The sequence below is a fragment of the Ensifer adhaerens genome (genome assembly GCF_020035535.1).
In the GTDB taxonomy this organism is placed as follows: Bacteria; Pseudomonadota; Alphaproteobacteria; order Rhizobiales; family Rhizobiaceae; genus Ensifer.
On sequence record NZ_CP083349.1, the window covers coordinates 3,417,501 to 3,475,171 of the forward strand.

The 57,671-nt window shown below is 62.7% G+C and carries 49 protein-coding genes and 1 tRNA gene (2 of these 50 cut by a window edge); 32 read left to right on the forward strand and 18 right to left on the reverse strand.

Annotation, left to right across the window (positions count from 1 at the left end; all coding sequences use genetic code 11):
• The 7 genes from LAC81_RS16725 to LAC81_RS16755 form a co-directional block, all read left to right on the forward strand.
• On the forward strand, positions 1-543 hold the 3' portion of the coding sequence (locus LAC81_RS16725) for an ABC transporter substrate-binding protein (RefSeq protein WP_223725705.1). Its footprint begins 663 nt before the window's first position; 543 of the gene's 1,206 nt are visible here — the last part of the coding sequence; its start codon lies beyond the left edge, outside the window; the stop codon is at positions 541-543.
• Between the two features lie 4 nt (positions 544-547).
• Positions 548-1,330 (forward strand): ABC transporter ATP-binding protein, encoded by a 783-nt coding sequence (locus tag LAC81_RS16730; protein WP_223725706.1) that lies wholly within the window; start codon positions 548-550, stop codon positions 1,328-1,330.
• A 1-nt stretch (position 1,331) separates the two neighbouring features.
• A complete protein-coding gene (locus tag LAC81_RS16735; RefSeq protein ID WP_223725707.1) occupies positions 1,332-2,033 on the forward strand; it encodes an ABC transporter ATP-binding protein in 702 nt (233 codons plus the stop codon).
• Positions 2,034-2,036: 3 nt separating this feature from the next.
• A complete protein-coding gene (locus LAC81_RS16740) occupies positions 2,037-2,924 on the forward strand; it encodes a branched-chain amino acid ABC transporter permease (RefSeq protein ID WP_223725708.1) in 888 nt (295 codons plus the stop codon).
• Positions 2,917-3,912, forward strand: a complete 996-nt coding sequence (locus tag LAC81_RS16745) for a branched-chain amino acid ABC transporter permease (RefSeq protein ID WP_223725709.1) — start codon at positions 2,917-2,919, stop codon at positions 3,910-3,912. The genes LAC81_RS16740 and LAC81_RS16745 overlap by 8 nt, the downstream gene beginning before the upstream one ends.
• A gap of 93 nt (positions 3,913-4,005) precedes the next feature.
• Entirely contained in the window at positions 4,006-5,601 is a 1,596-nt protein-coding gene (locus LAC81_RS16750; protein WP_223725710.1) for a GMC family oxidoreductase, read from the forward strand.
• Positions 5,602-5,853: 252 nt separating this feature from the next.
• Entirely contained in the window at positions 5,854-6,873 is a 1,020-nt protein-coding gene (locus LAC81_RS16755) for a Tim44 domain-containing protein (RefSeq protein WP_419195830.1), read from the forward strand.
• Positions 6,874-6,947: 74 nt separating this feature from the next.
• On the opposite strand, the gene LAC81_RS16760 is transcribed toward LAC81_RS16755, so the two are convergent.
• Positions 6,948-7,874 (reverse strand): LysR substrate-binding domain-containing protein, encoded by a 927-nt coding sequence (locus LAC81_RS16760; RefSeq protein ID WP_223727845.1) that lies wholly within the window; start codon positions 7,872-7,874, stop codon positions 6,948-6,950.
• Positions 7,875-7,958: 84 nt separating this feature from the next.
• Here LAC81_RS16760 and LAC81_RS16765 point away from each other — a divergent pair, with 84 nt between their 5' ends.
• The 9 genes from LAC81_RS16765 to LAC81_RS16805 all read left to right on the forward strand — a co-directional run bounded on the left by LAC81_RS16765 (position 7,959) and on the right by LAC81_RS16805 (position 17,137).
• Positions 7,959-8,447, forward strand: a complete 489-nt coding sequence (locus LAC81_RS16765; protein ID WP_223725712.1) for a DMT family transporter — start codon at positions 7,959-7,961, stop codon at positions 8,445-8,447.
• Positions 8,448-8,691: 244 nt separating this feature from the next.
• Positions 8,692-9,897, forward strand: coding sequence for an MFS transporter (locus LAC81_RS16770; protein WP_223725713.1), 1,206 nt, complete (start codon positions 8,692-8,694; stop codon positions 9,895-9,897).
• A 103-nt stretch (positions 9,898-10,000) separates the two neighbouring features.
• Positions 10,001-11,479 (forward strand): aldehyde dehydrogenase family protein, encoded by a 1,479-nt coding sequence (locus tag LAC81_RS16775; protein WP_223725714.1) that lies wholly within the window; start codon positions 10,001-10,003, stop codon positions 11,477-11,479.
• 118 nt (positions 11,480-11,597) lie between these two features.
• Positions 11,598-12,518 carry a polyphosphate kinase 2 gene (gene ppk2, locus LAC81_RS16780; protein ID WP_223725715.1) on the forward strand — a complete coding sequence of 307 codons (921 nt, stop codon included), beginning with the start codon at positions 11,598-11,600 and terminating at the stop codon, positions 12,516-12,518.
• Positions 12,519-12,636: 118 nt separating this feature from the next.
• A complete protein-coding gene (locus LAC81_RS16785) occupies positions 12,637-13,479 on the forward strand; it encodes a MurR/RpiR family transcriptional regulator (protein ID WP_223725716.1) in 843 nt (280 codons plus the stop codon).
• Between the two features lie 285 nt (positions 13,480-13,764).
• On the forward strand, positions 13,765-15,228 hold the full coding sequence (locus LAC81_RS16790) for an MFS transporter (protein WP_223725717.1): 1,464 nt from the start codon (positions 13,765-13,767) through the stop codon (positions 15,226-15,228).
• Positions 15,225-15,884: an aspartate/glutamate racemase family protein gene (locus LAC81_RS16795; protein ID WP_223725718.1), complete on the forward strand. Its 660-nt coding sequence runs from the start codon at positions 15,225-15,227 to the stop codon at positions 15,882-15,884. Before LAC81_RS16790 ends, LAC81_RS16795 begins: the two co-directional genes overlap by 4 nt.
• Before the next feature lie 135 nt (positions 15,885-16,019).
• Entirely contained in the window at positions 16,020-16,610 is a 591-nt protein-coding gene (locus tag LAC81_RS16800) for an ankyrin repeat domain-containing protein (protein WP_223725719.1), read from the forward strand.
• Between the two features lie 23 nt (positions 16,611-16,633).
• Positions 16,634-17,137, forward strand: a complete 504-nt coding sequence (locus LAC81_RS16805; RefSeq protein WP_223725720.1) for a YHS domain-containing (seleno)protein — start codon at positions 16,634-16,636, stop codon at positions 17,135-17,137.
• 34 nt (positions 17,138-17,171) lie between these two features.
• Here the strand turns inward: LAC81_RS16805 and LAC81_RS16810 are convergent, their stop codons facing one another.
• Positions 17,172-19,391, reverse strand: a complete 2,220-nt coding sequence (locus tag LAC81_RS16810) for an adenylate/guanylate cyclase domain-containing protein (RefSeq protein ID WP_223725721.1) — start codon at positions 19,389-19,391, stop codon at positions 17,172-17,174.
• 166 nt (positions 19,392-19,557) lie between these two features.
• Here LAC81_RS16810 and LAC81_RS16815 point away from each other — a divergent pair, with 166 nt between their 5' ends.
• Genes LAC81_RS16815 through LAC81_RS16825 form a run of 3 tightly spaced genes read left to right on the forward strand, consistent with a single transcriptional unit; the run spans position 19,558 to position 22,893 of the window.
• On the forward strand, positions 19,558-20,976 hold the full coding sequence (locus tag LAC81_RS16815; RefSeq protein ID WP_419195781.1) for a DUF1254 domain-containing protein: 1,419 nt from the start codon (positions 19,558-19,560) through the stop codon (positions 20,974-20,976).
• An 18-nt stretch (positions 20,977-20,994) separates the two neighbouring features.
• On the forward strand, positions 20,995-22,017 hold the full coding sequence (locus tag LAC81_RS16820) for a DUF1254 domain-containing protein (RefSeq protein WP_223725722.1): 1,023 nt from the start codon (positions 20,995-20,997) through the stop codon (positions 22,015-22,017).
• Positions 22,018-22,056: 39 nt separating this feature from the next.
• Entirely contained in the window at positions 22,057-22,893 is an 837-nt protein-coding gene (locus LAC81_RS16825) for an alpha/beta fold hydrolase (RefSeq protein ID WP_223725723.1), read from the forward strand.
• A gap of 34 nt (positions 22,894-22,927) precedes the next feature.
• On the opposite strand, the gene metH is transcribed toward LAC81_RS16825, so the two are convergent.
• From metH to LAC81_RS16845, 4 genes are all read right to left on the reverse strand, one after another.
• Positions 22,928-26,698, reverse strand: a complete 3,771-nt coding sequence (gene metH, locus LAC81_RS16830; protein ID WP_223725724.1) for a methionine synthase — start codon at positions 26,696-26,698, stop codon at positions 22,928-22,930.
• Between the two features lie 166 nt (positions 26,699-26,864).
• Positions 26,865-28,025, reverse strand: a complete 1,161-nt coding sequence (locus tag LAC81_RS16835) for an AGE family epimerase/isomerase (protein WP_223725725.1) — start codon at positions 28,023-28,025, stop codon at positions 26,865-26,867.
• A 3-nt stretch (positions 28,026-28,028) separates the two neighbouring features.
• Positions 28,029-28,523 (reverse strand): heme-degrading domain-containing protein, encoded by a 495-nt coding sequence (locus LAC81_RS16840; protein ID WP_223725726.1) that lies wholly within the window; start codon positions 28,521-28,523, stop codon positions 28,029-28,031.
• A 3-nt stretch (positions 28,524-28,526) separates the two neighbouring features.
• The gene (locus LAC81_RS16845; protein WP_223725727.1) at positions 28,527-29,423 is read right to left on the reverse strand and encodes an ROK family protein; all 897 of its coding nucleotides are present in this window, start codon (positions 29,421-29,423) and stop codon (positions 28,527-28,529) included.
• Positions 29,424-29,673: 250 nt separating this feature from the next.
• Here LAC81_RS16845 and LAC81_RS16850 point away from each other — a divergent pair.
• A tRNA-Arg gene (locus LAC81_RS16850) sits at positions 29,674-29,750 on the forward strand.
• A gap of 131 nt (positions 29,751-29,881) precedes the next feature.
• Complete coding sequence (locus tag LAC81_RS16855) at positions 29,882-30,379, forward strand: GNAT family N-acetyltransferase (protein ID WP_223725728.1); 498 nt, start codon at positions 29,882-29,884, stop codon at positions 30,377-30,379.
• Between the two features lie 7 nt (positions 30,380-30,386).
• On the opposite strand, the gene LAC81_RS16860 is transcribed toward LAC81_RS16855, so the two are convergent.
• On the reverse strand, positions 30,387-31,289 hold the full coding sequence (locus tag LAC81_RS16860; protein WP_223725729.1) for a LysR family transcriptional regulator: 903 nt from the start codon (positions 31,287-31,289) through the stop codon (positions 30,387-30,389).
• Between the two features lie 113 nt (positions 31,290-31,402).
• Between LAC81_RS16860 and LAC81_RS16865 the strand changes: the two genes are divergently transcribed.
• Positions 31,403-32,125, forward strand: coding sequence for an SDR family NAD(P)-dependent oxidoreductase (locus LAC81_RS16865; RefSeq protein ID WP_223725730.1), 723 nt, complete (start codon positions 31,403-31,405; stop codon positions 32,123-32,125).
• Positions 32,126-32,317: 192 nt separating this feature from the next.
• Here the strand turns inward: LAC81_RS16865 and LAC81_RS16870 are convergent, their stop codons facing one another.
• The 4 genes from LAC81_RS16870 to LAC81_RS16885 all read right to left on the reverse strand — a co-directional run bounded on the left by LAC81_RS16870 (position 32,318) and on the right by LAC81_RS16885 (position 34,883).
• On the reverse strand, positions 32,318-33,361 hold the full coding sequence (locus LAC81_RS16870) for a phosphatase PAP2 family protein (protein ID WP_223725731.1): 1,044 nt from the start codon (positions 33,359-33,361) through the stop codon (positions 32,318-32,320).
• Positions 33,354-33,719 (reverse strand): VOC family protein, encoded by a 366-nt coding sequence (locus LAC81_RS16875; protein WP_223725732.1) that lies wholly within the window; start codon positions 33,717-33,719, stop codon positions 33,354-33,356. Before LAC81_RS16875 ends, LAC81_RS16870 begins: the two co-directional genes overlap by 8 nt.
• Positions 33,720-33,845: 126 nt before the next feature.
• Complete coding sequence (locus LAC81_RS16880; protein WP_089044368.1) at positions 33,846-34,007, reverse strand: Thivi_2564 family membrane protein; 162 nt, start codon at positions 34,005-34,007, stop codon at positions 33,846-33,848.
• 153 nt (positions 34,008-34,160) lie between these two features.
• Positions 34,161-34,883: an META domain-containing protein gene (locus tag LAC81_RS16885; RefSeq protein WP_223725733.1), complete on the reverse strand. Its 723-nt coding sequence runs from the start codon at positions 34,881-34,883 to the stop codon at positions 34,161-34,163.
• 210 nt (positions 34,884-35,093) lie between these two features.
• Here LAC81_RS16885 and dxr point away from each other — a divergent pair, with 210 nt between their 5' ends.
• Positions 35,094-36,269, forward strand: a complete 1,176-nt coding sequence (gene dxr / locus LAC81_RS16890) for a 1-deoxy-D-xylulose-5-phosphate reductoisomerase (protein ID WP_223725734.1) — start codon at positions 35,094-35,096, stop codon at positions 36,267-36,269.
• A 44-nt stretch (positions 36,270-36,313) separates the two neighbouring features.
• Here the strand turns inward: dxr and hemA are convergent, their stop codons facing one another.
• The 4 genes from hemA to LAC81_RS16910 form a co-directional block, all read right to left on the reverse strand.
• Entirely contained in the window at positions 36,314-37,528 is a 1,215-nt protein-coding gene (gene hemA, locus LAC81_RS16895; protein WP_223725735.1) for a 5-aminolevulinate synthase, read from the reverse strand.
• 331 nt (positions 37,529-37,859) lie between these two features.
• A complete protein-coding gene (locus tag LAC81_RS16900; RefSeq protein ID WP_223725736.1) occupies positions 37,860-38,657 on the reverse strand; it encodes an FAD binding domain-containing protein in 798 nt (265 codons plus the stop codon).
• 11 nt (positions 38,658-38,668) lie between these two features.
• Positions 38,669-41,014: a xanthine dehydrogenase family protein molybdopterin-binding subunit gene (locus LAC81_RS16905; RefSeq protein ID WP_223725737.1), complete on the reverse strand. Its 2,346-nt coding sequence runs from the start codon at positions 41,012-41,014 to the stop codon at positions 38,669-38,671.
• A gap of 80 nt (positions 41,015-41,094) precedes the next feature.
• A complete protein-coding gene (locus tag LAC81_RS16910) occupies positions 41,095-41,583 on the reverse strand; it encodes a (2Fe-2S)-binding protein (RefSeq protein WP_034802397.1) in 489 nt (162 codons plus the stop codon).
• 428 nt (positions 41,584-42,011) lie between these two features.
• Between LAC81_RS16910 and LAC81_RS16915 the strand changes: the two genes are divergently transcribed.
• The 4 genes from LAC81_RS16915 (at position 42,012) to LAC81_RS16930 (ending at position 50,195) form a co-directional block, all read left to right on the forward strand.
• A complete protein-coding gene (locus LAC81_RS16915) occupies positions 42,012-42,269 on the forward strand; it encodes a glycine zipper domain-containing protein (RefSeq protein WP_113541022.1) in 258 nt (85 codons plus the stop codon).
• A 215-nt stretch (positions 42,270-42,484) separates the two neighbouring features.
• The gene (locus LAC81_RS16920; protein ID WP_223725738.1) at positions 42,485-43,714 is read left to right on the forward strand and encodes an MFS transporter; all 1,230 of its coding nucleotides are present in this window, start codon (positions 42,485-42,487) and stop codon (positions 43,712-43,714) included.
• 270 nt (positions 43,715-43,984) lie between these two features.
• On the forward strand, positions 43,985-45,898 hold the full coding sequence (locus LAC81_RS16925; protein ID WP_223725739.1) for an autotransporter assembly complex protein TamA: 1,914 nt from the start codon (positions 43,985-43,987) through the stop codon (positions 45,896-45,898).
• Between the two features lie 118 nt (positions 45,899-46,016).
• Positions 46,017-50,195 carry a translocation/assembly module TamB domain-containing protein gene (locus LAC81_RS16930; RefSeq protein WP_223725740.1) on the forward strand — a complete coding sequence of 1,393 codons (4,179 nt, stop codon included), beginning with the start codon at positions 46,017-46,019 and terminating at the stop codon, positions 50,193-50,195.
• Positions 50,196-50,321: 126 nt separating this feature from the next.
• Here the strand turns inward: LAC81_RS16930 and LAC81_RS16935 are convergent, their stop codons facing one another.
• Positions 50,322-50,795: a MerR family transcriptional regulator gene (locus LAC81_RS16935; protein WP_223725741.1), complete on the reverse strand. Its 474-nt coding sequence runs from the start codon at positions 50,793-50,795 to the stop codon at positions 50,322-50,324.
• Positions 50,796-51,013: 218 nt separating this feature from the next.
• On the opposite strand from LAC81_RS16935, the gene LAC81_RS16940 reads away from it, so the two are divergent.
• On the forward strand, positions 51,014-51,805 hold the full coding sequence (locus tag LAC81_RS16940; RefSeq protein ID WP_223725742.1) for an APH(3') family aminoglycoside O-phosphotransferase: 792 nt from the start codon (positions 51,014-51,016) through the stop codon (positions 51,803-51,805).
• Positions 51,806-51,854: 49 nt separating this feature from the next.
• Here the strand turns inward: LAC81_RS16940 and LAC81_RS16945 are convergent, their stop codons facing one another.
• Complete coding sequence (locus tag LAC81_RS16945) at positions 51,855-52,337, reverse strand: VOC family protein (protein ID WP_104665588.1); 483 nt, start codon at positions 52,335-52,337, stop codon at positions 51,855-51,857.
• A 110-nt stretch (positions 52,338-52,447) separates the two neighbouring features.
• Positions 52,448-52,882: an Lrp/AsnC family transcriptional regulator gene (locus LAC81_RS16950; protein WP_223725743.1), complete on the reverse strand. Its 435-nt coding sequence runs from the start codon at positions 52,880-52,882 to the stop codon at positions 52,448-52,450.
• 154 nt (positions 52,883-53,036) lie between these two features.
• On the opposite strand from LAC81_RS16950, the gene rocF reads away from it, so the two are divergent.
• The 4 genes from rocF to LAC81_RS16970 form a co-directional block, all read left to right on the forward strand.
• The gene (gene rocF, locus LAC81_RS16955; protein WP_223725744.1) at positions 53,037-53,960 is read left to right on the forward strand and encodes an arginase; all 924 of its coding nucleotides are present in this window, start codon (positions 53,037-53,039) and stop codon (positions 53,958-53,960) included.
• A gap of 22 nt (positions 53,961-53,982) precedes the next feature.
• A complete protein-coding gene (gene rocD / locus LAC81_RS16960) occupies positions 53,983-55,188 on the forward strand; it encodes an ornithine--oxo-acid transaminase (RefSeq protein ID WP_223725745.1) in 1,206 nt (401 codons plus the stop codon).
• 337 nt (positions 55,189-55,525) lie between these two features.
• Positions 55,526-56,005: a chemotaxis protein CheW gene (locus tag LAC81_RS16965; protein WP_057255050.1), complete on the forward strand. Its 480-nt coding sequence runs from the start codon at positions 55,526-55,528 to the stop codon at positions 56,003-56,005.
• 431 nt (positions 56,006-56,436) lie between these two features.
• Positions 56,437-57,671, forward strand: partial view of a methyl-accepting chemotaxis protein gene (locus LAC81_RS16970; RefSeq protein WP_223725746.1) — the 5' portion only. It continues 550 nt past the right edge of the window; the window shows 1,235 of its 1,785 coding nt (coding positions 1-1,235); its start codon is at positions 56,437-56,439; the stop codon falls past the right edge of the window.

Consider the following 57,671-nt stretch of genomic DNA (forward strand, 5'->3'; position numbering starts at 1 on the left):
ATCGGCCTTGCCAATGCCGGCCTCGACACCTCCAACGCCATCAAGCAGGCGGCCGAATTTGGCATCGTCCAGGGCGGCCAGCGCCTCGCAGCCCTGCTCTTCACGCTCGCCGAGGTTCATGGCCTTGGCCTCGAAGCGGCTCAGGGGCTGACACTCACCGAGGGCTTCTATTGGAACCGCAACGAAGAGAGCGCCAAATTCGGCAAGCGCTTTATGGAGCGCACCGGCAAGATGCCGAACATGGTCCACGCCGGCACCTATTCGGCCGTGCTTTCCTATCTGAAGGCGATCGAGAAGGCTGGAACCGATGATGCCGACGCCGTCGCCAAGGAGCTGCATGCGCTTCCGGTCAACGACGTTTTTGCCGAGAACGGCACGGTTGCCGCCAACGGCCGCATGATCCACGACATGTACCTGCTGGAAGTGAAGAAGCCGGACGAAAGCAAGGAACCCTGGGATTACTTCAAGGTGCTCGCCACAATTCCCGGTGCTGAAGCCTTCATCGATCCGGCCAAGAGCGGCTGCGACCTCGTGAAGTCCTGACGCGATGAGCGCGCCGGTCACCGAACCGAATGGCGCGCCGCGGGTGGTTCTGTCCGCCCGCGGCCTGCGCCGTGACTTTGGCGGCTTCACCGCCGTCAACAACGTCAATCTCGACGTCCATCATGCGCGCGTGCATGCGTTGATCGGACCGAACGGCGCCGGCAAGACCACGGTCTTCAACCTGTTGACCAAGTTCCTGCAGCCGACCGACGGCACGATCACGCTGCTCGGCGAGGACATCACCCGCACGGCGCCGGACAAGGTGGCGCGCATGGGCCTGGTGCGCTCGTTCCAGATCTCGGCGGTGTTTCCGCATATGAGCGTGCTCGACAATGTGCGCGTGGCGCTGCAGCGGCCGAACGGGCTCGCGACACAGTTCTGGAAGCCGATGTCGGCGCTCGACAGGCTGACGGCCGAGGCCGATCAGCTGATCCGTTCGGTCGGTCTCGACAGGGAGCGCAATGCCGTTGCCGCCGATCTTTCCTATGGACGCAAGCGCGTGCTGGAAATCGCGACCACCCTGGCGCTCGATCCCAAGGTGTTGCTGCTCGATGAGCCGATGGCCGGCATGGGCCTCGAGGATGTCGGCATGGTCGCCGAGATCATCCGCGAAGTGGCGCGCGAACGCGCCGTGCTGATGGTCGAGCACAATCTCTCCGTCGTCTCGACCCTCTGTCATCAGGTCACCGTGCTCCAGCGCGGCGAGATCCTGGCCGAGGGCGACTATGCGAAGGTGTCGGCGGATCCGCGCGTGCGCACCGCCTATATGGGCACCGAGGAGGCCTGACATGAAACCGCTTCTCAAAGTCTCCGGCCTCAACGCCTGGTATGGCGAAAGCCACATCCTGCACGGCGTCGACCTGACGGTCGGCGAAGGCGAGATGGTCACGCTGCTTGGTCGCAACGGCGTCGGCAAGACGACGACGCTGCGCTCTATCATGGGCATCGTGCGCAAGCGCAAGGGCGAAATCCGCTTTGCCGGCGCGGACCTGATGAAAGTGCCGCTGCACCGGGTCGCCCATCACGGCCTCGGCTTCATCCCGGAAGAGCGCGGCATCTTCTCGACGCTTTCGGTCCACGAAAACCTGCTGCTACCGCCGGCGGTCGCTAGCGGCGGCATGACGGTCGACGAGATCTTCGAGCTTTTCCCGAACCTTTACGAACGCCGCAGCAGCCCCGGAACGAAGCTTTCCGGCGGCGAACAGCAGATGCTGGCGATCGCCCGGATCCTGCGTACCGGCGTGCGCATGATGCTGCTCGACGAACCGACGGAAGGTCTCGCGCCGGTCATCGTCCAGCGCATTGGCGACGTGCTGAAAACCCTGAAGCAACGCGGCATGACCGTGCTTCTGGTCGAGCAGAATTTTCGCTTCGCCAGCAAGGTTGCCGACCGCTTCTATCTGATGGACCATGGCCAGATGGTCGGCGAGTTCCCGGTTTCGGAACTGTCCGCCCGCATGGACACGCTGCATGATGTGCTGGGGGTCTGAACCATGAGCACGATCTTCGGAATTCCCCTTCAGGCCTTTCTCGGGCAGCTGCTGATCGGGCTGATCAACGGCTCGTTCTACGCGCTTCTGAGCCTCGGTCTCGCGATCATCTTCGGCCTGCTGCGGGTCATCAACTTCGCCCATGGCGCGCAATATATGCTCGGCGCCTTCTTCGCCTGGATGCTGTTGTCGCATTTCGGCATCGGCTATTGGCCGGCGCTGATCATAGCACCCGTCGCCGTCGGTCTCGTTGGCGCCGTCATCGAGCGCACGATGCTGCGACGCCTCTATACGCTCGACCCGCTCTATGGCCTGCTCTTCACCTTCGGCCTGGCGCTGACGATCGAAGGCACCTTCCGCTATCTCTATGGTGCGTCCGGCCAGCCCTATGCGACGCCGGCAGCGCTCACCGGCGGCACCAATCTCGGCTTCATGTTCTTGCCCGTCTATCGCGGCTGGGTGATCGTCTTCTCGCTGATCGTCTGCATCGGCACCTGGCTGGTAATCGAGAAGACCAAGCTCGGCTCCTATCTGCGCGCTGCCACCGAAAACCCGGTTCTGGTGCAATCCTTCGGCATCAACGTGCCCTTCCTCCTGACGCTGACCTATGCACTGGGTGCCGCCCTTGCAGCCCTTGCCGGCGTGCTTGCCGCACCGATCTACCAAGTCTCGCCGCTGATGGGTTCGAACATCATCATCGTCGTCTTCGCCGTGGTCGTCGTCGGCGGCATGGGCTCGATCATGGGCGCGATCGTCACCGGCTATCTGCTCGGCGTCGCCGAGGGATTGACCAAGGTCTTCTATCCGGAGGCCTCCAACATCGTGATCTTCGTGATCATGGCCATCGTTCTCATGATACGGCCGGCAGGCCTCTTCGGCCGGGATGCTTGATATGACGCTGACACTCGACATCGAAAAACCGAAGGAAAAGGGTCCGGCCGTCGCGCAGACGGTGTTCCTTGGAATTGGACTGGTGCTCCTGATCCTGGCGCCCCTGTTCTTCTACCCCATTTTCCTGATGAAGCTCCTCTGCTTCGCGCTCTTTGCCTGCGCCTTCAACCTGCTGCTCGGCTATACCGGTCTGCTCTCTTTCGGCCACGCCGCCTTCTTCGGCGGGGCTGCCTATTTCACCGCGCATGCGGTCAAGGAATGGGGCCTGCCGCCGGAACTCGGCATCTTGGTCGGTGTCGTCGGCGCGGCGGTGCTCGGCCTGGTCGTCGGCTATCTCGCGATCCGCCGGCAGGGCATCTACTTCGCCATGATCACGCTGGCGCTGGCGCAGATGTTCTATTTCTTCTGCCTGCAGGCCGAGTTCACCAAGGGCGAGGACGGCATCCAGTCCGTGCCGCGCGGCCATCTCTTCGGCTTCATCGATCTCAGCCAGTCGACGAACATGTATTATTTCGTGCTCGGCGTCTTCGTCATCGGCGTCGCCATCATCTGGCGCATCATCCATTCGCCCTTCGGCATGATCCTGAAATCGATCCGCGAGAACGAAACGCGCGCCGTATCGCTCGGCTACTCCGTGCGCAACTACAAGCTCGCCGCCTTTGTCATGTCGGCAGCGCTCACCGGCCTTGCCGGCGGGGTCAAGGCGCTGGTCTTCCAGTTCGCGACGCTGACGGATGTCGGCTGGCAGATGTCGGGCGAAGTGATCCTGATGACACTGCTCGGCGGCATCGGCACTTTGATCGGCCCGCTCTTCGGCGCCGGGCTGGTGGTGACGCTGCAGAATTACCTCGCGACATCGGAATTCCCGGTGACGATCATCACCGGCCTCGTCTTCATGGTCTGCGTGCTGGTCTTCCGCCGCGGCATCGTCGGCGAGTTCTATCATTCGCGGCTCGGCCGCAAGCTCGGTTTTGAACACAGACAATAGCGGCCCCTCCCCGCCCGCAGCCCGCGGGCGGAACGGAGCCAAAGCCCGGTCCGGATTTAGCAGGGACCGAGCCCCGAACATTGAGAGAGAACCATGGACACGTTCGACTATATCGTCGTCGGAGCGGGGAGCGCCGGCTGCGTGCTTGCCAACCGGCTTTCCGAAAATCCGAGCCATCGCGTCTTGTTGCTGGAGGCAGGCGGCCGCGACAACTACCACTGGATCCACATCCCGGTCGGTTACCTCTATTGCATCAACAATCCGCGCACGGACTGGTGCTTCACGACCGCCGCGGAAGAGGGCCTCAACGGCCGCTCGCTCGGCTATCCTCGCGGCAAGGTGCTCGGCGGCTGCTCATCGATCAACGGCATGATCTACATGCGCGGCCAGGCGAGTGACTACGACCACTGGCGTCAACTCGGCTGCACCGGCTGGGGCTGGGACGACGTTCTGCCGCTCTTCAAGAAATCGGAGGACCACTATCGCGGCGCCAACGAGATGCACGGAGCCGGCGGCGAATGGCGGGTGGAGAAGGCCCGCGTGCGCTGGGCCGTTCTCGATGCCTTCCAGAAGGCTGCCACCGAGGCCGGCATTCCCGAGACACCAGATTTCAACCGCGGCAGCAACGAGGGCTCCGGCTATTTCGACGTCAACCAGCGCTCCGGCATCCGCTGGAATACGGCCAAGGCGTTCCTGCGCCCGGCGCAGAAGCGCGGCAACCTCACTGTTCTCACCAAGGCGCATGTGCGCAAGCTGATCATCGAGGGCGATCGCGTCGCCGGCGTCGAGTTTCAGCATGACGGCACGGTCAAGCGCGCCCGCGCCAGCCGCGAAACGGTGCTCTCCGCCGGCGCGATCGGTTCGCCCCATATCCTCGAACTCTCGGGCATCGGTCGCGGCGACGTGCTTCAGGCAAACGGCATCGAGCTTCGCCACGAACGCGCCGGCGTCGGCGAAAACCTGCAGGACCACCTTCAGCTCCGCATGGCTTACAAGGTCACGGGCGTACCCACGCTCAACGAAAAGGCCAACTCGCTTTTCGGCAAGGCATCGATCGGGCTGGAATATCTGTTGAAGCGCTCCGGGCCGATGGCGATGGCGCCGAGCCAGCTCGGCATCTTCACCAAGTCAGGCCCGGAGAAGGAAACCCCTGATCTCCAATATCACGTCCAGCCGGTCTCGCTCGACAAGTTCGGCGAGCCGGTCCATTCCTTCCCGGCGATCACCGCCAGCGTCTGCAATCTCCGTCCGGAAAGTCGTGGCTCGGTGCATCTGAAGGGTCCGGACTTCGCTGCCGCACCGGACATTCGGCCGCGTTACCTGACAGCGGAAGCCGATCGCAATGTCGCCGTCAGCGCCATCCGACTGACGCGGCGGATCGTCAAACAGCCCTCCTTCGCCCGCTTCAGCCCGGTCGAGTTCAAGCCGGGCCCATCCTATGAGACCGAGGACGATCTGAAGCGCGCCGCCGGGGATATCGGCACGACGATCTTCCACCCGGTCGGGACCTGCCGCATGGGCACGGACCCGGAGAGCGTCGTCGATCCGGAACTGCGCCTGCGCGGGCTCAAAGGGCTGCGCATCGCCGACGCCTCGATCATGCCGACAATCACCTCCGGCAACACCAACTCGCCGACGATCATGATCGCGGAGAAGGCGGCTGCCATGATTCTGGCGGCCAATCGCTAGCGAAAGTGCGGGGAGGCTTTACGTCTGAGAACACGAGATCCGGTGCGATCGAAGGTGCTGATTCCACGCGGTATTCGGCCCGAAGATCGGCAGCGGATAACGGTAAACTGGCCGAAATGCGACGCGAAACGCTTAAATCTCAGTGCTTGAGCCCCTATATCATACCGTGACGGCTCATTTTGAGCCCAAGCAAGATAAGGGGTTTTGATGGCAATGCAGCGATTTGGGCGTTTTGGACGAGCTCTGGCAATGATGGCGATCGGCTTGACAGTCGCGCTGACAGTTGTGGACGTCGCCGAAGCGCGGCGTTCGGGTGGCGGCTTCGGCAGCCGCGGCACCCGCACCTTCTCGCAGCCGCCCGTAACCCGTACCGCGCCGACCAACGCGGCACCGATCGACCGTTCGATGACGCCGCGCCAGGATGCCGGTCCTGCTGCTACCAATCCGGCAGCCGGCCAGACACGCCCGACCAACGCCACCCAGCCGAACGCCCGTCCCGGCTTCTTCAGCGGCTTTGGCGGTTCGCTGCTCGGCGGCCTCATGGTCGGCGGTCTGATCGGCATGCTGATGGGTGGCGGCTTCGGCGGCGCTGCCGGCTTCCTCGGCCTGATCGTGCAGATGCTGCTGATCGGTGGCCTGATCATGCTCGCTATGCGCTTCTTCGGGCGCAACCGTCAGCAGACGGCCTATGCCGGCCCGTCCGAGCGGTCGTCGGCCCAGTCGGCGTCGTGCGGTATGCCCTCGTTCAAGATCCCGAGCATCGGCGGTGGCCAGTCGAATGGCCAGGCCGGCGGCCAGGCGAATGCACGCCCGACGGCAACACCGGCACCAGTACCAGCTACCGATGGTCCGGCCGATGAAATCGGCATCCAGGGATCCGACCTTGAGCAGTTCGAAAAGATGCTGAAGGACGTGCAGGCCGCTTACGCCGAGGAAGATTATGGCACGCTGCGTCGCCTGACGACGCCGGAAGCCATGTCCTACCTCGCCGAAGAGCTGAGTGACAACGCAACGAGCGGCGTCAAGAACGATGTGCGCGACGTGCATCTCGTCCAGGGCGATGTGGCGGAAGCCTGGTCCGAAAACGGCACCGACTACGCGACCGTTGCGATGCGCTATGAAAGCATCGACGTGATGCGTGACCGCACCACGGGCAAGGTGATCAGCGGCGATCCGGACAAGCTGACCGAAGCGGTCGAGCTCTGGACCTTCGTTCGCAAGCCCGGTGCTGAATGGCAGGTTTCGGCAATCCAGGGCGTCAGCCACGACTGACGCGAAACAAAGCCTATAAGAAAGGCCCGGTCGGCGTCGCCGCACCGGGCCTTTTCATTTTCGGGATCACACGATCACATGGACGCGGGCACAGCATCCGGCGGCGAGAGGATTTCGTTGATCAGCTCCCGGAGCCAGCGGTGAGCCGGGTCGCCATCACGCCGCCGATGCCAGATCTGCCGGAAGAAAAAAGGCGGGATGGCGAAGGGCGGGGCGAAAATGGCCAACGGCCCAGTCTCCCCCTCGCGCGGCAGGATACGCCGCGCAACGGTGAGTACCAGATCGGTTCCAAGCACGAGACCGGGCGCCGCACTCCAATGGGGCAGCGCCAGCGCAATGCGGCGCTTATGTCCGGCAGCCGAAAGCGCCAGGTCGATCTCGTTGCCGGTATCACCACGCAGCGAGACGAGAATATGCGGCCGCTCCAGATATGCAGCAAGATCCATCGCCTTTTCGTCACCAAGGCTCGCGCCATCGGCCAGACAGGCGAAGTATTCCTCAAACAGCAGCGACGTCCTCAAATCCTCGGCCAGCGTTGGAAACACGCCGAGCGCCAGATCGATCTCGCCGTCTATCGTCTGCGACATCATCACTTCGCGGCTCGCCTGGCTGACGATGAGATCGACGTTCGGTGCCTGCCGGCGCAGCACCGCCATCAATTGCGGTAGCAGAACGAGGGCGGCGTAGTCGGACATCGCCAACCGAAAGACGTGACGCTCACGCCCCGGATCGAACGGCTGGGATCCCACGAGTTGGCGCATATGCGCGAGGGCCTCGGCAAGCCGCGGCGCGATCTCCAATGCGCGTACAGTCGGATCGAGCTGTCCGCCATGACGCACCAGCAGCGGATCGTCGAAGAGGGCGCGCAAACGCGCCAGCGCATGGCTGACCGCTGGTTGGCTTTTGTTCAGCCGGAGAGCTGCACGCGAGACGTGGCGTTCCGCCAACAGGGCGTCGAGTACGACGAGCAGGTTCAGGTCGATGCCAGCCAAATTATTCATCATATGAATATAGCACGTAAGAAAATGGAATTTCCATTCTTCGTATCAATGAGAGAGAAAGGGTCAATGAAGAAGGAAAAAACAATGCCCAATCTCTCCTCCCTCCTGTTGCTTGCCGTGGCGATCTTCGCCGGCGCCGTCGTTCCCCTCCAGGCCGGCGCCAATGCCAACCTTGGCCGCCTCCTCGGTCATCCGCTCTGGGCGACGGTAGTCTCGCTCGGTGTCAGCCTCGCGCTCATCCTGCCGATGCTGATTGCCTTCCGGGCGCCGTTGCCCAGCCTTGCTGTGGCATTCAAGGGTCCGTGGTGGATCTGGATCGGCGGCCTCGCCGGCGTGATCTACATCACCGCGGCTCTCCTCCTTGCGCCGAAGCTCGGCGCGGCAAGCTTCATTGTTGCCGTCATCGCCGGCCAAATGGCGATTTCCATGCTGATCGATCACTACGGCCTGATGGGCTTCCCGGTGAAACCGGTCAATGCGGCACGGCTGACCGGTCTGCTCTTCATTGTCGGCGGCATGGTGATCACGCAGATCGCCAATGTCACGCCGGCCTTGGCCAACGCAACGCGATAGCCGTAGCCCGGTGCATCGGCAGCCAAACTGGCTGCCGCTTGTCACACGAGAAACGCGCATGGTATTGGCTAACCATGTCGAACGAACCCCATTTGATGGCCTGATCTGCCCCGCAAGGCGGGGCTTGCATCTGTGAGCCCAGAACCGTCCGCCTCTTGCGCGGGCTAATCCTGTTCGCGTCGATCTCATCAAACCTGCCCATTGCAGCCGAACCGAGATCGATTGCGTGTCATCGGGCTCTCCCATGAATAGTTTCAATCTTTGGGGTAATGCCGCCTTCCGGCGCATCAGCCTCGTCCTCACCGTCGATTCCTTCTGCTCCTGGATGCTCGTCGCCGCGTTGCCGCTCATTGTTGCAGCCCGCTTCGGCGCCGGTGTGGAACTGGTCGGCAGTCTTGCCCTGCGACTCCTGCCGAGCCTCCTGCTTGCGCCGATCGTCGCGTCGCTCCTACGGCGTAGTGGCCCGCGGCTTCCGGTGCTGTGCTCCCTCTTCGTGACCGCCGTCGCCACTCCCAGCCTTGCATTCGCAACGGACGCGATGACATTGCAGATGATCGTATTGGTCATCGGCGCTGCGGATGCGGTGATCACGCCGGGTCTGTTGACGCTGCGCGCCGCCGTCGTTCCAGCCGGCCGCAACATGGAGGCCAACACCGCCTTCCAGGCGATCGACCGCTTTGCCAAGATTTTCGGGCCGCCGGCAGCGGGTCTCGCAGCCGCCTCCACCTCGATCGTGGCAACACTTGTTGCGCTGGCGCTCGCCCAGATCGGGGCAGTCCTTCTGCTGATGCTTCAACCGGGCGACAAGCCGGTGCGACAGAACGCAGCCCCCTCGGACGCATCGGGCTTCGGACGAGAAACCATTGCGATTTTCCGCGAGAACCCCTTGCTCTGGGCTTTGCTGCTCCCGGCCTTCGGCTACATGGTCTCGCTCGGTGCGCTGCAGCCGTTCCTGTTCTGGCTCAATCGTGACCAGTTTCATCTGGGCCCGGAGATGTGGACCTTGCTACTGGCGGCACAGGGTGCCGGCGCCCTGATTGGCGCCGTCGTCTCTCACCGGTTGGCAGGGGCTTTGACCACTACGCGGGCGCTGCTTCGCGCCTATCTCCTCTCCAGCCTGTTCGAAGGCCTTTCGACCTTTGCGCTGATTTTTGCCCCCAACTACCTGGCAGCCAGCACACTGCTGATCGTCGGCGGCATACCGGAGATGGTCGCCTTCGCCACGTACTTTACCCTCGTGCAACGCTGCCTGCCTCTGGAGCGCCAGACGGTACTTTACGCCATCAGCTTGCCACTCATGGATGCCTGCTTGATCGCCGGCATCGTCTCTGGTGCCTTGTATACCAGCAATCTCCTGTCCCTCGGGCAGTTCTGGCTGTTTGCCAGCGCCTGCGCCGTGCTGCCGGTTCTGCCCTTCCTCGCGTGGCGCAGGCGAACGACCGACCGCTGAATCGACGTCCCCCGCGGCAAAAAGATCAACGCCAGCCGTAACTTGCGGCTGGCGCGTTTCGCATCGACTGGCCATACTCGCTCCGGGCTAAAAGGGGTGTGGTATGCAGGATCGGCTGTTCATTGGTGGCAAATGGGAAAAACCGCGGCGCGGCGGCACGCTTGAGGTGGTCGACCCGGCGACGGAGGAAGTCATCCACCGCGCGCCGGCCGCAACCTATGAAGACGTGGACCGGGCTGCAAAGGCCGCCCGCATCGCCTTCGACAGCGGCTCCTGGCCGAAACTGTCAGGCGCTGAGCGTGCCGTCTATCTCCAGGCGATCGCCGCCAAGATCGAGGAGAACCGCCACTCGCTGGCGCGGCTCGAAGTCGCCGACAATGGCAAGCCGCTGCCAGAGGCGCTCTGGGACATCGACGATGCGGCCGGCTGCTTTCGTTTCTATGCCGGCCTCGCCGAGGAACTGGACGCCAATCCGGAAGAGACGATCCCCGTCGGCGACAGCCGCTTCACCGCGCGTGCCGTGCGCGAGCCGCTCGGCGTCGTTGGCGCCATCACGCCGTGGAACTACCCGCTGCTGATGGTATCGTGGAAAGTGGCGCCGGCGCTTGCTGCCGGCTGCACCATCGTGCTCAAGCCTTCCGAGCTGACGCCGCTGACGGCGCTGGAACTCGGCGTCATCGCCGAGGAGATCGGCCTGCCACCCGGCGTGCTCAATATCGTCACCGGCACCGGCGCGGATGCCGGCCAGCCGCTAACCGAACATCCTCTGGTCGACAAGCTCGCCTTTACCGGCTCTGTCGTCACCGGCCGCAAGGTGATGATGGCCGGCGCCCAGGACATCAAGAATGTCAGCCTCGAACTCGGCGGCAAGTCGCCTTTCGTCGTCTTCGCCGACAGCGACATCGACAAGGCGGTCGAATGGATCATGTTCGGCATCTTCTGGAACCAGGGCCAGGTCTGCTCGGCGACTTCGCGCGTGCTTGTCGAAGAGGGAATCTACGAAGCCGTCGTCAGGCGTCTTTGCGAAGAGGCAGCAAAAATCACCATCGGCAACGGCCTCGACGACGGCACGCTGCTCGGGCCGATCGTCTCGAAGGGGCAGTACGACAAGATCATGGGCGCGATCGACCGCGCCCGCCAGGACGGCGCCACGGTGGCTGCCGGCGGCGGCCGCCCGGCCGGCCTCAACAGCGGCTACTTCATCGAACCGACGGTGCTGACCGATATGCGCGAAGACAGTTACGTCTGGCGCGAGGAGATCTTTGGTCCGGTCGTCTGCGTCAAGCCGTTTGGCGAAGAGGCCGACGCGATCCGCATGGCCAACGACAGCCGCTTCGGCCTGGCGGCCGCCGTCATGTCGGCCGATCGTGAGCGCTGCGAGCGCGTCGCCCGTGCCTTTCGCGCCGGCATCGTCTGGATCAACTGCTCGCAGCCGACCTTCACCGAGGCGCCCTGGGGTGGCTACAAGCAATCGGGCATCGGCCGCGAACTCGGCCGCTGGGGTCTTTCGAACTATCTGGAAACCAAGCAAATCACCAGCTTCGACGCCGACGAACCCTGGGGCTGGTACCTCAAGGATTAGGGCCGATCGGGGCACAGACGAACCCGCGTCAAATTCCTTTCATGCGTTTGTGAAATAAGCCGACTAACGATGGCATCATGCAAGGTTGTCGTGGAACACGGGCAATCCGGAGGCTCAGATGAACAGGTCGAACGACGAGATCGAAACGCAGGACTGGCTGGAAGCGGAACTGGCCGATACGCTGGACGAGGACTATGAGCTCGAACTCTCCGAACCGGCGCTGTCGGAAGAGATCCGCAAGATCTATCGCAAGAACCACCCGCCATCGATCCCGCGCATCGATTACTTTCGCTCGCTGCTCCGGCTGCAGTCGGAGCTGATCAAACTTCAGGACTGGGTGGTCTACCACAAGGAAAAGGTGGTGGTGATCTTCGAGGGACGCGACTCCGCCGGCAAGGGCGGCGTCATCAAGCGCATCACCCAGAGGCTCAATCCGCGCGTCGTGCGCGTCGTCGCACTGCCGGCACCGTCCGACCGCGAAAAGACCCAATGGTATTTCCAACGCTACGTGCCGCATTTGCCGGCCGGCGGCGAAATCGTGCTGTTCGACCGCTCCTGGTACAACCGCTCCGGCGTCGAGCGCGTCATGGGCTTTGCCACCGAAGACCAGGTCGAGCAGTTCTTCGACGACGTTCCGGAATTCGAGCGCATGCTCGTCCGCTCCGGCATCCGGCTGGTCAAGTACTGGTTCTCGATCACCGACGAAGAGCAGCAGATGCGCTTCCTCGTGCGCATTCACGACCCGTTGAAGCAGTGGAAGCTTTCGCCGATGGACCTGCAGTCGCGGGTACGCTGGGAAGGCTACACCAAGGCCAAGGAAGAGACCTTCGCTCGCACCAACATCCCGGAAGCGCCCTGGCATATCGTCGAAGGCAACGACAAGAAGCGCGCCCGGCTCAACTGCATCGATCATCTCCTGACGCAGATCCCCTACGAGGACGTGCCGCACGAGGAAATCTCCCTGCCGGAACGCGTCTTCAACCCGGACTACGAGCGCAAGGTGCTGCCACCGGAACTCTACGTGCCGTCGAAATACTGACGCGCGCGGCCCGCTCGCCCGGTAGCAGTTGAAAGCGAGGCGGCCCCCGCCTGCCTCGCTTGCAATATCCCCCCGAAAATCAGAGATTGCCGTGAAACGACAGTTTCATGGAATCGACATGAGCCCCAAAGAACGGTCCTTCCTCACGCGTGTGCGCCAGGTGTTGCCGGAACTTCATCCGGCCGAACGGCGGCTGGGGGACTTCCTCTGCGATTTTCCCGGCGAGGTCGCGAGCTACTCGGCCCAGGAGCTGGCGGCGCTGGCGCATGTGTCGAAGGCGACCGTCTCCCGTTTCATCCAGCGGCTCGGCTACGACAACTACGAGGAAGCGCGCCGGCATGCCCGCGCCGACAAGCAGACCGGCTCGCGGCTGTTCCTCGCAACCGCCACCGACAGCGGCGGCGAGCAGTCGCTCACCTCGCACGTGGCGCAAGGCGTCGCCAACATCGAGGCGACCTTCCTCGCCATATCCGAAACCCAGGTGACAGCAGCGGCAACCGCCATTCTCGGCGCCCGCAAGGTCTGGGTCATCGGCTTCCGCGCTAGCCATCCCTTCGCCACCTATCTGCAATGGCAGATGACCCAGGTGATCGAGAACATCGCGGCCATCCCGGGCGGCGGCCAGACGCTCGGCGAACATCTCGTCAGCATCAACGGCAGCGACGTCGTCATCCTCTTCGGCCTGCGCCGGCGCGTCTCCCTGATGGAACCCATTCTCGCGCAACTCGAAAAGTCGGGCGCGCGCCTGCTCTACGTCACCGACGAGGGCGTGCCCTTCCTCAACCAGGCGGAATGGCATTTCCGCTGTCAGACGCTGGCACCGGGCCCCCTATTCAACCACGTCTCGGTGATGGCGCTCTGTCATCTGCTCACCACCCGATGCATCGAAATCGCCGGAACGTCCGGCCGAAATCGCCTCCGCGGCATCGAAGCCATCAACGATGCGCTCGAGGAATTGTGAGCGCAGATTGGGCATTTGCCTGAAACGCCAGAATATTTTTCAAGCAGGCGAAACCTGAGTTTCATTCGCGTCGCTGGCGATCTCTTTCCGCGAAGCTTTTGATACCAAATGAGAAACCTTGGTTTCTCACGAAATGGCACGAAATCTGCATTCCATGAACCATGCGGCCGAACGGCTTCGTCCTTTCGCAGCGCATCATAGAATCTTCTATGAAACCACGGTTTCGTGATGTAGATTTCATGAAACTAAGTTTTCACGTTGTTAAGTCATAAAGGGGAACGAACCATGGCAGCGGAAAATATGGTGCCGTCCGGCAGGTCATCGCCGGTCATCAGACAGTTGGAATCCGCCTTCACCAAAATCGGCGTCACCGGCGCCCACAAGCAAATCCTCGCCCTCGTGCTCATCGGCTGCCTGTTCGACAGCTTCGAGCAGAACACCATCGGCGTTGCCGGCCCGATCCTGAAGGAACATTGGGGCCTGACCGGAACCGACATCGGCTTCCTCAACACCATCACCTTCGGCAGCGCCGCGCTCGGCCGGCTTCTCTCCGGCATCCTAGGCGACCGCTACGGCCGCCGCGTGATGCTGACCATCAACCTCCTGCTCTTCACCATCGGCTCGGCGGCCTGCGCCATGGCGCCGAACTTCGCCACCCTCTGCTTCGCCCGCGCCATCGTCGGCTTCGGCGTCGGCGGCGAAATCTCGACGGCCGTGACCATGCTGTCGGAGTTCTGCTCGCCGAAATTCCGCGGCACGGCGGCAGGCCTCGTCAATGTGGGTGCCGGCGGCTTCGGCAACTTCCTGGCGCCGGCCTTCGGCCTGATGATCTTCACCCTCTTCCCGGGTGAAAACAGCTGGCGCTGGCTCTTCGCCGCACTTGCCCTGCCGGCCCTGCTGGTCGTCTTCTACCGCCGCTTCGTGCCTGAAACGCCCCGCTTCCTTGCCTCTCAAGGCAAGATCGACGAGGCCAACAAGGTGCTTTCGATCCTTGCCTCCGGCTCGCTGCGGCCGCGCAACCTCAAGGTCCAGGAATACCTGACCAAAGACCACCTGAAGGACGAGGAACCGGTCAAGAGCGACTGGAAGGAACTCTTCCGCGCACCCTATCTCGGCCGCACCATCCCGGTCGCCATCGCCATCCTGATGAGCTACGGCGCCCAGCTTTCGGTGCTGACCCTGATGCCGATCATCTTCGTCTCCATGGGCTATACGCTCCAGGGAAGCCTGCTCTACAGCATGATCATCCAGAGCGGCAGCGTGCTTGGCGCCATCGCCGCCTCGATGTTCGGCTATTACTTCCCGCGCAAGAAGGTGCTGACGCTCGGTGCCGTCTTCGCTTGCCTTGCCGCGGTTTCGATCGCGTATCTCGGCACGAACATCTACCTCGTCCTGACGTTCGGAGCGATCTTCCAGTTCTTCGTACTGCTGCTCAACACGTCGATCTGGATCTATGCGCCTGAACTCTTCCCCACCCGCATCCGCGCCTTCGGCGTGGCGCTGATCCTGGCAACCGGTTCGGCCGCGGGTTCCTTCATCCCCACCATCGCCGGCGCGCTCTTCGACGTCTACGGCATGGTCGGTGTCTTCGGTCTCGCCGCCAGCATGTATGCGGTCTTCGCCTTCTGCATCCAGCTCGGGCCCGAGACCTACGGCATGTCGATGGAGGATCTGACCCAGCCTGCAGGTGCCGACCTTGCAAAGGCTGACACCTCTGAAATCAAAGTCGGCGCGGAACTGAGAACGTGAGCTCACATATCCTTCTGATCAACCCGAACAGCTCGCATGCCACCAGCGACATGATGGTCGCCATCGCACGCAAAGCTGCATCAGGACGCATGGCCGTGGCAGTCGCCACGGCCATGCGGAACCCACCGATGATCGTGACCCCCGAGCAACTGTATGCAGCCGCTGCCGAGGTCGTCGAGATCGGCGAAAAGCATGAGACCGGATGCCTCGGCATCGTCGTCAGCGCCTTCGGCGATCCCGGCCTTGCCGCCCTAAAGCACCGTCTCGCGATCCCCGTGATCGGCATCTGTGAGGCCTCGATGATCGAGGCCTCACAGGGTGGCCGCAAGTTCGGCGTCGCCACCACGACGCCGGAACTGATCCAGGCGATCGACGACCGCGCCCGCGACCTCGGCGTCTGGAACCAGTACACCGGCATCCGCTGCACCTCGGGCGATCCGCTTGCGCTCTCCGCCCACCCGGAGCGGCTGCTGAAGGCCCTCGCCGACGCCGTCCGCCAATGCGTCGAACAGGATGGCGCCGAAGCCGTCATCATCGGCGGCGGCCCGCTCGGCCAAGCGGCCGAACAGCTCCAGCCGCTGTTTTCGACGCCGATCATCGCGCCGATTCCGAGCGCCATCGATCGCATGCTCGACCTGATGCAGGTTGCCGCCTGACGGGTCCCATCGCCGCAAACCCTCGCCCGAAAGGAGTAGGGGCCGTACCGCCGTAAGCCTGTTTCCACCCCTCGCTCTGTGGTATTTTCGGCCTTTCCAATTGGGCGAGACCGAAGCTGGGGCGGAGGTTGGGCGATGAAATCTCTCATTGCTGCGCTCGCCGTGGTGGCGTCATTTACCGCGGCGGCGATGGCGGGTCCGTTGCACGACGCGGCACGGGACGGTGACGTTGGACGCGTCAAAACCTTGCTCGACCAGGGAAGCAACATGGCCGAGCCCGATGCAGCCGGTGAGCCGGCGCTGTTGATCGCCGCTCTCAAAGGACGCACCGAGATCGTCGCCCTTCTCATTGACCGCGGTGGCGACATCGAGATTCGCAACAAGGGCGGCCTGACGGCCCTGCATGCGGCTGCCTATGGCGGCAATCTCGAAACCGTCAAACTGCTCGTCGCCAAGGGCGCTGCGGTCAACGACGTCTCCAACTTCTACAAGATGTCACCGCTGCATGCGGCAGCCGAAGAGGGCCATGCCGAGGTGGTCGCCTTCCTGCTCGCCAACAAGGCCGACATCGAAGCCAAGGAGCGCAACGGCTACACGCCATTGACGCAAGCAGGATGGCGCTCGCACTGGCCAGCGGCCGAGCTTCTCCTGAAGGCCGGAGCCACCTGTCAGAAGGCCGACCTCGTCGGTGAATGGCTCTACGGCGAATGCACCAAACGGCAGTAACATCCGGAAACGGAGGGCACGACATGTCTGGATATCCGATAACGGGCGCGATCGCGGCGACAGCGGCGCTGTTCGCATTCGCCGGCCCGGCACGGGCGGAAGAGCCCGTCAACACCGGCTATTTCGGCGACGTGGCGATCAAGGGTTATGATCCTGTCGCCTATTTCACCGAGAGCAAGGCAGTGGAAGGATCGCCCGAATTCACCTACCGCTGGCTCGGCGCCACCTGGCAGTTCGCCAGTGCCGAACACCGCGATCAGTTTATCAAGGAACCGACCCGCTATGCGCCGCAATATGGCGGCTATTGCGCAGATGGCGTTTCCTTCGGCACCGTGACGACCAACATCGACCCGAAGGCCTGGCGCATCATCGAGGACAAGCTGTATCTGAGCTACGATCCGGGTGCGGCCGACGGCCTCGTCAAGAACCCGAACAAGGTGGTCGATTCGCGCAAGCACTGGTCCGAGGTCGAGCAGACGCTGCTTACGGAAAAGGCGTCGATCAACTGGACGAAACCCTCGCCCTGAAATCGATCCACTTATCAGTGACCGGTGACCGCCCTCATTTCTCGACCGAGAAGAACTTCAGCGCCTGCGGTGTCACGTTGATGTAGTCGGCGGTGCGCTCACCCTTGGCCGTATTGCGATAGACGTAGCCACAGACCATACGGTCGAGGAAGTACCCGTCGTATTTTTCGCAAAGCTGATTGCCCTTCACTTCGACACGGCCGGTGATGTTCGTATTGCTGGTGCGATAGGCGGTATTGCCCGCCTTGTCGAAGAACTGCGCGAAGCTTGTGCCGTTCTTGTGCACGCCCACCCAGGTCTTGTCGACGGTCAATTGCTGCAGTTCAGCCGGCCCAAGCCGATCGCTGGGCGCACCGACGAAACCGAAGGGCCATTCCGGGATGCCCGCCACGCGCAGGCCGAAGAGATGGCGGTAGAGATCCTCTTCGCGCCAGTAGTCGTAGAGATAGCCGTAATAAGTGAGGTTTGTGTCCGGAAAGAGCTTCAGGAGTTCCGCCGCTTCCGCCGCCGCACTCGGTTGATCGCCGCGCTGCGCATAGGCCGAGGCGAGATACTCTCGCACGGCTTCTGCCTTCGGAAGCGATTTCCCAGCCGTCTCGATAAGCGGGATGGCGCGCTCCAGACGGCGTGCCGTGTAGTAGACGATGCCGGCAAGTAGCTGCAGGCTGGAGGATGGTGACGGGTCGAGCCTCAAGGCCCGGTCGATATCCTCGATCGCCTGCTCGTGTTCGCCGGTCTGCGCAAGCACCAGCGCCAGGTTGGCCAGCGCCTCGGCATCGTTGGGCTGTGCGGAGACCGCCCTGAGCGCAGATTCCTTCGCCTCCGTCGCACGCCCGTCGACCAGCTGTAGCAGCGCCAGCACCGTATGGGCGCGGGCGTTGTTGGCGTCGAGCTTCAGCGCCTGACCCGCTGCATCATAAGCAATCTTGCGCGCCACGGCCGCCGACCAGAGATAGTTGTAGTCGTTGCGCCAGACGTCGACCGCGACGCGGGCAATGCCGGCGTGGGCATCGGCGAAATCCGGGTCGAGGTCGATCGCCCGCTGATAGAAGGAGAGCGTCTGGCGGTAGGTGTCGACGTCGCGCCAGATGAGACCCTGCTGCTCGGCACGCATGTAGTTGTCGTAGGCTTCCAGATTGTCGGTTGGAATGCGCGCCAACTGGTCGCGCTCACCCTCGCTGAGCTTGACTTCGAGCGCGGCAATGATCTTGCCGATGACATCGTCCTGGACGGAGAAGAGGTCGGCATATTGCCGGTCGTAGCGCTCGGCCCAAAGCGAAAGTCCGCTCACCGCGTCGATCAGCTTGACGTTGATCCGCAGTCGCTGGTCGGCACGCTGCAACGTGCCCTCCAGCACGTAGTGCACGCCCAGTTCGGCCGCCACGTCCTGGATCCTGGTGGCGTTGCCCTTCAGCGCAAACACCGAATGGCGGGCGATGACGAACAGGCCGGAGACCTTGGACAGTTCGGTGATGAGATCGTCCGTCAGCCCTTCGGCCAGATGATCGTGGTCGCTGTCGCCACTGACATTGATGAAGGGCAGCACCGCAACGGAAGGCTGGTCCGGCAGGGGATAGGCGAAGCGCTGCGCTGGGCCTATCGACGAGATCAGCATCCAGGGCTGCCACCAGGCGACCACGGCCAGCAGGACCAGCGCGAGCAAGCCGATCCCCACACCCTTCAGCCGGGCAGCGGTCGGCGCTCCCTTCTCGGCGATCGTCTTGCCCGCGGCTTCTGGGGCGAGAAGCACGCGGTAGACACGGATCGGCTCGGCGATACCCTTGACCGTCTGCTGCCCCAACGATGCAAAGCCCACCTTCAGCCTGGAGCTGATCTGGTCATAGGCCGTACCGGAGATCGCAATGCCGCCCGGCTGCGCCAGCCCCTGCACGCGATCGGCGATATTGACCCCGTCGCCGTGAATGTCGTCGCCCTCGACGATGATGTCACCCAGGTTTATGCCGATGCGGAAATCCAGCCTTTCGCCGTCCGGGCCCTTCTCGTCCTCCACCGTTGCCTTGCGCTTCTGGATGTCGATCGCGCATAGCGCCGCGTCGACGACGCTGCGGAATTCGACGAGCAGGCCGTCGCCCATCGTTTTCACCAGGCGACCGTGATGTTCGTGAAAGAGCGGCTCCAGGATATTGGAAAGGTCAGACTGGAATCTAAGGCGCGTCCCTTCCTCGTCCAGCCGGCTCAAGCGGCTGTAACCGACGACATCCGCAATCAGGACGGCAGCGAGGCGGCGCTCCATCGACGAGCTCTCTACGTACGATGTACTCCGATGACAATGTTACCGCAGCTTGACGAGCGGCGCCATCGGCGCGCAGGGCGAGACGCTTCGCTGGCGTAACCGTTACGTACTTGCGGTACCCAGCCGAACTGGCACGATTGTCGCCGATCATCCGAAGGAATCTGCCATGCTCAAACGACGGTCTCTGCTGGTGCTCGGCGCTCTCGCAACGGCACTGCCCGCACTCCAGATGAAAAGCGCGACCGCTGCCGATATCGGCGTCTCCGCAGACGAGGCCCGCGCCATCGCCAAGGACGCCTATATCTACGGCTTCCCGCTGGTCGACAATTACCGCATCCAGCATTCCTATTTCGTCGATCGCGGCAATCCGGAGTTCAAGAGCGGCTGGAACACACTCAACAACACCGCGCGGGTCTATACGCCCGAGGACAAGGCGATCCAGACTCCGAACTCCGACACTCCTTACTCCTTCCTGGGTGCAGACCTGCGTGCCGAGCCGCTGGTATTGACGGTGCCGGCGATCGAGAAGGAGCGTTACTACTCGCTCCAGTTCATCGACATGTACACGTTCAACTTTGCCTATGTCGGCAGTCGCACCACCGGCAACGAGGCCGGCAGCTTCCTGCTGGCAGGACCGGGCTGGAAAGGCGAAACGCCGCCCGGAGTAAAGGCGGTGATCCGCGCGGAAACCGAATTCGCCTTCGTGCTTTACCGCACGCAAATGTTCAATCCTGCCGACATCGAGAACGTCAGGAAGATCCAGGCCGGCTACAAGGTCGAGCCGCTGTCGACTTTCCTTGGCCAGCCGGCACCGGCGCCGGCCGCGGCCGTCGATTTCGTCAAGCCGCTCAGCGCGGAAGAGGAAAAAACCTCGCCCGACTTCTTCAAGATCGTCAATTTCGTGCTCGGTTTTTGTCCGACGAATCCATCCGAAACCGGCCTGATGGAGCGCTTCGCCAAGATCAATGTCGGTGGCGGCAAGACCTTCGACTTCAACACCTTCTCTCCGGACATGCAGCAGGCGATCGAAGGCGGCATCGCCGACGCCTGGGCCGCCTTCAAGGAATTCAAGGAAACCGAACTCGATACCGGGAAGCGAACGAGCGCCGACAGCTTCGGCACGCGCGAGTATCTGAACGGTCGCTATCTCGACCGCATGTCCGGCGCCGTGCTCGGCATCTACGGCAACTCCAAGGACGAGGCCATCTATCCCGCCTATTTCACCAGCGACGACAAGACGCCGCTCTCGGGTGAAAACAAGTACACGCTGCGCTTCGAACCGGGCATGCTGCCCCCGGTCAACGCCTTCTGGTCGCTGACGCTCTACGAACTGCCGCAGAGCCTGCTCTACGCCAATCCGCTCAACCGCTACCTGATCAATTCGCCGATGGTTGCGAATCTGAACAAGGACGCCGACGGCGGTGTGACGCTCTACATCCAGCACGAGTCGCCGGGCGCCGAGAAGGAAGCCAACTGGCTGCCGGCACCGAGCGGCCCATTCTTCACGGCCATGCGGCTCTATTGGCCGAAGCCGGACGCATTGGACGGCAAATGGAAAGCGCCGCCGATGCAGCGCGCCAATTGATCAAAAGGAACCCCAAAGATGTTGCATTCCCGTTCTTTCTTCATGGCTGTTGCATTGGTAATCGCCGGCGCCGCACATTCGAGTGCCGCCGACCCTGTGACCGTCGGTGTCGACAATTTCATTCGCGCCGAGAGCGATATGTATGCCGCCAGCATGGTCAAGGACGGCGCCTTCGGCAAATTCCTGCACCGCCGCGAACCGGCTTCGATCGACAATCAGACCGTCATTCGCCTCAACCGCGACACGCTCTATTCGTCCGCCGTGTTCGATCTCGATGCCGGTCCGGTTACCATCGCCATGCCGGACGCGGGAAAGCGCTTCATGTCGATGCAGGTCATCAGCGAGGATCACTATGTACCCGAAGTCGTCTACGGCGCCGGTGAAACGACGCTGACCAAGGAAAAAGTAGGAACCCGATACGTCGTCGTCGGCATCCGTACCCTCGTCGATCCAGCCGACCCGAAGGATATCGCCGCGGTGCATGCGCTGCAGGACGCAATCAAGGTCAGCCAGAAGGCTGAGGGTAGGTTCGAGATCCCGGCCTGGGATCCGGCCAGTCAGAAGACCGTACGCGAGGCGCTGCTGGTGCTCGGTTCCACGATACCGGACTTCAAGAAGGCCTTCGGCACCAAACAGGAGGTCGATCCTGTTCGCCACCTGATCGGTACCGCGACCGGATGGGGCGGCAATCCGGACAAGGACGCGACCTATCTGAACGTCACACCGGCCAAGAACGACGGCAAGACGACCTACAAGCTCGATGTCAAGGACGTGCCGGTCGATGCCTTCTGGTCAGTCAGCGTCTACGACGCGCAAGGCTTCTACGAGAAGAACCCCTACAACGCCTATGCGATCAACAACATCACCGCCAAGAAGGGTGACGACGGCAGCGTCTCGATCCAGTTCGGCGGATGCGACGGCAAGATCGCCAATTGCCTGCCCGTGGTCGACGGCTGGAACTACACGGTGCGGCTCTACCGGCCGCGCAAGGAGATCCTCGATGGCTCCTGGCATTTTCCCGAGCCGCAACCTGTGAACTAGGCTTCCCGCATCACGAAACAGGCTGCGGAGGTCGCCTGCATGGAGTTCCGGGATGACGACCTCGCGGCTTTCGCCGAGCATGGCGCAACGCCCCTGCCCGCAGCAACCGTCGAGGGGCACGTCGAGCACAACGGCGCGCGCATCTGGTGTGCTGCCTACGGATCGGGCACGCCGGTCATCCTGTTGCATGGCGGCCTCGGTCACAGCGGCAACTGGGGCTTTCAGGTCCCGGCACTGCTTGAGACGGGCCACCGCGTCATCCTGATCGACAGCCGCGGACACGGCCGCAGCACCCGCGATGCAAAGCCCTACACCTATGAACTCATGGCGTCGGACGTGCTCGCGGTCATGGACAGACTGGAAATTCAAAACGCAGCCTTTGCCGGCTGGAGCGATGGCGCCTGCATCGCGCTCGTTCTTGCCTCGATGGCACCGGAACGCGTAAGCGGCGTGTTCTTCTTCGCCTGCAACATGGACCCGAGCGGAACGAGGGAGATCGAGCCGAGTCGGATGCTCGACCGTTGCTTCGGACGGCATTCCGCCGACTACAGAGCATTATCGGCAACGCCCGATGTTTTCGGCGCTTTCGTCGATGCCGTCAGCGCGATGCAAAAGACCGAGCCGAATTACACGGCCGAAGACCTCGGCAGGATCCGCGTGCCGGTCGCAATCGTCCAGAGCGAAAACGACGAATTCATCAAACGCGAGCACGCGGATTATCTCGCCCGCAGCATTCCTGGCGCCGCATTCATCCTGCTTGATGGCGTCAGCCACTTCGCACCGCTGCAGCGGCCGGACCGCTTCAATGCCGCACTCACGGCCTTCCTTGCTGCACTGGATGATGAGGCCGAACGCGACACGCAGCGCCGGCAATGACGGGCCGGAATCGACCCGCCATCATTCCCTATCGTTACTCTGCCGCCTCGGTTTCCGGCATCGGCACGTAGTTGAGGATCGGCGACAGCCAGCGCTCGACCTCGCGCACCGGCATGCGCTTGCGTTCGGCGTAGTCCTCAACCTGATCGCGTTCGACCTTGGCGACGCCGAAGTAGTAGGCCTCGGGGTGGCCGATATAGAGGCCAGACACCGACGAGCCCGGCCACATGGCATAGCTCTCCGTCAGGCTGACGCCGATTGCCGCTTCGGCATCGAGCAGCCGGAAGAGCGTCGCCTTCTCGGTATGGTCGGGTTGGGCCGGATAGCCCGGCGCCGGACGGATGCCGGCATAGGGCTCGCCGATCAGCTGCTGAGGCGTGAAGGTCTCATCGGCCGCGTAACCCCAGAGCTCCCGTCGCACGTGTTCATGCATGCGCTCGGCGAAGGCTTCGGCGAAGCGGTCGGCCAGCGCCTTGACCATGATCGAGGAGTAGTCGTCGTTGGCGCGTTCGAAACGCTCGGCGATCGCCACTTCCTCGATACCGGCCGTCACGACGAAACCGCCGACATAGTCGTTGGAGCCACTCTCGGCCGGCGCGACGAAATCGGACAGCGCCACGTTGGGGCGACCATCGCGCTTGCTGAGCTGCTGGCGTAGCGTGAAGAAGGTCGCGAGCGGCGAAGTCCGATCTTCGCCGGTGAAAAGCCGGATGTCATCGCCGACCGTGCCCGCCGGCCAGAAGCCGACAACGGCCTTCGGCGCAAACCACTTTTCCTCGATGATCTTCTTGAGCATCGCCTGCGCATCATCGAACAGCTGTCGGGCCGCAGCCCCTTGCGCCTCGTCGTCCAGGATCTTCGGATAGACACCCTTCAACTCCCAGGTCTGGAAGAATGGCGTCCAGTCGATATAGCGGGCGAGTTCTGCCAGGTCCCAGGTGTCGAATACGCGCGTGCCGAGGAAGGACGGCGCCTTCGCCCTATAGCCGGACCAGTCGATCTTGTGCTGGTTGGCGCGCGCCTGCGACAGCGGCAGCCGGCGCTTTTCCGCCTCGTTGCGCGCATGCGCGTCGGCAACCTTGCGATATTCCGCCCGCACCGTCTCCATGTAATTGTCGCGCGCCTCCGTCGACAAGAGGCTGGAGACGACGCCGACGGCACGGCTGGCATCGGTGACATAGACGGTCTGGCCGCGGTCGTAGCGCGGGTTGATCTTGACCGCCGTATGCACGCGACTGGTCGTCGCGCCGCCGATCAGAAGCGGCACGTCGAAACCTTCGCGTTCCAGTTCCGAGGCCACATGCACCATCTCGTCGAGGGACGGGGTGATGAGACCGGAGAGGCCGATGATATCCACCTTCTGCTCGCGCGCCACTTCGAGGATTTTGGCCGAGGGCACCATGACGCCGAGATCGATGATCTCGTAATTGTTGCAGGCAAGCACGACGCCGACGATGTTCTTGCCGATATCGTGCACGTCGCCCTTGACCGTCGCCATCAGGATCTTGCCGGCGCTTTCGCGCGCCTCGCCACCGTTGGCAAGCTTTTCCGCCTCCATGTGCGGCAACAACACGGCGACCGCCTGCTTCATCACACGTGCGGACTTGACCACCTGCGGCAGGAACATCTTGCCGGATCCGAAGAGATCGCCGACGACGTTCATGCCGGCCATTAGCGGGCCTTCGATGACGTGCAGCGGCCGTGCGGCGGTCAGGCGTGCTTCTTCGGTATCGGCCTCGATGTACTCGGTAATGCCATTGACGAGCGCGTGTTCGAGACGCTTCTCCACCGACCACTCACGCCAGGAGAGATCCTTTTCGCGTCCCTGCGCACCGCCCTGCCCGCGATAGCGCTCGGCAATCTCCAGCATGCGCTCGGTCGAATCGGTGCGGCGGTTGAGCACCACGTCCTCGCAAGCCTCGCGCAGATCCGGATCGATCGCATCATAGACGGCCAGCTGGCCGGCATTAACGATGCCCATGTCCATGCCCGCCTGGATGGCGTGGTAGAGGAACACAGCATGCATCGCCTCGCGCACCGGCTCGTTGCCGCGGAAGGAGAATGAAAGGTTGGAGACACCGCCCGAGACATGCACATGCGGCAGGGTCGCGATGATCTCGCGCGTCGCCTCGATGAAGTCGACGCCGTAGTTGTTGTGCTCCTCGATGCCGGTCGCGACCGCAAAGATGTTCGGGTCGAAGATAATGTCCTCGGGCGGGAAACCCGCCTTTTCGATCAAAAGCGTGTAGGCGCGCGTGCAGATCTCGACCTTGCGCGCCTTGGTATCGGCCTGACCGACCTCGTCGAAGGCCATTATGACGACGGCCGCGCCATAGGCACGGCAGAGCCTCGCGTGATGCAGGAACGCTTCTTCGCCTTCCTTCATGGAAATGGAATTGACCAGCGGCTTGCCCTGGACGCATTTCAGGCCGGCCTCGATCACCTCCCATTTCGACGAATCGATCATCACGGGAACGCGGGCGATGTCCGGCTCCGAGGCCACGAGGTTCAGGAACTCTACCATCGCCTGCTTCGAATCGATCAGGCCCTCGTCCATGTTGATGTCGATGATCTGGGCGCCGTTCGCGACCTGATCGCGCGCGACATCGAGTGCGGCCGAATAGTCGCCGGCGGTGATCAGCTTGCGGAACTTCGCCGAGCCGGTGACGTTGGTGCGCTCGCCGACGTTGACGAAGGGGATGTCGGAGGTGAGCGTGAACGGCTCCAGGCCGGAAAGACGCATCAGCGGCTCGACCTTGGGGATTTCGCGCGGCGGATGCTTGGCAACGGCCTTGGCAATGGCGCTGATATGGGCGGGCGTCGAGCCGCAGCAGCCGCCGACGATGTTGAGGAGGCCGTCGCGGGCGAAGGCTTCCACCTGCGCCGCCATCTGCTCCGGCGTCTCGTCATACTGGCCGAACTCGTTCGGCAGGCCGGCATTGGGATAGGCGCAGACGAAGGTATCGGCAACACCGGAGAGCTCATCGATGTGAGCGCGCATGGCATTGGCGCCGAGCGCACAGTTGAGCCCGATGGTGAAGGGCTCGGCATGGCGCACGGAATGCCAGAACGCCGTCGGTGTCTGGCCGGAAAGCGTGCGGCCCGAGAGGTCGGTGATCGTGCCGGAGATCATGACCGGCAGGTCGACGCCCTTTTCGGTAAAGATTTCCTTGGTCGCGAAGATCGCCGCCTTGGCGTTCAGCGTGTCGAAGATCGTCTCGATCAGAATGATGTCGGCGCCGCCGTCGATCAGTCCGCGGATCTGCTCGGCATAGGCGATCCGGAGGTCGTCGAAGGTGACGGCGCGATAGCCGGGATTGTTGACGTCGGGCGAAATCGACGCCGTACGGTTTGTCGGTCCGAGCGCACCGGCGACGAAGCGGCGACGGCCGTCCTCGGCCTCGGCGCGCTTGGCGGCGCGGCGCGCCAGCCGGGCGCCGTCGCGGTTGAGCTCATAGACCATGTCCTCCATGCCATAATCGGCCTGGGCGATCCGGGTCGAGGAGAAGGTGTTGGTCTCGAGGATGTCGGCGCCGGCGATCGCATAGGCGTAGTGGATATCTTCGATCGCTTTCGGCTGCGTCAGCGTCAGAAGATCGTTGTTGCCCTGCTGGTGACAGGCGCAGCCGCCGAATCGGTCGCCGCGGAAATGCTGCTCGATGAAGCCGAGCTGCTGGATTTCCGTGCCCATCGCGCCATCCATGATCAGGATGCGCTCATGCGCCGCGCGGGCGAGCGCCTCTTTGATCTCGGAGCCATCCGGCTTGGAGGAAACGTCACCGAAAAGGGCGCCGATGGCGGACATGGGAAATCTCCCGTTCTGAAAACGACAAACAATAAGTGAGTCAATCACATAAAGATATCTTTATGTCAACATATGAGATGATCACATTTGCCCGACAAATCAAAGAAAATGGCCCGCCGCAATTGCGACGGGCCATCGAGCACACCCCTGATTCGGAACGGTAATCCTAGAGCCGCGCCAGGCAGTCCTCTGTTTCATAGATGGCGCAGAGGATGTGGTAAAAGCTGCTCGCCGGCGCCGGTTCGTCAACGAAGCTGCCGTCGGCCTTCTGCTTGTCGCGCCAGAGGCCAGCAACGGGCGTCTCCAGGAACGTCTGGAGTGCTGCAGCCGCCCGCGCGGCCGAAGCGAGATAGCGCTCACGCTCGGTGCCATTGGTAAGCGCCGCAAAGCGGACTGCCGCCTTCAGCCACTCGGTCTGCGGCCAGAGCCGCGCGATCGGATCCGCCACCGAGAAATCGTCGAGAAGCGTCATGATCGCGACGTTTCGATCCGCGCAGATGCCATGGGCCTCGCCGATTTCGAAGAGCCGCCGCGCTTTCACGATCGCCTCGGCGCTGCCGCGACGCTCCGCCCAGCGAAGCAGCAGCCACGCCCATTCGAAGAGATGCCCGGGCTCGACGATGCGGCCCTTCTCGCCGGCCATCGGCGCCCAGTCGTGGTCGAAGAATTCACGCAGCACCCCGATCTCGGCGTCGATGAAATGGTCCATCGCCAGATCCGCAATCTCGTCGGCGAGATTGGCCCAGGCGACCTGATCGAAACCTTCTACGGCCTCGCTGGCGAGGCACGCCTCGAAGAGATGCATGTGCGGATTGGAGCAGAGCGGCAGGCGTGGGGGATTGTCTTCCTCGAAACCGGCGACCGGATGCTTGACATGCGCCTCGATCCGAGACCGAAGATCGTTGCTGCGTTCGATCATCTCTGCCTTGCGCGCCGGCGTGACCTCGGCCAGATAGGCGAAGGCGAGCAGGGCGAAAGCCTGGTTGTAAAGATCGAAGGATCCGTCGAGCAGATTGCCGTCGGCATCGGCGAGCGCGCCGTAGAAGCCGCTCGGCTGCTTGAAGACGCGATCGAAATAGGCAAGTCCGCCTTCGGCAGCACCGCGCCAGTCACCGGACCAGCCGCGTCTGCCGGCTTCGGCAAAGCAATAGACCTGCCGCGGCTGTACACGCGCACGCCGATTGGCGCGCGTCGCCTCACCGGCCATATCGATCGTTTCGACAAAACCACCGGCCGCATCGACGCCCTTGCCGCGCCAGAGCGGCAGGGCTTTGTCGGCCAGCCATTGAGACAGGCGCTGAGACTGAGAAAAGATATCGCCTGCCAACAATCAGCCCTCGAGCTTCAACGTGTCGTGATCCTTGCCGAGCAAGGTCGCCAGCGCCTCGACGACCATGTTGTGGTCCTCGCGCTGCGGCAGGCCGGAAACCGTGACTGCACCGACGCAGCCCGTGCCCTTGACGACGATAGGGAAGCTGCCGCCATGGGCAGCGTAGTCGGCATCCGATAGCCCGAGTTTCGCCTGCAGATTGGTCTGCGCCTTCGCGAGCTCGCGGCCGGTGGCATAGCTGCTCTTGAACAGCCGGAACACCGTGTTGCGCTTGCGGCGCACCCAGTTCGGATTGTCGGGTGTCGCCCCTTCAAGCGCGGCATAAAACACCTGCATCGAGAAGAGGGTAATGTCGATGACGACACCGAGCTTGCGCTCGACCGCCATCTTGCGCAGCAGTGCGCCGAGTTCCCAGGCCGTTTCGAGATCAAAGCGCTCGAACTGCAATTCCTGTTCTTGCCGCGCGATGCGGCTCAGATCCTTGTCGATATTCATGGGTCATTCCTTCCAGAGCCAGGCTGCGCCGCGCACGCCGGAGCTGTCACCATGCAGGGCCTTGCGAACAGGCGTTTCGAACGTATCGCCGAAGAGATAATTGACCACCCGTGGCGGGACGTCGTCATAGATCTCATCCACATTCGACATGCCGCCGCCAAGCACGTAGACGTCGGGGTCGACGATATTGGTAAGGAGCGCCAGGCTCCGCGCCAGCCTGTCGACGAAACGCTCGTAGACGCCCGTCGCAACCGGATCGCCAGCCCGCTTCGCTTCGATGATGTCGCGGCCACGGCGCTCGACGCCCGTGGTGATCCGGTAGTCGAGCTCGACGCCGGTGCCGCAGGCATACATGTCGAGGCAGCCGTGCTTGCCGCACCAGCACTTGTGTCCGGGATATTCGTCCCTTGTCATCCAGGGCAGCGGATAATGGCCGATCTCGGCAGCAACGCCCTGGTAGCCGGCATGGACCTTCTTGTCGATCGCCAGCCCGCCGCCATGGCCGGTACCGACGATGACGCCGAACACCACATGGGCGTCCTTGCCGGCGCCGTCGACCGCTTCTGAAACCGCCAGGCAGTTGGCGTCGTTGGCGAGCCGCACCGGACGGCCAAGCGCCGTTTCGAGGTCACGCCCGAGCGGCTTGCCGTTGATCAGCACCGCGTTGGAGTTGCGCACGATGCCGGTGCGCGGATTGGGGCTACCGGGAATGCCTATGCCGATCGAGCCCTTTTCGCCGGCCGTCTGTTCGGCCGCGGCAACGAGATCGAGAACGGCGCGAATGCAATCGTCATAGCCGCTGGTCGGGGTCGAGACGCGATGACGGGCGCGCATTTCGCCATCGCGGCCAAGCGCGATGACTTCCATTTTCGTGCCGCCCCAATCTATTCCGATGAACATATGTGGATCAGGTCTCTGATGAAGGTCTCAAAGGGGAGCGCCCGCCTCCTCAAGCCGACGCCCGCCTTGCTTAGCATTCGAAAGACCTGAAAGACCAGCCCGTTTCGTAATCGATTTAAACGCCCAGGCGATGGCGCCAACGCGCCGCCTGTCAAGACAGCCAAAGCTTGGTGCCACCTGCATTTCCGCCTGCCCATGCGCAAAAACACTTGGCGAAGAGGCCGCGCTTTTGTATGGGTGCTATCCAAGTGGTCCCGTAGCTCAGCAGGATAGAGCACCAGATTCCTAATCTGGGGGTCCCGCGTTCGAATCGCGGCGGGATCACCATAAAAATCAATTAATTAGAAAGTACCCGTTCCCCGGCAATCCCCAGAACGTTCCCCACTCGCGCTTACGCAGCACCCTATGCCCTGCCAAAGACGTGAGATCACAGTCAAACGCGTTACTCTGGTGCACGCATGGCCCTGCTGCTTGTGACCTACATGGAAATGCGCACGCAGCCCGCGGGCGAAGCGCTTCCGCCGCCGATCGAGCATGCAGCGGTCGCGTCCGAACGTCCGGATGCCGCCGCGTTCCTGTCGCTCTATCGTGCCGTCGGGGAACCGTTGCGTTGGGATCAGCGGCTGCACATGCCCGCAGCCGATCTCGGCGGCTTCCTCAGCAGTCCCACGGCGGGCTTTTATATTCTCCGCTTGAATGGTCGCGCGATCGGGCTCTGCGAGTTTGACCGTGTCGATACGCCGGATATCGAGCTCACCCATTTCGGCCTTATACCGGAGGCGTATGGCAGAAAGCTTGGACCGTTCCTCCTCGGCAGCGCGCTACGCGCCGTGTGGGTCCGCAGACCGAACCGCGTCTGGCTGCACACCGACGAATGGGATCACCCCAAGGCGCAAGACACCTACCGCCGCGCCGGTTTCAGCGTCTTTGCGCAAAAGCACGAAGAGATCGCCTAGCGCGCGCTCACCGAAGTGGTTGCCATGCCGGCCCTCGCCAAGCCTTAAGCTCCTGCAGAAACACCTGTAGGCGCGATGGCAGGAACCGCCGGGTCGGATAAACCGCGTGCACGAAAACATCCGGTGCCGACCACCCCGGAAGCACGCGCACGAGCTTGCCGCTCGCCAGCAGGCTGTCGCAGAAGATCGGCGGAAGCCGGCCGATGCCGTGGCCGCGTTCGGTCATGGCGCTCGCCGATTGAATATCGTGGACAGAAACCGCTCCGGTCACGGGAAGCCTGATCGATTCGGCACCCTTGACCAGGTGCCATTCGGCTTCGTTGCTGCGGGCATTGACCAGCACGCAGCGGTGGCCGCGTAGATCTTCGGGCTGCAACGGCACGCCCTGTTGGTCGAGATAACCAGGAGCCGCCACAAGGAAGTGGGTGCTTCTGCCGATGCGCTGCGCGACAAGCGACGAATCGCGCAATTCGCCAAATCGCACCGCCACGTCGATATTTTCGGCGACGAGGTCCATGAACACATTGGTGACGAGCAGATCGACCTCGATATCCGGGTACTTCTTCAGGAATGCAGACAGGAAGTCGAAGAACGGTGGCTGCCCCAGGGTCATGGGAACGGTGACCCGCAGCAATCCCTCGGGCTTTCTCTGCGCTTCGCTCAGCACCCGTTCCGCGTCGCGAAGCTGGTTCAGCGGTTCGCTGCACTCCGCATGATAGGCGCGCCCCTGTGCCGTGAGACTGAGCTTGCGCGTCGTCCGCTGGATCAGGGTGACGCCGAGCCGTTCCTCCAGAGCCGTGACCTTGCGGCTGACGGTGGAGACCGGCATGCCGAGCGCCTGCGCCGCCCGGCTGAAACTCTCGAATTGGGCAACGGCCGCAAAGACCGCGATGTCGTTCAGATCGACCATGCCGATTATTTTTGCACTACTGGAAAAGTAATTCCATATATTTCCATCTAATCGCGCAATCGGGTGGCAGCCATATTGATCTCACCGAAACCGTCCAACCACGGAGAGATCAGATGACAAACAAAGTCGCCATCGTCACCGGTGCATCCCAGGGCATCGGCGCGGGCCTGGCAAATGCTTTTCTGGCACAGGGCTATAGCGTCGTCGCGACCTCGCGCAATGTCAGCGGATCGCGCGAAATCACCGGGTCGGACAGACTCGCGCGGGTCGACGGCGATATCGCCGATCCCGCCACCGCCAAACGGGTCGTCGAAACCGCGATCGACCGCTTCGGTTCGATCGACGCGCTCGTCAACAATGCCGGCATCTTCTTCACCAAGCCTTTTGTCGACTACACGGCTGAGGACTATCGACTGCTGAGCGCCACCAACATCGAGGGCTTCCTGCACCTGACCCAACTGGTCGTCGGGCAGATGCTTGCGCAGAAGCGAGGCGGCAGCATTGTCAGCATCACGACGCCGCTCGCCGATCGCCCGATCGCAGGCATGAACGCCTCGGTCGCCATGCTGACCAAGGGCGGCATCAACGCAATCTCGAAGAATATCGCCATGGAATACGCAAGGGACGGAATCCGCGTCAACGTCGTGGCACCGGGCGTTGTCGACACGCCGCTCCACAAGGACAACCCGAAGGATTTCCTGAATACGCTCTCGCCGATGCACAGCATTTCCAGTGTCGACGAGATCGTCGATGCCGTGCTGTTCCTGACCAGGGCGCCGCGCATAACCGGTGAGGTACTGAACGTCGATGGCGGCGCGCACCTGGGGAAATGGTAACGGCAAGCGGCACCAGCCGCTTCGCACTCGATCAGCAAGAGCGGTTCGTCATTTGCCTGTCACGAACACAAGCTATTGAACAGTCACACCTTCTTGATGACCACGGATGAACTGGCATCGACGGAAGGTGATGAGGAAGGTCGGGTTTGCCCCGGCCTTTTTTGTTCTGGCCCTTCCTGTTTCGGCCAGGGCCTACCGCGCCGTCGCGGCCTGCTCGGACTGATAGCGTTCCTGCCCCATTGCCATGACCGCTCGAACCACAAGGATTGAAACCACGGCGACAATTGCGCCGGCGACCACATCGCTCAAATGATGCCCGCCCTCCGGCAGCGTACCGACGATCATCACGGCATTCAAAACCGCGATCGGGGCAGCGACCCAGCGAAGGCTGCGCAGGGAATAGATGATCATGATTCCGACGGCCGTGTGGTAGGAAGGGAAGGTCACAAGGCCTTGCGCATTTGCAACGAAAAGGTTGAAGCTTTCCCCGGACCTCAGCCTCAACAGTTCGGAGTAGTGCCACATCCCGGCTTGCGCAGTGAAAGCGTCGAAGGTTTCGGGCGCCGGATCGAAATAGGCATAGGCGCCGGCGGCTGGAAACATCGCCATCAACAGGCCGGTAAACACCGAGGACACCGCAAGCAGCGCGACGAACTCCAAAGCTTTGTCTGCTCGGCGAACCGCACTGTACAGCAGAAATAGCCCAATCACCTGAGGCGCCAGACTGTGATAGGCAATCACCAGTGCCCAGGCGACCGGCGGAGAGCCGTTCGTCGTCTCCAGAAACGAACGCCAATCGAATCCGAGTGCCGCGTCGAGTGCCGCCAAGTTGCCATCGACCAGGGGAACCTGAGTCGCCGAGGCGATATACATGAAGATCGCACTGACGAATCCGAGCGGCAAAAAGATCATGGAGACTGCGGCCAGCACAATCAGGCTGTCGGCGGCCCAGCGCATCGCACGGGCCGCCCAAGAGCTTTCGTCGCGCAGGCGGTAAAGAACAAGCCTGCCGATCAGGTAGGCGGCTAATGCGGCCGAGGCCGCCTTTGCCAGGCGACCAAAGTTTCGCGGATCAAGGCTGATTGTTGAAATCGGCAGCCACACAACATCGATCACCGCGAACAATAGAGTCACGGCAACGATGATCGAAACCAAACGACGATTAGCCCCCATGTCGACATAGAACCATTCTTTGCCAATACCGGCAATACTTGGTTCAACTGGCAACTCAATCATCCGGCCTGCATACGCGCAGACGGTGACCATCCGGGTCGAGCGCGACGAAGGTGCGGCCGAAAACGGCTGTTTTCAACTCCTGCTCGATCGTAATCCCTTGGCCCCGCCAGCCATCATAGAGACGCTCGACCTCCGCGTCATTCCTCACCATGAAAGCCACCTCCGAACGATGCCCTGTGCCTGATGAGACGAAGTCCCTCGCCGCAGTGGACCAGAGGCTGAAGGTCAAGCCGTTTTCGAGCGCGAAGGCGACATAGGTCGGGAAGGATGCGACGGGTTCGCGCCCAAAGAGGTCGGTATAGAACACAGCACTTCTTGCCGGATCGTTCACATAGAGGATGAGGTTCGGTGACAGCATCGTCGGGTCTCCTTTTCGATGCCCGGAACCTAGACGTTACCGCTGTCAGATTTTGTCAGCATGCAGCGCATAGCCAAAGGCCGCCGGACTTTGCGATCCGGCGGCCTTTGGCTGGAAGGCGGCACGTCAGAAGACGGCCAGGTATTTCAACAGAGAGATGATGCCGATGATGATCACGATGATCTGGACGATCTGTTTGGCACGCGCGTCGAGCGGCAGCCGCTGGACGAGATAAAGCACCAGCACGATGACAAGAAACGTAATCAGAATTCCGATAAGCAGCCCCATGGATCAACTCCCATTTTCACAACAGCGCCGCGATGGCGTCGGAAATGTAACTAGGAGGCGAGGGCAAAAGTTCCAATCGGGGCGTGAACTTATACGGCCGACAGGCCCGATACGCGCGGGGAGAATGCGGTTCACGCCGCCGAAGGATCGGCGTCAGGAGGCAGGCTTGCAGGCGATCCCCTGATCACCTTCGCCCTTCGTCGCATCGAACAGCGTTGCCTCGTCACCCTTGGTCCACCAGATGTACTGACCACCGGCATATTTGGCGCCCGAGCCCGAGATCACGTTCGATGCCACGACGAAGGTGCCGTCGATGGTGAAAGTCACCAGCGAGACCGGCCCGGCATTGATGTACTCGGCTTCCACCGGCTTGCCGCCGCAATCGTAGCGCATCGATTGCCGATCGACGGCACCGGCGCCCGGGACGCGGAAGGTCACGTCGGCCCCTTCGGAACCGGCCGCCATCAACGCCAGTTTGATCGCAGTCCGGCCCTCCGGCTTGTCGAGCACGAGCTTGGAGCCCTCGACGGTCCAGGAGAGTTCGCTGCGAAGCGCCTCCAGGAATTTCTGCTCCTGGGTCATCGCCGCCGGCACACACATCTTGCGCGTTGCAGCAGCGGGACCAAAGGTGATCTTCGAGCCCGAAAGGCTGAAGGTGCCGGTGAAATGGTTGCAGCCGGCCATGCCGCCATACGTGCCGTCCTCGCGGATTTCGAGCGTCGATTGCAGATTGTCTATCACGCCGCCGCCACCGATATCCTCGGCAAGCCAGGTGCCGACCAGCTGCTGTGGCACGTCTTCGGCCGCAACGGGCTGCATCGAGGCCATCTCGATGGTCACGCAAGCGCAGGAAACGGCGGTAATGACTTTCAGCATCGCGAATTCCTTCCAGCGTCGACTCAAGGATGCCCGATTCTTAGCCCGTAGACGCGACGGATTGAAGGCCGCGCCCTTGTTGCCGGCGAAATTCGCCTGTAGAGCCTAGCGCACAACATAAAAAAACTCGGATCGATCTCGCGAAGATCACGTGTGCGCGGCGAAAGCTGCGCCGGCACCCCGTCCGAAAAGAAGAACATGGGTATTGGCATGGCATCCCGCGACAGTGCGAAGCGCCGACTGACGATTCTCGGCTCGACCGGCTCGATCGGCACCAACACGCTCGACGTCATCGAGCGTCTCGGCGGCCGCGAGCGGTTCGACGTCGTCGCCGTCACCGGCAACGGCAACATTCCCCTGCTCGCCGAGCAGGCCGTGAAGGTTGGCGCAGAGCTCGCCGTCACCGCCAACGAAAACCAATACGAAAACCTGAAGGAAGCACTTGCCGGCACCGGCATTGCCGTTGCCGCCGGCAAGACCGGGCTGATTGAAGCGGCCGAACGTGACGCAGACTGGGTGATGGCGGCCATTGTCGGCAATGCCGGCCTTGCCCCGACGCTCGCCGCCGCGCGCCGCGGCGCAGACATCGCGCTTGCCAACAAGGAGTGCCTGGTTTCCGCCGGCAACCTGTTCATCGAGGCGGTGAAGAAGGGCGGCGGCCGGCTGCTGCCGGTCGACAGCGAACACAACGCCATCTTCCAGGTGCTGGAAGAGCACCAGCGCCACGCGGTCGAGCGCATTATCCTGACGGCGTCGGGCGGCCCCTTCCGCACCAAGTCGCTCGAGGAGATGCGATACGTGACCGCCGATGTCGCGCGTGCCCATCCGAACTGGTCGATGGGCCTGAAGATCTCGATCGACAGCGCCTCGATGTTCAACAAGGCACTGGAGATGATCGAGGCGAAGCACCTCTTTGCGCTGAAGCCGGAACAGGTGGAAGTGATCGTGCACCCGCAGTCGGTCATCCACTCGATGGTCGGCTACACCGACGGCTCGGTGCTGGCGCAGCTCGGCTGCCCGGACATGCGCACCGCCATCGGCTATGCGCTCTCCTATCCGAGCCGCTGCAACCTGCCGATCGAACGGCTCGATTTCGCCAAGCTGTCGCGGCTCGATTTCGAAGCGCCGGACGAAGTGCGCTTCCCGGCCATCCGCCTGGCGCGGCGTGCCATGGTCGAAGGCGGCGTTCAGGGCGCCGTGCTCAACGGCGCCAAGGAAACGGCGCTCGACGCCTTCATTGCCGGCCGCACCGGCTTTCTCGCCATGGCAGAGATCGTCGAAAAGGTCATGGACAGGCTCGCCGGTCTGCCGGCCGCCGCATCGATGGACGACGTCTTCGCCGCCGACGAAAAAGCCCGGCAACTGGCGGCCGGGCTTCTTCAGTAGTCCATTTTTTTCGACCGGCGCACCCGGCGCCGGCTTGATTGGCCTCAGGCCACGGCGCGGGCCAGCGCACAGCGCGACCACAGCGAATGCAGCGCGCCGACGAGGTGATCGATGTCGGCGTCCGAGTGCAGCGGCGTCGGGGTGATGCGCAGACGCTCGGTCTTCTTCGGCACCGTCGGATAGTTGATCGGCTGAACGTAGACTCCGAAGTTGTCGAGCAACAGGTCGGAGATCCACTTGCACTTGGCAGCATCGCCGACCATGACCGGCACGATATGGCTCGGGTTCGGCATATGCGGAATGCCACGCTGGTCGAGCAGCGAACGAAGGCGACGCACGCGCTCCTGGTGCGCGAAGCGCTCGACCTGGCTTTCCTTCAGGTGACGGATCGAGGCGAGCGCGCCGGCCGCAAGCGTCGGCGGCAGCGCCGTCGTGAAGATGAAGCCGGAAGCAAACGAGCGGATGAAGTCGCAGAGCGCCGCGGAGCCGGTGATGTAGCCGCCCATGACGCCGAAGGCCTTGCCGAGCGTGCCCTCGATGACCGTCAGGCGATGCATCAGGCCTTCGCGCTCGGCAATGCCGCCGCCGCGCGGACCGTACATGCCGACGGCATGGACTTCGTCGAGATAGGTCATGGCGCCGTACTTGTCGGCGAGGTCGCAGAATTCCTTGATCGGCGCGATGTCGCCGTCCATGGAATAGACGGACTCGAAGGCGATGAGCTTCGGCGCGCGCGGATCGGCGGCGGCGAGCTTTGCTTCGAGGTCAGCGACAGAATTGTGCTTGAAGATGACGCGCTCGCACTTGGAGTGACGGATCCCCTCGATCATCGAAGCGTGATTCCCGGCGTCCGAGAAGACGATGACACCAGGAATCTTGGAACAGAGCGTGCCAAGGGCGGCCCAGTTGGACACGTAGCCCGAGGTAAACAGCAGCGCCGATTCCTTGCCATGCAGGTCCGCGAGCTCGCGCTCAAGCAGGACGTGGTAGTGGTTGGTACCGGAGATGTTGCGGGTGCCGCCGGCGCCGGCGCCGCATTCGTCGATGGCGCGCTTCATGGCCCCGGTGACGACAGAATGCTGGCCCATGCCGAGATAGTCGTTCGAGCACCAGACGGTGACTTCCTGGACGCCCGCAGCCGTATGGCGCGCTGCCTTCGGAAAGTTGCCGCGATGACGGGCGAGGTCCGCGAAAACCCGGTAGCGGCCTTCCTGATGCAGTCCGTCCAGTTCGTTCTTAAAGAAATTCTCGAAATCCATCATTTTCTCCAGTGCCCGGTCGCTTTTCTTGATTCAAAGCGACCTGGGGTCAACCTCGGAATGCTAGGCATCTGCCAACTGCGGCAAAAGGCCCCTGAAGCGCTGCGCGTCCAATGAATGCATCACGGATGATCTAGCATTTTCGGGCCGAAGCATCTTCGCTGCTTTCACGGAAACCATTTCAAACCAGACAGCCCTAGTTTTGAAACATTCCAAAGAAAGCCTTAGCGCATGTTCATTCCTGCAAGCTTGATCGAAGTCAAGCAAGGATGAAAAAAGGACGGCCGAAACCGTCCTTTTTTGCTGTTCGCATTGGCGATGTCGACGCCGTTCAAGCCGCCGCCACGGCGCGCTTGGCCATGACCTTCACCAGGTTGGCGCGATAGGCCGCATCAGCGTGAATGTCGGAGAGCAGGTCCGAAGCATCGACGCTGATATTGGCGAGCGCATCCGGCGACCAGTTGGCCGAAAGTGCCGCTTCCATGTCCGACTGGCGAAAGACACCGTTTGCACCGGCACCGGTCACAGCCACACGAACCTCGCCATTATCCCGCCTCGCTACGAAGACGCCGGTCATCGCATAGCGCGATGCCGGATTGGCGAACTTCTGGTAGGCGGCCCTCGCCGGAGCGTCGAAGCTGATCGCGACGACGATTTCACTGTCTTCCAGCGCCGTTTCGAAGAGGCCGGCGAAAAAATCGTCCGCCGCGATCTCGCGCCTGTTGGTCACGATCGTTGCGCCAAGCGCCAGCATCGCTGCCGGATAGTCGGCCGCCGGGTCGTTGTTGGCGATGGAGCCGCCGATCGTACCCATATGCCGTACGTGCGGGTCGCCGATATGGCTGGCAAGGTTGCAGATCGCCGGACAAACGGTTCTGAGCGCAACCGACGAGGCCACGTCATAATGGGTCGTGGCCGCGCCGATCCGCACCGAGCGGCCGGAGACCGTGATGCCCTGCATCTCGGCGATATGGCGAAGGTCGATCAGATCGCTTGGCGCGGCCAGCCGCTGCTTCATCGTCGGGATCAGCGTCATACCGCCGGAGACATATTTGCCTTCGCCGGCCGCTTCCATTCGACTGACAGCATCCTGAACCGAGGACGCCCGGTGATATTGGGTCTCGTACATGAGTGTCCTCCTCAGTTGGCCGCGTTGACCGCCGCCCACACCTTGTGCGGTGTTGCCGGCATGGTGAGCTCGTTGTTGCCGATGGCATCGGTGATGGCGTTGATGAGCGCCGGTGGCGAGCCGATCGCGCCGGCCTCGCCGCAGCCCTTGATCCCCAGCGGATTGTTCGGGCAGGGCGTGTTCGAGGTCGAGACCTGGAACGACGGCAGATCGTCTGCGCGCGGCATGGCGTAGTCCATGTAGCTTGCCGTCAGAAGCTGACCCGAGGCATCATAGTGCACGCCTTCGAGCAACGCCTGGCCGATGCCCTGCGCCAGCCCGCCATGCACCTGTCCCTCGACGATCATCGGGTTGATGATGTTGCCGAAGTCGTCGGCGGCGACGAACTGGATGATCTTGGTCCGGCCCGTTTCCGGATCGACCTCCACCTCGCAGATGTAGCAACCGGCCGGGAAGGTGAAGTTGGCCGGGTCGTAGAAGGCGCCCTCCTTCAGCCCCGGCTCCATGCCTGCCGGCAGATTATGGGCGGTATAGGCGGCAAGCGCCATCTGGAACCAGGGCACCGCCTTGTCGGTACCGGCGACTTTCAGTTCTCCGTTTTCGATGACGATGTCGCTCTCGTCCGCTTCCATCAGATGCGCAGCAATTTTCTTCGCCTTGGCCTCGACCTTGTCGAGCGCCTTGACGACGGCCGACATGCCGACGGCGCCGGAACGGGAACCATAGGTACCCATGCCCATCTGAACCTTGTCGGTATCGCCATGCACGATGTTGACGCTGTCGAGCGGCACACCAAAGCGATCTGCGACGAGCTGGGCAAAGGTCGTCTCGTGGCCCTGGCCATGGCTGTGCGAGCCGGTCAGGACCTCGATCGTACCGACGGCGTTGACCCGCACCTCGGCCGATTCCCAAAGCCCGACGCCGGCGCCGAGCGAACCCACCGCTGCCGACGGCGCAATGCCGCAGGCCTCGATGTAGCAGCTCATGCCGATGCCGCGCTTCATGCCGCGGCCGGCGGCTTCCGCCTTGCGCGCGGCAAAGCCGTTCCAGTCGGCCGCCTTCATCGCCGCTTCGAGCGAGGCGTCGTAGTCGCCGGCGTCATAGTTCATGATGACAGGCGTCTGGTGCGGGAAGGAGCGGATGAAATTGACCCGACGCAATTCCGCAGGCGAGACGCCGAGTTCGCGCGCCGCCGTCTCCATCGTGCGTTCGAGCAGGTATGTCGCTTCCGGCCGCCCGGCACCGCGATAGGCATCGACCGGCGCCGTGTTGGTGTAGACGGTGCGAACGTTCGCATGGATCGCCGGGATGTCGTACTGGCCGGAGAGCAGCGTCGCATAGAGATAGGTCGGCACCGCCGAGGAGAAGAGCGACATATAGGCGCCGAGATTGGCGACCGTATCGACCTTGAGCCCGATGATACGATTGTTCGCATCGAATGCCATCTTCACCTTCGACACGTGGTCGCGGCCATGCGCATCGGTCAGGAATGCCTCGGTGCGATCCGACGTCCATTTGACCGGCACGCCGGTGCGTTTCGAGGCCCACAGACAGACGATCTCTTCCGGATAAATGTAGATCTTCGACCCGAAGCCGCCACCGACATCGGGTGCGATGACCCGAAGCTTGTTCTCCGGAGCGACATTATAGAAGGCGCTCATCACCAGCCGCGCCACATGCGGGTTCTGGCTGGTCGTGTAGCAGGTGTAGTGGTCGTCGCCGGCGTCATAGATCCCGAGCGCCGCGCGCGGCTCCATCGGGTTGGGCGAGAGCCGGTTGTTGTGGATCGTGATCTCGGTGACGTGCGCCGCAGCGGCGATCGCCTTGTCGGTATCCGTTTCGTCACCGATCTGCCAGTCGAAGATCAGATTGTTCGGTGCCTCCGGGTGAAGCTGCGGCTGCCCTGCCTCCAGCGCCCTGGACGCATCGGTCACGACGGGAAGCTCCAGGTAATCGACGACGACGGCCTCGGCCGCGTCACGCGCCTCGGCAACACTATCGGCAACGACGATTGCAACGGCATCGCCGACATAACGAACGGTTTCATGCGCGAGCGGGCGCCAGGCGCCCATCTTCATCGGCGAGCCATCCTTGGAATGGATCATCCAGCCGCAGATCAGGTTGCCGATGCCATCGGCGAGGATCTGCTTGCCGTCGAGCACGTCGATCACGCCGGGCATGCCCTTGGCCGCAGACGCATCCACCTTCAGGATCTTCGCATGCGCATGCGGGCTGCGTACGAAGACTGCATATTTCATGCCCGGCACGGACATGTCGTCCGTATAGCGGCCCTTGCCGGTCAGGAACCGCTTGTCCTCCTTGCGCGCCACGCGCGCGCCAATGCCTTCAACTCCCATTGCCGATCTCCTCCCGAGATTTCCAGCGACAGTCCTTCGATGACATGCAGGGCGACGCCTTGTTCGCCCTCATCGGGCCGCTACTCCGCGGCCACCCGGGCGCCGCTCATCTCGGCGGCAGCGGCAAGGATTGCCTTGACGATATTGTGGTAGCCGGTGCAGCGACAGATGTTGCCTTCGAGTTCGGCGCGCACCGTCGCCTCGTCCAATTGGCCCTGATGCCGGCGGATCATGTCGACGGCGGTCATCACCATGCCGGGCGTGCAGAAGCCGCATTGCAGGCCGTGATTGGCCTTGAACGCTGCCTGCACCGGATGCAGCTCGCCGTCCGCCGCCAACCCTTCGATGGTGGTGATCGTGGACCCTGCCGCCTGCGCGGCGAGGATGGAACAGCTTTTGACCGATTTTCCGTCCATATGGATGACGCAGGCGCCGCACTGCGAGGTGTCGCAGCCCACATGGGTGCCCGTCAGTCCAAGATTTTCACGTATGAATTGCACCAGTAGTGTGCGGTCATCGCAATGCCCGCTCACCTGACGGCCGTTGACCGTCATTGTCACTTTCGCCATTTCGCTCCTCCGGGGTCGGTCAATGCCAACACGAGCGCGGCCAAAAAGTCGGGTGAGATGGTTCACGCGACTAGGATACGCGCCAACTGATATCGATGCCCTTCGCCTACGGATCCACTCCTCCTGGAATTCGCAGGCTTGTTTGTATCATTTGTCTTTTTTTGGAATGCCGCAACCGCTACGGCTCATCGGACGACAAAATTTTTCTACACCGGTTGTATCTGCGGGAACTGCGCCTTCATGTCCCGTTCAGGAACGATATCATTATCTTGCGCGCCGGAAGAAGCCGCAGGCCCCGTAGACTTTCAATGGGGACCGCGTATTTTCCGAACTGCAAGTTCAGGTGGAGCGGGATGATCCCGGCTCCGCCATCATCCAAGTACGGACACAGCAACAGGCTGAGATCCGTAGAGATCGGAGAGGACAACATGAAGAAAGCCATCGCACTTGTGCTGGTCGCCCTGTCGGTCGCAAGCTGCACCCAGACGGAAAAGGGCGCCGGCATCGGTGCCGTTTCCGGCGCGATCATCGGCGGCGCGGTCACCGGCGACGTCCGTGGCGCAGCGGTCGGTGCGGCCATCGGCGGCGTTTCCGGCGCGGTCATCGGCCACGTCACGGAACAGCCGGGTCAGTGCTACTACCGCGACCGCTACGGCCGCCGCTACATCGACTCCTGCCCGCGCTAAAGGCGTGGCAAAGACGATCGTCCTCCGGCGTGGCGCAAGCCCGCCGGAGGATCCGTTCACCCCCTCATGGCGGATAGCCTGAGGGGGTTTTTCGTTTCGGGTGTCCGGCAAATCCGGGCATGGCCCAAGAAATGATCCGGCGTGCGCAAACCGGGTGGTTATCGTCCACGCAAATCCGTCTGCTGTCCTCGAGATGTCATCATCGAGGTCATTCCATGTCGAAAATACCAAGCACTCCATTGCCGTCAGCCTTCAAGCGGATCGGCTGGTCCAACCTGTTCGCGCAGTTCTCGGAGCAGATGGCGCTGGCCGCCGCCCCGCTTGCGGCCGTGATTCTGCTTGCCGCCGGCCCGGCGGAGACCGGATGGCTGCAGATGGCGCAGACGCTTCCGTTCCTCCTGCTCTCCATCCCGGCCGGCCTGGTCGCTGATCGCGCCTCCCGACGCCGGCTGATGGTCACCTCGGAAATGCTGCGCGCGCTGTCGCTGGCCGCCACGCTGCTGCTGATGCTCAGCGGCCTGTTGACCCTGCCGCTTCTGGCCGTGATGGGTTTCATCGGCGCCATCGGTACCGTCTGCTACAATGTCGCGGCCCCCGCTCTCATCCCGGCGATCGTACCCCGCAACCAACTGGCCGATACCAATCGCTGGCTGGAGCTCGCCCGCAGCCTTGCCTATTCCGGCGGACCGGCGATCGGCGGCGCAATCGTTGCATGGACGGGCGCGTCGCTCGCCTATGTCGCCGCCACCTCGCTTTCCCTTCTCTCCGTCGTCCTGCTTGCCGGCCTTCGTGATCACCACCAGCCGAGCAATCCAAAGCGCAAGCTTCTTCAGGATCTGGTCGAAGGTGCACGTTTCCTTGCCGGCCACACGCTGCTCAGGCCCATTCTCGTCACGGCGATCGTCTTCAATACGGCCTGGTTCGTGCTGCAGGCGGTCTATGTCGTCTATGCCATTCACACCCTCGGCCTGACGGCGGCCGGCGTTGGCATCACGCTTGGCATCTATGGCGCCGGGATGATGATCGGTGCCTTCGCCGCACCTGCCATTTCGCGCCGCATCCCGTTCGGGGTGATGATTGCGCTTGGTCCGCTCGGCGGGTTGGCGGGCGCCGCCGTGATGCTCTCGACGATCTGGGTACCCTCAGGCGCCCTTGCCGGGTTGAGCTTCTTTTTATTCGGCGCCGGCCCGGTTCTCTGGTCGATCGCCACCCTCACCTTGCGCCAGGCCGTCACGCCGAATGCGATGCTCGGGCGTGTATCCGCCTTCATCACCACAGCCACGTTCGGCGCGCGGCCGATCGGCGCAGCGCTCGGGGCGCTCGTCGCCACGCGCTTCGGCGTCGAGGCATGTCTGGCCGTTGCCGCCGCAGGTTTCCTGGTCCAGTTTCTCGTCATCATCGCCTCCCGCGTGCCGCAGTTGCGGGCGCTGCCGGAAGCCGCCTAAGCCCGAGCAGCCGCAGACAAAGCCAGCCAAACGCCCGGCAAGAGGCCGGCGCGCTTGGCTGGCCGCCATCCGTCCAGAGCCTATGGTTGTGCTGCGCAGACAACATTTCGGAGCTTTTTCCATGAAATCGGCACCGAAAATCGGCATCGGGGGTGGATGCAGCCGGCCGTCATCGTTAACAGATGGAAAACCTTAGGCATGCAATAGTGACCCCCGCCGCATATGAAGGCAGTTTGTATTGGGTCGCCTGAAGACGGGATGCGGAAGCGAATGTCCCCACCACGGTCGAGTATTGCGTACTGGAAGGCCGCAACTGCGCTTGCAGTCGCCTTCTCGTTTGCGCTCGGCCCGATTTCCGTCAAAAGCGCCCATGCCTTCAAGCTCTTTGGCATGAAGTTCTTCGAGAGCGACGAAGAGGAAGCGCCGGTCATCGACCCGGTCAACTATACGCTCACCTTCGACGCCGGCACTGAAGACGACGAACTGAAGGAAGCGCTCGAAAACAGCTCTCAGCTTGTCCAGGGGCAGGAAAAGCCCGTCTCCGGCGATCTCGGTCTTGCCATCCGCGCGCGCGACGATCGCGACCGGCTGCTCGCTGCGCTCTACGAAAAGGCCCGCTACGGCGGCACCGTGGCGATCCGCGTCAACGGCCAGGACATCGACAGCCTGCCGCCGGATCCGTCCTTCCCCGACGGGAAGGCGATCCCGGTGACCGTCACCGTCACGCCCGGTCCGGCATTCACGGTCGGATCCGTCAAGTTCGAGGGCGATGCCGCAGGGTTCAACCCTGCTGACTATGGCCTGCCGGCCGGCGGACGCGCAGACTCGACCCTGATCATCAAGGCCGGCGAAAAGGTCGTGAACGACCTGCGCGAGCAGGGCCGGCCGATGGCCAAGCTCACCGAACGCAGCGCCGTCGCCAACCACGCCAATTCCACCGTCGACGTCGTCATCGGCGCAAGCGGCGGGCCGGTTGCGCCCGTCGGCGATGTCAGCGTGTCGGGCACCAAGACCGTCGACCCCGCTTTCGTGCGCGACTATTCACGCCTCAACGAAGGTCGTCCCTATTCGCCCGAGGATATCCGCAAGGCATCCGAGCGCCTGCGCCAACTCGGCGTGTTCTCGAGCGTGACGATCAAGGAAGCCAGTACACTGTCGCCGGATGGATCGCTCCCGATGAAGATCGAGGTCTCCGAGGGCAAACACAAATATTTCGGTTTCGGCGCCCAGGTTTCGACCACCGACGGTCTCGGGCTTTCGGGCTACTGGGGACATCGCAACCTCTTCGGCCGGGCGGAATCGCTGCGGATCGAAGGCTCGGTCGATCGCATCGGCGAGACGAAGGAGCTGGACAAGCTCGACTATTCGGTCGGCATCCTCTTTGCCAAGCCCGGCGCCTTTGGCCCCGCCTCGACCTTTACTGCCAGCCTCAAGGCCAACATCCAGGACCCGGATGCCTACCGCGCCAAGATCCTCACGGGCGCGGCCGGTGCAACCTTCGAACTCTCGGACACCGACACCGTCTCCGGTGGCGGCGAGCTGAGCTGGGCCAATATCGACGACGCCTTTGGCTCGAACTCCTACCTGACGGCCGCCATCCCGCTCGAGTATGTGCGCGATACCCGCAACGACAAACTGAACGCGACCGAAGGCTACCGGGCGATGATCAACGCCAAGCCGAGCTACGAGATCAAGGGCCAGACCTTCTTCTCGTCCTTCGAAGCGTCGGCATCGGGCTACCATGCGCTCGGCGACGAGAAGCGTTTCGTTCTCGCCGGCAAGATCGGCGCCGGCATGCTCGTCGGCGGCAGTGGGCTTGAGGATATCCCGGCAAACCGCCGCTTCTATCTCGGCGGCGGCGGCTCGGTGCGCGGCTATTCCTACCAGGAAATCGGCCCGCGCAATTCCGAAAACAGGGAGACCGGCGGGCGTTCCTATGTCAACGCCTCGCTCGAAGCCCGCATCGCGGTCACCGACACCATCGGCGTGGTGCCGTTTATCGATGCCGGCACGGTCTCGGCGAATACGACGCCCGACTTCTCCGACATTCGCGCCGGCGCCGGCATCGGGCTGCGCTATGCGACACCCTTCGGTCCTATCCGTCTCGACTTCGCCGTGCCGCTCAACAAGTACCCCGGTGGCACCAAGTACGGAATTTACGCCGGTATCGGCCAATCCTTCTGATTCCTGATTTTGGTGATTCGAACAGATTCCCCTCAGGATTCGGCAAATTGCCCTCATCCATTGATAGTTTCGCCCTGCGGCGATTCCGCTGCAGCGCAACTTGCGCTATGGGTAGAGCATGAATCAGGTCGTCCGCTTCCTTCGCGCGACGCTGCGCTATGGCCTTCGTGTGCTTGGCGTGATTGCGGTCGTTGCCCTCCTTCTCGTCGCCTTCGTGGGCTTCACGACTCCCGGCGCACGCCTCGTCGCCTGGGCAATCGAGAAATATGCGGCAACACCTGACCAGATCGTGCGCATCGCCGACCCGAGCGCGCTCCTGACGGGTGAGTTTGCAGCGGGAAGCATCACGCTCTTCGACGGCCAGGGTGTCTATGCAGAGGTCCGCGACCTCAAGCTCAACTGGTCGCCGGCAGCCCTCCTCTCCTTCCGCTTCGACGCCGCAGCCATCTCCGCCGGCTCAGTGCGTGTCGAACGGCTGCCGATCCCCTCGACCGAGACCAAGGAAGTGCGTTCGACTTTCGCGCTTCCCGTCGACGTCAAGATCGACGCGATCGATCTGAAGGAGATCGTCATTGGCAAGGCAATCGCCGGCGAAGACCAGTTCCTGACCGCCGGCGGCAAGATCAATGCGACCAACGAGAGCATCGCCCTCAGCCTGACCGCGGCCCAGCGCGATCGGCCGGAAGCGCGCGCCGTCGCCGATATCGTCTTCAATCCGGCGGGCAACGAGCTGAAGCTCGAAGCGACCGTAGACGAGCCCAACAACGGCGTCCTGGCAAAACTTCTTCGCCTGCCCAACGAGCCCGCAGTCAACATCAAGCTGACCGGCCAGGGACCGCTTTCCGATTGGGCCGGCACCGCAACGGCAGCACTCGACGGCAGCGAGATCCTCAAGCTCGACGGTCGCCACCTTCAGACGCCGGACGGCATGCACCGGCTGACCGTCACGGGCGGTGGCGGCTTCGGCTCGCTGATGCCGCCGGCATTGCGGCCGATGTTCGAGGGCGAGACCAGCATCGACGTCGCAGCCGCGTTCAACGGCCAGGGCATGGTGCGCGTCGACAAGGGGCAGATCGCGACCGGTGCGCTTACCTTTGGCGCCTTTGGCACCTTCGACAGCAAGGGCGACAACAATCTTCAGGCCAGACTTGCCGGCACCAACGGCGCGATCGACTTCCGCTGGCCGCTGCAGAAGGGCGAGGCACAGGCGAAGATCAACGCCGTCAACCTGTCGCTGATCGGCGGCGCGCAGGCCGCAATCCTCGATCTCGCCGCCGACGTCGCCTCGGTCGCGCTTCCGGACGTCGCGCTCGGTTCGCTCAAGCTTTCGGCGCGCAGCGACGGCTTCAATCTCCAGGCCCAGTCCGGTGCGGTGAAAACCGCGCTCGAAGTGGGCGAAGCTGGCTTCAACGACGCCAATCTCGCCCGGCTGGTGCAGGCGCCGATGAAGGTGGATGCCAGCCTCGCGGTGACCAAGGAAAGCATCAGCTTCGACCCGGTGACGATCGAAAGCCCGGGCATCGGCGGTTCGATCAATGGCACTTTCTCACGCGAAGAGAACACGGTTGCCGCCGCGTTCAAGCTCTTTGCCGTGCCGGGGGCTCTGCCGCCGGCCGCAGCGGCGAAGTTCGATGGCACCATTGCGCTCGCCGGCGAGGTGAAGACGGCAAACGACGGCAGCGTGACCGTCGAGGGGCTCGAACTCAAATCGAGCACGATCGAGGCTGCCGGCACTGTCGCCCTGGCTCAGGGCCAGCTCACCACCGATCTCAAAGGAAAGCTGCCCAATCTGGGCAGGCTGCTGGCGGATGCCAAGGGCGAAGCTGAGTTCACGGCAGCGGTGACCGGCCCGCTTGCCGAACTCGGCATCAAGGCCGAACTGACCTCGAGCGGCGCGACGCTTGCCGGACGTACGCTCAGCGACCTTACGATCAATGCTGATGCCAAAGCCAACCCATCAAGCCCGCAAGCGAGCCTGACTGCAACCGGTGCGCTCGACGGCCAGGTGATCGACGTGAAGGCGGACGTCGTTTCCAAGGACGGCCGCACCGCGATCCCTGTGCTCGAAGCCAGGATCGGGGAGAACAAGCTGACCGGGACGATCAGCTTCACCCCCGATTTCAAGCCGGACGGCACGATCGATTTCAACCTGCCCGATCTCGGCCTGCTCGCCGCCATGGCCGGGCAGAAGGCTTCGGGTGATCTCAACGGCTCGGCCGCAATCAAGACCGCCAACGGCATCACCTCCGTCGTCGTCAAGGCCGGCGGCAGCGGCATCAAGCGCGATGAATTGACGATTGCCAAGCCGACCGCCGATATCACGATCTCCGATGTCGCGGCCCTTGCCATCAAGGGCAGCGTGCGCGCTGAGACGGTTGCGCAGGGGGCCAACCGTGTCGCCGGGCTCGCCGTCGACTTCCAGCAGCAGGCGGGACGCACCGGGTTTTCGATCGACGGCAAATATGATGGCGGACCGCTCACCGCCAAGGGCGATCTTACGAGCGCGAAGGGGCGCACGGAAATCCGGCTCGCATCCTTCGGCGCGACGCCGAAGGGCGTCGCGCTCAAGCTCGCGCAGCCGACGGTGATCGCCATCGAAAACGGCACCGTCCGCCTCAATGCGCTGACGATCCAGGCCTCGAACGGCACCATCACCGTCAACGGCAGCGCCGGCGAAAAGCTCGACATCGCCGCAAAGCTCAATGCCCTGCCCGCAGCGCTGGTCAATGCCTTTGCGCCTGATCTCGGCGCCGAGGGCACGATCGCCGGCACGGTCAACGTGAGTGGCGCAGCGTTGGCGCCGATCGTCGCCTACGACCTCCGATGGTCTGGTGCCTCGCTCGCCGCAGCCCGCACTGCCGGGGTCAGCGCCTTCGATATCGCGGCCGACGGCAAGTTTGCCAACAACAAGGTGACGCTCGACACGACCTTGTCAGGCGCCGGTGGCCTTTCTTTCAAGGGCGGCGGCAATGTCGATATCGGCGGCAACATGCCGATCGCAATGAAATTCAACGGCAACCTGCCCTTTGCCCTCATCGCCAACCTGATGGCGGAAAAAGGCTTCACGCTGACAGGCCGGGCGGGCATCGACCTGACCGTATCCGGCTCCGCCAAGGCGCCTCAGATCGCCGGCACCCTTACCACCTCAGGCGGCCGGCTCGTCGACGTGCGCCGTAACCTGGCACTCAACGACCTCACGGCCAATGTCGCACTCGACGGCAAGCAGGCGACGATCTCGAAGCTCTCGGCCAATCTCGCGACGGGCGGTTCAATCGAGGCGACTGGCACCGTCGGCACGGTCCCCGGCTCCGGCTTCCCGGCCAATCTGACGATCCGCCTGAACAATGCAACTTACGTCGACGGCACGCTGTTCAACGCCAATCTCGCCGGCGAACTGACGCTGACCGGCCCGCTGGTCGCGACCCCGACGCTCGGCGGCAAGGTCACGATCCGCAAGGCCTCGATCACCATTCCCGAGAAGTTGCCGACCTCGCTCTCGGCGATCGACATCAAGCACAAGAATGCGCCGCCCAAGGTGCAGAAGATGGTCAAGGACCTGCGCAAGGAAGACGTGCCGGCTGCCGGCGCCAATGCCAGTGGCGTCATTGCCTTCGACCTTGCCGTCAACGCTCAGCAGGTCTTCGTGCGCGGCCGCGGCATTGACGCAGAACTCGGCGGCGACCTGACGATCCGAGGTACGGCCGTGCAGCCGTCCGTTTCCGGCGGCTTCGAGATGCGGCGCGGGCGCCTCGAAATCCTCGGCAAACGCCTCACCTTTACCGACGGCAACATCGGCTTCGGCGGCGACCTGATCCCGACGCTCGACCTCAAGGCGACCTCCAGCGTCGGCGCGACGACCATCACCGTCTCGGTCGCGGGCCTCGCCAACAATCCGCAGATCACCTTCTCGTCCTCCCCGGCACTGCCGCAGGACGAGATCCTGGCGCAGCTGATCTTCAACCGGTCGCTGTCCAATCTCTCGGCCTTCCAGATCGCCCAGCTCGCCTCCGCCGTCAGCCAGCTTGCCGGTGGCGGTTCGACATCGCTGCTCGACGGCCTGCGCAACAAACTCGGCGTCGACGACCTCGACGTCACCACCGACGAGAACGGTGGCGCTTCGGTGCGCGCCGGCAAGTATCTGAACGACCGGACCTATATCGAGCTGCAGCAGGGTTCCGATTCCGCCTCCAGCAAGGCGGTCATCAACCTCGACGTCGGCAAGGGCGTGAAGCTCAAGGGCTCGGCCGCCGGCGACGGCTCAGCGGCGGGCGGCATCTTCTTCGAAAAGGAATATTGAGCGGCGGTCGATCCGGAAAGGCACTTCCTCCGCCCCATGCAACGGATTGAACAAAGCCCGCGGATCGATTGCGATCCGCGGGCTTTATCGTCCTGGCGACAACTTCTCTACGATGAGGCGTACCATTCACCGAACGAAGGGAACCTCGCGGCGGGTTTGCTCGTAACGGCGCAATGCGGCGGCATCGGGCGACAGATCGGTCAGCCCTGTCTCCTTGGCGAGTGCAATGAGCTCGTTGATCGAGATGGCGTCGCCCTCGGCAATCTTTGCAAGAGCAGCACCGATCAACGACAGGCCGTGTTCGACACGGTCGCGCAGATCCGAGAGCGCCGATTGCTGGACGACAAGCGTTTGCCCGAGATCGGGCGCGGTGCCCGCGAGCAATTCAGTAATCCGGGTGAGGCTGAGTCCGAGCCGCTTCAACGCCAGGATCTCGGTGAGCCGTTCAATATCGGAGGCGCCGTAGAGCCGCCAGTTCTTCTCCGTCCGCCGGGGCGTTATCAGGCCTCGGTCCTCATAAACGCGAAGGGCTCGGATCGTGAGACCGAGGCACCCGGCGCATTCGGCGGCCGACAAGAGTTCATTCTGGTTCGCGCCCATGAGGCCTCCTTGAAACGTCTTGTAAGATATGACCTTGGGTCCGGCTCAAGCGGTATTTGCGAAGTTTTGGCGGAGATTTGACCAAGAAGGACGGCGAGGCGCAAAGGACGAGGCAAAACCTGTATGCCGCTGCGTGGAATTGCCGCTTTCTGAAACCTACATCGGCATCAGGCCGCACGCGCGCCACTATTTGTTTCAGTCTTTTTCAGGTGGTTTCCTTGTCCTCTCATTTTCCGCATCCCGAATTGCCCAAACAATTCCTACCGCTTGTCGCCGGCTACCGATGGAACCGCGACCTGCTCGGCCAGTCGGCCTCGAGCATCTTTCTCTTGAAGGCACCGGATCGCCCGATGCTGGTGCTGAAGGTCGAGGCGGCCGGCCCGTTCGGCGAATTCGTCGACGAGGCGGAGCGGCTTGATTGGCTGGCGTCTAGAGGCGTGCCCTGTCCACGAGTGGTCGCCCGCACCTTCGATGAAGAAACGAACTGGCTGCTGCTGCGGGCCGTCGAAGGCACGGACCTTGCGTCCACGACGCTGTCGCCAAAGGATCAGATCGTCATCCTCGCAGACGGCCTGAAACACCTGCATGCGTTGGATATAGCGGACTGCCCCTTCGATCACCGGATCGAAAAGCGCATCGCCATCGCGAAAGCACGCACCCAGGCCGGTGTGATCGATGAAAGCGATTTCGACGAAGCGCGACTCGGCCGCACGGCGGCAGATCTCTTTGCCGAACTTCAGGCCCGAATGCCCAAGATTGGCGAGCTTGTCGTCACCCACGGCGACGCCTGCCTGCCGAACATCATCGAGAAGCATGGCCGTTTTTCGGGTTTCATCGATTGCAGCAGGCTCGGCGTCGCCGATCCCTATCAGGACATAGCGCTTGCCTGCCGCAGCATCGCCTACAATATCGGCGAAGAGTGGATCCAGCCGTTTCTGGCGCGCTACGGCATCGACAAGGACGACGCGGAGAAGCGCGACTTCTACTGCCTGCTCGACGAGTTCTTCTGATCACCACTCGACGAGCACACGTCCATTCAGCGAAAGGCCCGCAACGCCCTCAGGCGGCGTTGCGGGCCTCGATGCTCAGATCGACGATGTCGGCATCCTCGATCGCGTTAAAGAGCGCCCAGATATGGCCGAAGGGATCGATGAAGGCGCCGACGCGATCGCCCGTCGACAAGGTCTCGGCCGCATTCCGCAGGCTCGCACCGGCACCGATCGCCCGGCCGATGACGCGATCGACATCGCGCACGTGCAATTCCAGGATGACCGCCGTCGTGCCGAGCGCATGCGGCGAGCGCGGCCCGCCGAGCTTGGGCTCCGCATCGCGGCGCGGGTTGGCCCCGGCAATCCGGAAAACCGATTCCCCAATCCTCAAGTCCGCACTCGTCAGAATCCCGCTCGGCCATTCGTGCCGCTGCAAAAGCTCGGCGCCGAGCGCCTCGCGATAAAAGGCGATGGCGCGATCCTCGTCGCCATGCCTGACAAACAGCTTCACACAGATCTGCCGATCGGCAAGCCTGCCGCCATTGGCAACCATGACATCCTCCATCTTGGGTGAGGCGCACATCATAGCGGAACATGAGAACAAATCAAGAACAATTCGACTCGAAACAGCGTTTTTGCGTCGGTTCGAAGCACCAGAAATACTCAGGATGCGCCGGTCATCTTGCTGGTTTTCAACAGGATATTCGTTTCCGTCACGGTGATGCCATCGATCAGGCGGATGCGCCGCAGTGTCTCGTCGAAGGAGACGAGATCCCGGTCCTGCAATTCGGCGATGAAGTCCCAGCGGCCATTGGTGCTGTGCAGCGCCCTGACCTGCGGCAAGCCGCGCAACTGCTCTGCGACACGGTCCGCCATCTTGCCATGCACCTCGATCATGACGACGGCACGGACGCCGGAGGTAGGAATCTCGGCACCGGTGCGGATGGTGAAGGCGGCGATCGTGCCATTGGCGACGAGCCTGTCGATGCGGGCAGCGACGGTCGCCCGCGATACGCCCGTCAATTCCGATAGCGTGGAAACGGGAATGCGCGCATTCTGGCGCAAGGCGCTGATGAGCGCCTGATCGAGATCATCCATACCTGACACTTTGCAACATGATGCTTATCAAGTTGCCGATTTTACCTCACTAATCGGCAGTTTTCCATCTTTTTGCCGACATGCATTTTGGCCATAATCCGCGCAATCCCAACCGGGAACACACGGAATTATCTTGAGAAGGAATCGGGCGGATATGACGACCATCACGCTGATCGGCGCACCCATCGAGGAAGGTTCTGGACGACGCGGCGCGGCCATGGGGCCTGCGGCGCTACGCATCGCCGGCATCGACACGGTGCTGCGCGAACTCGGCCACACGGTTCATGACGAGGGCGACGTCAAGCCTCTGCCGGCCCGTGATCTCGCCAACCACCCGGGCGCCAACAACCTGCAGATCGTCGCCGCCTTTGCGCGTGCGCTGCACGATTCCGTGCACGACACGGTTCGCAAGGGCCATTTCCCGATCATCCTCGGCGGCGACCACGCGCTCTCCATGGGCAGCGTCCCCGGCATGGCCCGCTATGCCGCTGAAGTCGGCCGGCCGCTGTTCGTGCTGTGGCTTGATGCCCATGCAGACTTCAATTCTCCGTCGACCTCCCCCTCCGGCAACATGCACGGCATGCCGGTCGCCTATTTCTGTGGCGAAGCGGAATTCGCACCGATTCTCCCTGCAGACCGCCCGCTGGTCGACCCGAAGAACGTCTTCCAGGTCGGTATACGTTCGGTCGACGACCGCGAACGCGAAGAGATCACCGAGCATGGCGTACGCGTCTTTGATATGCGCGCCGTCGACGAGCTCGGCATGGCCCACATAATGCGCCAGATCCTCGAAGAGGTTCGCGCCGCCAACGGCCTGCTGCATGTCAGCCTCGATGTCGACTTCATGGACCCGGAACTCGCGCCCGGCGTCGGCACCACCGTTCCCGGCGGCGCCACCTTCCGCGAAGCGCACCTGATCATGGAAATGCTTTGGGAAAGCGGGCTCGTTTCCTCGCTCGACGTCGTCGAGCTCAACCCTTTCCTTGATGACCGCGGCAAGAGCGCGCGCATCCTGGTCGAACTGACGGCGAGCCTCTTCGGTCGCCGCGTGCTCGACCGGCCGACCCGCAGCGCCTGAGACAATAAACGGAGGACGATGCATGAATACGACGGCAGCCCTGATTGAAACCGAATACCGGCTCGGCGCGCATAACTACAAGCCACTCGACGTGGTGCTCTCGCGCGGCGAAGGCGTCTACGTCTGGGACATGGAGGGCAATCGCTACCTCGACTGCCTCTCGGCCTATTCTGCTGTCAACCAGGGCCACTGCCATCCGAAGATCCTGCAGGCGATGATGGAGCAAGCGCAGAAGCTGACGCTCACCTCCCGCGCCTTCCGCAACGACCAACTCGCGCATTTCTACGAAGAAATCGCAGCGCTGACCGGCTCGCACAAGGTGCTGCCGATGAACTCCGGCGCCGAAGCCGTCGAGACCGCGGTCAAGGCCGTGCGCAAGTGGGGCTACGAGGTCAAGGGTGTGGCCGAGAACCGCGCCGAGATCATCGTCTGCTCCAACAACTTCCACGGCCGCACCATGGGCATCGTCGGCTTCTCGACCGATCCGGACGCCCGCACCGGCTTCGGCCCGTTCGCACCGGGCTTCAAGGTCGTGCCCTTCGGGGACATCGAGGCCTTCCGGGCTGCGATCAACGAAAACACCGTCGCTTTCCTGGTCGAGCCGATCCAGGGCGAAGCCGGTGTCATCGTCCCGCCGGTCGGCTACTTCACGACGGTACGCGAACTCTGCACCAGGCACGGCATCACGCTGATCCTCGACGAAATCCAGACCGGCCTCGGCCGCACCGGCAAGCTGCTTGCCGAGGAGCACGAAGGCATCGAGGCCGACGTGACGCTGATCGGCAAGGCGCTGTCCGGCGGCTTCTACCCGGTCTCGGCCGTGCTTTCGAATTCCGAAGTACTCGGCGTGCTGAAGCCGGGCCAGCACGGCTCCACCTTCGGCGGAAACCCACTCGCCTGCGCCATCGCCCGCGCAGCGTTGAAGGCGCTGACCGAAGAAGGCATGATCGAAAACTCGGCACAGATGGGCGAGCGCTTTCAAAAGGGCCTCACCGACATCCGCTCCAACATCATCAAGGACGTGCGCGGTCGCGGCCTGATGCTGGCAGTAGAACTCGTCCCGGAAGCCGGCGGCGCCCGCAGATATTGCGAAGCGCTGAAGGAACGTGGCATCCTTGCCAAGGACACCCACGGCGACACCATCCGCATCGCCCCGCCGCTCGTCATCACCGCCGATCAGGTGGATTGGGCGGTCGAGCAGTTCGCGGCCGTCCTCGCCTCCGCCTGATATCGGCTCCGATCTGCCCCGATCGTTTTCGGGGCAGATCGTCCTTGAAGCGAGCAATTCCGGACGGAAAACCGCTTCACACTTTTCCTGGAACTGCACTAAGCACTTGCAAAAGCAAGTCTTAACGAATCCCGGCCTATAGTCCCTTCCCAAAGCGCAAAGCGGTTCCTCCGCGCATGATGCAGCTGCGCCCCGCCGGATGTGATCGGCGGACTGTAAGGATTTCTCCCCGACGGAACATCGCCGCGCTCTCACGCGCCGGCAGCCATGCGGAGACATCTCGAGTTTGGCGATGTCGCGCCCACGGGCGTCGACCGGAAAGCTGGAAGGACCTTCGATGACAAGCACACTCAGGACGGCTGGTTTCGACGGCGAGACGCTGGAGATCATTGCGTTCCGCCTCCACGATCAGGAATTCTGCGTCAAGACCACGACGATCCGCGAAATCCGCGGTTGGGCGCCGTCGACCCCAATTCCGCATTCGCCGCCGGAAGTAATCGGTGTCATGAACCTGCGTGGCACGGTGATCCCGATCATCGACCTCGCCCACAAGCTCGGCATGAAATCGACCACCGCCAACGAGCGCAGCGCCATCGTCGTTGCCGAAGTGCACAACATGGTGATCGGCCTCGTCGTCGATCGGGTCTCCGACATCCTCACCGTTCAGGGCAGCCAGGTGCAGCCTGTGCCGGAAGTGACCGCATCCTTCGACAAGAGCTTCGCCGAAGGCATCATCGCCAACGAGAACGGCATGATCTGCTTCCTCAATCTGGCACGCATGTTCAAGGAACGTGAGGTCGAAGAACTGGCCGCCTGACCCCGTATCGGCCTGCCACAAGCTATCTCAAGGCCATCCTGCACACGGCAGGGTGGCCTTTGCTTTTTTCATTGCCGACTCGGCAACCATTGAGAATTAGAAATAAAGAATCCACTAATTCAACTAGGATGTGACATGTGAGTTTTTGCAACTGAAATTTGACAGTTGCTATTTTAACATCCGCTTAATAGTCCTGTTACTAACCTAGATTGCATAAACACGGCGCCTTGGGCATGAAGCCGGCAGTTCGAACTCTCCCAACGAAGCACGAAGCCGCTGACCCGGAAGGGCCGGCCGTAGAACGGACCAGACATTTTCGGCAAGCCGGCCTTTGTCCTTGTCCAGAGAGTTGCGCCGCTTTGGCCCCGCAAGCCCTGTCGACAGCACGCACGAACACCGGTCTGAACCACGAACCAGATCAGAGGGTTATCATGTTCACTCTCGGAAAAATCGCGGATGCGAGCCAGATCGTCGCCGCACTTTCAAAATCGCAAGCCATCATCCAGTTCGACCTGACCGGCAAGATCCTGACCGCCAACGAGAACTTCTGCCAGGCACTCGGCTACACCCTCCAGGAAATCGTCGGCCAGCACCATCGCATGTTCTGCACCGCCGACTATGCCCAGACGCAAGAGTATCGCGACTTCTGGGCCCGGCTCGGCCGCGGCGAATTCGACGCCAATGCCTACAAGCGCATCGCCAAGGGCGGCCGCGAAATCTGGATCCAGGCGACCTACAACCCGGTTTTCCGCAACGGCAAACCCTATAAGGTCGTGAAGCTTGCAACCGACATCACCGCGGCCAAGGCGCGGGCGACCGAGGACGCCGGCAAGCTCGACGCGATCTCCCGCTCGCAGGCGGTGATCGAGTTTACGCCCTCGGGCGAGATCCTGACCGCCAACGAAAACTTCTGCGCCGCCCTCGGCTACAACCTCCAGGAAATCCAGGGCAAGCATCACAGCATGTTCTGCGAGCCGAACTATGCCCGCACCGCCGAATATGCCGACTTCTGGAAACGTCTCGCCGCCGGCGAGTTCTTCTCCAACGAATTCGTGCGCTACGGCAAGGGTGGCAAGGAAATCTGGATCCAGGCCGCATACAACCCGATCCGCGACTTCAGCGGCAAGGTCTACAAAGTGGTCAAGTTCGCGACCGATGTCAGCGAGCGCATGAGCGCGATCAACAGCCTCGGCGCCGGCTTGAGAGCCCTCGCCGAAGGCGATCTAACCCGCAGCCTCGACACGCCCTTCGTGCCCAGCATGGAAACGGTACGGACCGACTTCAACGATGCGACCGCCAAGCTGCGCGAGGCAATGCGCACCGTCGGCGACAACGCCAGCGCGATCGCTTCCGGTGCCCGCGAGATCCGCGCCGCCGCCGACGACCTGTCGAAACGCACGGAGCAGCAGGCTGCCTCCGTGGAGGAGACCGCCGCAGCGCTCGACGAGATTACCACGACGGTCGCCGACTCCAGCCGCCGTGCTGAAGAGGCGGGCGGGCTGGTCGCCAAGACCAAGGCCGGCGCCGAGCGCTCCGGCAACGTGGTCAAGAGCGCCATTGGCGCAATGGGTCAGATCGAACAATCGTCCCGCGAAATTTCCAACATCATCGGCGTCATCGACGACATTGCCTTCCAGACCAACCTCCTGGCGCTCAATGCAGGCGT

What these genes read in the sequence shown, in the direction of transcription:
- LAC81_RS16900 (WP_223725736.1), bottom strand. Translation starts at nt 38,657, where the DNA reads ATGTACGAGACCCAATATCACCGGGCGTCCTCGGTTCAGGATGCTGTC.
- LAC81_RS16860 (WP_223725729.1), bottom strand. Translation starts at nt 31,289, where the DNA reads ATGGTCGATCTGAACGACATCGCGGTCTTTGCGGCCGTTGCCCAATTC.
- LAC81_RS16840 (WP_223725726.1), bottom strand. Translation starts at nt 28,523, where the DNA reads ATGAATATCGACAAGGATCTGAGCCGCATCGCGCGGCAAGAACAGGAA.
- LAC81_RS16820 (WP_223725722.1), top strand. Translation starts at nt 20,995, where the DNA reads ATGTTGCATTCCCGTTCTTTCTTCATGGCTGTTGCATTGGTAATCGCC.
- LAC81_RS16965 (WP_057255050.1), top strand. Translation starts at nt 55,526, where the DNA reads ATGACAAGCACACTCAGGACGGCTGGTTTCGACGGCGAGACGCTGGAG.
- LAC81_RS16935 (WP_223725741.1), bottom strand. Translation starts at nt 50,795, where the DNA reads ATGGGCGCGAACCAGAATGAACTCTTGTCGGCCGCCGAATGCGCCGGG.
- ppk2 (WP_223725715.1), top strand. Translation starts at nt 11,598, where the DNA reads ATGAACAGGTCGAACGACGAGATCGAAACGCAGGACTGGCTGGAAGCG.
- dxr (WP_223725734.1), top strand. Translation starts at nt 35,094, where the DNA reads ATGGCATCCCGCGACAGTGCGAAGCGCCGACTGACGATTCTCGGCTCG.
- LAC81_RS16760 (WP_223727845.1), bottom strand. Translation starts at nt 7,874, where the DNA reads ATGAATAATTTGGCTGGCATCGACCTGAACCTGCTCGTCGTACTCGAC.
- LAC81_RS16870 (WP_223725731.1), bottom strand. Translation starts at nt 33,361, where the DNA reads ATGATTGAGTTGCCAGTTGAACCAAGTATTGCCGGTATTGGCAAAGAA.
- LAC81_RS16775 (WP_223725714.1), top strand. Translation starts at nt 10,001, where the DNA reads ATGCAGGATCGGCTGTTCATTGGTGGCAAATGGGAAAAACCGCGGCGC.
- LAC81_RS16745 (WP_223725709.1), top strand. Translation starts at nt 2,917, where the DNA reads ATGCTTGATATGACGCTGACACTCGACATCGAAAAACCGAAGGAAAAG.
- LAC81_RS16770 (WP_223725713.1), top strand. Translation starts at nt 8,692, where the DNA reads ATGAATAGTTTCAATCTTTGGGGTAATGCCGCCTTCCGGCGCATCAGC.
- LAC81_RS16765 (WP_223725712.1), top strand. Translation starts at nt 7,959, where the DNA reads ATGCCCAATCTCTCCTCCCTCCTGTTGCTTGCCGTGGCGATCTTCGCC.
- LAC81_RS16845 (WP_223725727.1), bottom strand. Translation starts at nt 29,423, where the DNA reads ATGTTCATCGGAATAGATTGGGGCGGCACGAAAATGGAAGTCATCGCG.
- LAC81_RS16880 (WP_089044368.1), bottom strand. Translation starts at nt 34,007, where the DNA reads ATGGGGCTGCTTATCGGAATTCTGATTACGTTTCTTGTCATCGTGCTG.
- LAC81_RS16810 (WP_223725721.1), bottom strand. Translation starts at nt 19,391, where the DNA reads ATGGAGCGCCGCCTCGCTGCCGTCCTGATTGCGGATGTCGTCGGTTAC.
- LAC81_RS16855 (WP_223725728.1), top strand. Translation starts at nt 29,882, where the DNA reads ATGGCCCTGCTGCTTGTGACCTACATGGAAATGCGCACGCAGCCCGCG.
- LAC81_RS16735 (WP_223725707.1), top strand. Translation starts at nt 1,332, where the DNA reads ATGAAACCGCTTCTCAAAGTCTCCGGCCTCAACGCCTGGTATGGCGAA.
- hemA (WP_223725735.1), bottom strand. Translation starts at nt 37,528, where the DNA reads ATGGATTTCGAGAATTTCTTTAAGAACGAACTGGACGGACTGCATCAG.
- LAC81_RS16740 (WP_223725708.1), top strand. Translation starts at nt 2,037, where the DNA reads ATGAGCACGATCTTCGGAATTCCCCTTCAGGCCTTTCTCGGGCAGCTG.
- LAC81_RS16915 (WP_113541022.1), top strand. Translation starts at nt 42,012, where the DNA reads ATGAAGAAAGCCATCGCACTTGTGCTGGTCGCCCTGTCGGTCGCAAGC.
- LAC81_RS16815 (WP_419195781.1), top strand. Translation starts at nt 19,558, where the DNA reads ATGCTCAAACGACGGTCTCTGCTGGTGCTCGGCGCTCTCGCAACGGCA.
- LAC81_RS16750 (WP_223725710.1), top strand. Translation starts at nt 4,006, where the DNA reads ATGGACACGTTCGACTATATCGTCGTCGGAGCGGGGAGCGCCGGCTGC.
- LAC81_RS16930 (WP_223725740.1), top strand. Translation starts at nt 46,017, where the DNA reads ATGAATCAGGTCGTCCGCTTCCTTCGCGCGACGCTGCGCTATGGCCTT.
- LAC81_RS16925 (WP_223725739.1), top strand. Translation starts at nt 43,985, where the DNA reads ATGTCCCCACCACGGTCGAGTATTGCGTACTGGAAGGCCGCAACTGCG.
- LAC81_RS16730 (WP_223725706.1), top strand. Translation starts at nt 548, where the DNA reads ATGAGCGCGCCGGTCACCGAACCGAATGGCGCGCCGCGGGTGGTTCTG.
- LAC81_RS16755 (WP_419195830.1), top strand. Translation starts at nt 5,854, where the DNA reads ATGGCGATCGGCTTGACAGTCGCGCTGACAGTTGTGGACGTCGCCGAA.
- LAC81_RS16920 (WP_223725738.1), top strand. Translation starts at nt 42,485, where the DNA reads ATGTCGAAAATACCAAGCACTCCATTGCCGTCAGCCTTCAAGCGGATC.
- rocF (WP_223725744.1), top strand. Translation starts at nt 53,037, where the DNA reads ATGACGACCATCACGCTGATCGGCGCACCCATCGAGGAAGGTTCTGGA.
- LAC81_RS16785 (WP_223725716.1), top strand. Translation starts at nt 12,637, where the DNA reads ATGAGCCCCAAAGAACGGTCCTTCCTCACGCGTGTGCGCCAGGTGTTG.
- LAC81_RS16790 (WP_223725717.1), top strand. Translation starts at nt 13,765, where the DNA reads ATGGCAGCGGAAAATATGGTGCCGTCCGGCAGGTCATCGCCGGTCATC.
- LAC81_RS16805 (WP_223725720.1), top strand. Translation starts at nt 16,634, where the DNA reads ATGTCTGGATATCCGATAACGGGCGCGATCGCGGCGACAGCGGCGCTG.
- rocD (WP_223725745.1), top strand. Translation starts at nt 53,983, where the DNA reads ATGAATACGACGGCAGCCCTGATTGAAACCGAATACCGGCTCGGCGCG.
- LAC81_RS16910 (WP_034802397.1), bottom strand. Translation starts at nt 41,583, where the DNA reads ATGGCGAAAGTGACAATGACGGTCAACGGCCGTCAGGTGAGCGGGCAT.
- LAC81_RS16945 (WP_104665588.1), bottom strand. Translation starts at nt 52,337, where the DNA reads ATGGTTGCCAATGGCGGCAGGCTTGCCGATCGGCAGATCTGTGTGAAG.
- LAC81_RS16950 (WP_223725743.1), bottom strand. Translation starts at nt 52,882, where the DNA reads ATGGATGATCTCGATCAGGCGCTCATCAGCGCCTTGCGCCAGAATGCG.
- LAC81_RS16905 (WP_223725737.1), bottom strand. Translation starts at nt 41,014, where the DNA reads ATGGGAGTTGAAGGCATTGGCGCGCGCGTGGCGCGCAAGGAGGACAAG.
- LAC81_RS16885 (WP_223725733.1), bottom strand. Translation starts at nt 34,883, where the DNA reads ATGCTGAAAGTCATTACCGCCGTTTCCTGCGCTTGCGTGACCATCGAG.
- LAC81_RS16825 (WP_223725723.1), top strand. Translation starts at nt 22,057, where the DNA reads ATGGAGTTCCGGGATGACGACCTCGCGGCTTTCGCCGAGCATGGCGCA.
- metH (WP_223725724.1), bottom strand. Translation starts at nt 26,698, where the DNA reads ATGTCCGCCATCGGCGCCCTTTTCGGTGACGTTTCCTCCAAGCCGGAT.
- LAC81_RS16800 (WP_223725719.1), top strand. Translation starts at nt 16,020, where the DNA reads ATGAAATCTCTCATTGCTGCGCTCGCCGTGGTGGCGTCATTTACCGCG.
- LAC81_RS16875 (WP_223725732.1), bottom strand. Translation starts at nt 33,719, where the DNA reads ATGCTGTCACCGAACCTCATCCTCTATGTGAACGATCCGGCAAGAAGT.
- LAC81_RS16865 (WP_223725730.1), top strand. Translation starts at nt 31,403, where the DNA reads ATGACAAACAAAGTCGCCATCGTCACCGGTGCATCCCAGGGCATCGGC.